Source organism: Methylobacterium sp. GC_Met_3, from assembly GCF_026540775.1.
Classification (GTDB): domain Bacteria; phylum Pseudomonadota; class Alphaproteobacteria; order Rhizobiales; family Beijerinckiaceae; genus Methylobacterium.
Genome location: NZ_JALNUL010000016.1, coordinates 56,492 through 108,526, shown reverse-complemented (window position 1 = coordinate 108,526; position 52,035 = coordinate 56,492). Strand labels below are relative to the sequence as shown.

The 52,035-nt window shown below is 69.2% G+C and carries 46 protein-coding genes and 1 tRNA gene (1 of these 47 running past the window's edge); 14 read left to right on the top strand and 33 right to left on the bottom strand.

What is annotated here, in order from left to right; translation table 11 throughout:
- On the top strand, window positions 1-489 hold a 489-nt coding region (locus tag OXS27_RS18975), incomplete at its 5' end, for a polysaccharide biosynthesis C-terminal domain-containing protein (protein WP_267358247.1).
- On the opposite strand, the gene OXS27_RS18970 is transcribed toward OXS27_RS18975, so the two are convergent.
- The 5 genes from OXS27_RS18970 to OXS27_RS18950 form a co-directional block, all read right to left on the bottom strand.
- Window positions 473-655: a hypothetical protein gene (locus OXS27_RS18970; protein ID WP_243918482.1), complete on the bottom strand. Its 183-nt coding sequence runs from the start codon at window positions 653-655 to the stop codon at window positions 473-475. The two genes, OXS27_RS18975 and OXS27_RS18970, sit on opposite strands and share 17 nt — an antisense overlap.
- A gap of 243 nt (window positions 656-898) precedes the next feature.
- Window positions 899-973: transfer RNA gene (locus OXS27_RS18965), tRNA-Gln, on the bottom strand.
- A gap of 60 nt (window positions 974-1,033) precedes the next feature.
- Window positions 1,034-2,611 carry an aldehyde dehydrogenase (NADP(+)) gene (locus OXS27_RS18960; protein WP_267358246.1) on the bottom strand — a complete coding sequence of 526 codons (1,578 nt, stop codon included), beginning with the start codon at window positions 2,609-2,611 and terminating at the stop codon, window positions 1,034-1,036.
- Between the two features lie 36 nt (window positions 2,612-2,647).
- Window positions 2,648-4,318 (bottom strand): thiamine pyrophosphate-binding protein, encoded by a 1,671-nt coding sequence (locus OXS27_RS18955; protein WP_267358245.1) that lies wholly within the window; start codon window positions 4,316-4,318, stop codon window positions 2,648-2,650.
- A 117-nt stretch (window positions 4,319-4,435) separates the two neighbouring features.
- On the bottom strand, window positions 4,436-5,107 hold the full coding sequence (locus OXS27_RS18950) for a GntR family transcriptional regulator (protein ID WP_243918488.1): 672 nt from the start codon (window positions 5,105-5,107) through the stop codon (window positions 4,436-4,438).
- Between the two features lie 197 nt (window positions 5,108-5,304).
- Between OXS27_RS18950 and OXS27_RS18945 the strand changes: the two genes are divergently transcribed.
- From OXS27_RS18945 to OXS27_RS18930, 4 genes are all read left to right on the top strand, one after another.
- Entirely contained in the window at window positions 5,305-6,024 is a 720-nt protein-coding gene (locus OXS27_RS18945) for a ribonuclease activity regulator RraA (protein ID WP_267358244.1), read from the top strand.
- Window positions 6,025-6,079: 55 nt separating this feature from the next.
- Window positions 6,080-7,426 carry an MFS transporter gene (locus OXS27_RS18940; RefSeq protein ID WP_243918492.1) on the top strand — a complete coding sequence of 449 codons (1,347 nt, stop codon included), beginning with the start codon at window positions 6,080-6,082 and terminating at the stop codon, window positions 7,424-7,426.
- A gap of 16 nt (window positions 7,427-7,442) precedes the next feature.
- Window positions 7,443-9,173 (top strand): L-arabinonate dehydratase, encoded by a 1,731-nt coding sequence (gene araD / locus OXS27_RS18935; RefSeq protein ID WP_267358243.1) that lies wholly within the window; start codon window positions 7,443-7,445, stop codon window positions 9,171-9,173.
- A gap of 93 nt (window positions 9,174-9,266) precedes the next feature.
- On the top strand, window positions 9,267-10,226 hold the full coding sequence (locus OXS27_RS18930) for an SMP-30/gluconolactonase/LRE family protein (RefSeq protein ID WP_243918640.1): 960 nt from the start codon (window positions 9,267-9,269) through the stop codon (window positions 10,224-10,226).
- 201 nt (window positions 10,227-10,427) lie between these two features.
- Here the strand turns inward: OXS27_RS18930 and metH are convergent, their stop codons facing one another.
- From metH to OXS27_RS18890, 8 genes are all read right to left on the bottom strand, one after another.
- The gene (gene metH, locus OXS27_RS18925; RefSeq protein WP_267358242.1) at window positions 10,428-14,180 is read right to left on the bottom strand and encodes a methionine synthase; all 3,753 of its coding nucleotides are present in this window, start codon (window positions 14,178-14,180) and stop codon (window positions 10,428-10,430) included.
- A 169-nt stretch (window positions 14,181-14,349) separates the two neighbouring features.
- A complete protein-coding gene (locus OXS27_RS18920; protein ID WP_267358241.1) occupies window positions 14,350-14,601 on the bottom strand; it encodes a hypothetical protein in 252 nt (83 codons plus the stop codon).
- Window positions 14,602-14,646: 45 nt separating this feature from the next.
- Window positions 14,647-15,567 carry a methylenetetrahydrofolate reductase [NAD(P)H] gene (metF, locus tag OXS27_RS18915; protein WP_243918497.1) on the bottom strand — a complete coding sequence of 307 codons (921 nt, stop codon included), beginning with the start codon at window positions 15,565-15,567 and terminating at the stop codon, window positions 14,647-14,649.
- A 48-nt stretch (window positions 15,568-15,615) separates the two neighbouring features.
- Window positions 15,616-16,626, bottom strand: a complete 1,011-nt coding sequence (locus OXS27_RS18910; RefSeq protein ID WP_267358240.1) for a metalloregulator ArsR/SmtB family transcription factor — start codon at window positions 16,624-16,626, stop codon at window positions 15,616-15,618.
- Between the two features lie 180 nt (window positions 16,627-16,806).
- The gene (locus OXS27_RS18905) at window positions 16,807-17,703 is read right to left on the bottom strand and encodes a bestrophin family protein (RefSeq protein WP_243918506.1); all 897 of its coding nucleotides are present in this window, start codon (window positions 17,701-17,703) and stop codon (window positions 16,807-16,809) included.
- Window positions 17,704-17,833: 130 nt separating this feature from the next.
- Window positions 17,834-19,591, bottom strand: coding sequence for an enoyl-CoA hydratase-related protein (locus OXS27_RS18900; RefSeq protein WP_267358239.1), 1,758 nt, complete (start codon window positions 19,589-19,591; stop codon window positions 17,834-17,836).
- Between the two features lie 289 nt (window positions 19,592-19,880).
- Window positions 19,881-20,807, bottom strand: a complete 927-nt coding sequence (locus OXS27_RS18895) for an ROK family protein (protein WP_267358238.1) — start codon at window positions 20,805-20,807, stop codon at window positions 19,881-19,883.
- Window positions 20,807-22,180, bottom strand: coding sequence for a dicarboxylate/amino acid:cation symporter (locus OXS27_RS18890; RefSeq protein ID WP_243918512.1), 1,374 nt, complete (start codon window positions 22,178-22,180; stop codon window positions 20,807-20,809). Before OXS27_RS18890 ends, OXS27_RS18895 begins: the two co-directional genes overlap by 1 nt.
- Window positions 22,181-22,427: 247 nt before the next feature.
- On the opposite strand from OXS27_RS18890, the gene OXS27_RS18885 reads away from it, so the two are divergent.
- Window positions 22,428-22,856: a L,D-transpeptidase gene (locus tag OXS27_RS18885; RefSeq protein ID WP_267358237.1), complete on the top strand. Its 429-nt coding sequence runs from the start codon at window positions 22,428-22,430 to the stop codon at window positions 22,854-22,856.
- 98 nt (window positions 22,857-22,954) lie between these two features.
- On the opposite strand, the gene OXS27_RS18880 is transcribed toward OXS27_RS18885, so the two are convergent.
- The 3 genes from OXS27_RS18880 to OXS27_RS18870 all read right to left on the bottom strand — a co-directional run bounded on the left by OXS27_RS18880 (window position 22,955) and on the right by OXS27_RS18870 (window position 25,960).
- Window positions 22,955-23,968 carry a hypothetical protein gene (locus tag OXS27_RS18880; RefSeq protein WP_267358236.1) on the bottom strand — a complete coding sequence of 338 codons (1,014 nt, stop codon included), beginning with the start codon at window positions 23,966-23,968 and terminating at the stop codon, window positions 22,955-22,957.
- A 319-nt stretch (window positions 23,969-24,287) separates the two neighbouring features.
- Window positions 24,288-24,698, bottom strand: a complete 411-nt coding sequence (gene msrB / locus OXS27_RS18875) for a peptide-methionine (R)-S-oxide reductase MsrB (RefSeq protein WP_243918531.1) — start codon at window positions 24,696-24,698, stop codon at window positions 24,288-24,290.
- Window positions 24,699-24,766: 68 nt separating this feature from the next.
- Entirely contained in the window at window positions 24,767-25,960 is a 1,194-nt protein-coding gene (locus OXS27_RS18870) for a YihY/virulence factor BrkB family protein (RefSeq protein WP_243918533.1), read from the bottom strand.
- 128 nt (window positions 25,961-26,088) lie between these two features.
- Here OXS27_RS18870 and OXS27_RS18865 point away from each other — a divergent pair, with 128 nt between their 5' ends.
- From OXS27_RS18865 to OXS27_RS18855, 3 genes are all read left to right on the top strand, one after another.
- Window positions 26,089-27,162 carry a UV damage endonuclease UvsE gene (locus OXS27_RS18865; RefSeq protein WP_267358235.1) on the top strand — a complete coding sequence of 358 codons (1,074 nt, stop codon included), beginning with the start codon at window positions 26,089-26,091 and terminating at the stop codon, window positions 27,160-27,162.
- A gap of 45 nt (window positions 27,163-27,207) precedes the next feature.
- On the top strand, window positions 27,208-27,759 hold the full coding sequence (locus OXS27_RS18860; RefSeq protein ID WP_267358234.1) for an alpha/beta hydrolase: 552 nt from the start codon (window positions 27,208-27,210) through the stop codon (window positions 27,757-27,759).
- A 173-nt stretch (window positions 27,760-27,932) separates the two neighbouring features.
- A complete protein-coding gene (locus OXS27_RS18855) occupies window positions 27,933-28,157 on the top strand; it encodes a hypothetical protein (protein ID WP_243918539.1) in 225 nt (74 codons plus the stop codon).
- Between the two features lie 14 nt (window positions 28,158-28,171).
- Here the strand turns inward: OXS27_RS18855 and OXS27_RS18850 are convergent, their stop codons facing one another.
- From OXS27_RS18850 to OXS27_RS18815, 8 genes are all read right to left on the bottom strand, one after another.
- A complete protein-coding gene (locus tag OXS27_RS18850; RefSeq protein ID WP_267358233.1) occupies window positions 28,172-29,197 on the bottom strand; it encodes a TIGR01620 family protein in 1,026 nt (341 codons plus the stop codon).
- 31 nt (window positions 29,198-29,228) lie between these two features.
- Window positions 29,229-30,674 (bottom strand): YcjX family protein, encoded by a 1,446-nt coding sequence (locus tag OXS27_RS18845; RefSeq protein ID WP_243918543.1) that lies wholly within the window; start codon window positions 30,672-30,674, stop codon window positions 29,229-29,231.
- An 86-nt stretch (window positions 30,675-30,760) separates the two neighbouring features.
- Window positions 30,761-31,876, bottom strand: a complete 1,116-nt coding sequence (locus OXS27_RS18840) for a hypothetical protein (RefSeq protein ID WP_267358232.1) — start codon at window positions 31,874-31,876, stop codon at window positions 30,761-30,763.
- Window positions 31,877-32,483: 607 nt separating this feature from the next.
- Complete coding sequence (hisN, locus tag OXS27_RS18835; RefSeq protein ID WP_267358231.1) at window positions 32,484-33,272, bottom strand: histidinol-phosphatase; 789 nt, start codon at window positions 33,270-33,272, stop codon at window positions 32,484-32,486.
- Between the two features lie 106 nt (window positions 33,273-33,378).
- A complete protein-coding gene (locus OXS27_RS18830) occupies window positions 33,379-35,430 on the bottom strand; it encodes an AI-2E family transporter (RefSeq protein ID WP_267358230.1) in 2,052 nt (683 codons plus the stop codon).
- A gap of 112 nt (window positions 35,431-35,542) precedes the next feature.
- Window positions 35,543-36,997 carry an MmgE/PrpD family protein gene (locus OXS27_RS18825; protein ID WP_267358229.1) on the bottom strand — a complete coding sequence of 485 codons (1,455 nt, stop codon included), beginning with the start codon at window positions 36,995-36,997 and terminating at the stop codon, window positions 35,543-35,545.
- A 112-nt stretch (window positions 36,998-37,109) separates the two neighbouring features.
- Window positions 37,110-38,402: a nicotinate phosphoribosyltransferase gene (gene pncB, locus OXS27_RS18820; RefSeq protein WP_267358228.1), complete on the bottom strand. Its 1,293-nt coding sequence runs from the start codon at window positions 38,400-38,402 to the stop codon at window positions 37,110-37,112.
- A gap of 122 nt (window positions 38,403-38,524) precedes the next feature.
- Window positions 38,525-39,028: a pyridoxamine 5'-phosphate oxidase family protein gene (locus OXS27_RS18815; protein WP_243918555.1), complete on the bottom strand. Its 504-nt coding sequence runs from the start codon at window positions 39,026-39,028 to the stop codon at window positions 38,525-38,527.
- A gap of 144 nt (window positions 39,029-39,172) precedes the next feature.
- Here OXS27_RS18815 and OXS27_RS18810 point away from each other — a divergent pair, with 144 nt between their 5' ends.
- From OXS27_RS18810 to mobA, 3 genes are all read left to right on the top strand, one after another.
- Entirely contained in the window at window positions 39,173-39,376 is a 204-nt protein-coding gene (locus OXS27_RS18810; protein ID WP_267358227.1) for a hypothetical protein, read from the top strand.
- Window positions 39,377-39,552: 176 nt separating this feature from the next.
- Window positions 39,553-40,701, top strand: a complete 1,149-nt coding sequence (gene apbC, locus OXS27_RS18805; RefSeq protein ID WP_243918559.1) for an iron-sulfur cluster carrier protein ApbC — start codon at window positions 39,553-39,555, stop codon at window positions 40,699-40,701.
- Between the two features lie 4 nt (window positions 40,702-40,705).
- Window positions 40,706-41,305, top strand: coding sequence for a molybdenum cofactor guanylyltransferase MobA (gene mobA, locus OXS27_RS18800; RefSeq protein ID WP_267358226.1), 600 nt, complete (start codon window positions 40,706-40,708; stop codon window positions 41,303-41,305).
- A gap of 162 nt (window positions 41,306-41,467) precedes the next feature.
- Here the strand turns inward: mobA and OXS27_RS18795 are convergent, their stop codons facing one another.
- The 6 genes from OXS27_RS18795 to OXS27_RS18770 form a co-directional block, all read right to left on the bottom strand.
- Complete coding sequence (locus OXS27_RS18795; RefSeq protein WP_243918560.1) at window positions 41,468-41,929, bottom strand: peptidylprolyl isomerase; 462 nt, start codon at window positions 41,927-41,929, stop codon at window positions 41,468-41,470.
- A 77-nt stretch (window positions 41,930-42,006) separates the two neighbouring features.
- A complete protein-coding gene (locus tag OXS27_RS18790; protein ID WP_267358225.1) occupies window positions 42,007-42,504 on the bottom strand; it encodes a hypothetical protein in 498 nt (165 codons plus the stop codon).
- Window positions 42,505-42,511: 7 nt separating this feature from the next.
- A complete protein-coding gene (locus OXS27_RS18785; protein WP_243918564.1) occupies window positions 42,512-43,060 on the bottom strand; it encodes a peptidylprolyl isomerase in 549 nt (182 codons plus the stop codon).
- Between the two features lie 32 nt (window positions 43,061-43,092).
- The gene (gene coaD, locus OXS27_RS18780; protein WP_243918566.1) at window positions 43,093-43,596 is read right to left on the bottom strand and encodes a pantetheine-phosphate adenylyltransferase; all 504 of its coding nucleotides are present in this window, start codon (window positions 43,594-43,596) and stop codon (window positions 43,093-43,095) included.
- Between the two features lie 49 nt (window positions 43,597-43,645).
- Window positions 43,646-46,378 (bottom strand): DNA gyrase subunit A, encoded by a 2,733-nt coding sequence (gene gyrA / locus OXS27_RS18775; protein WP_243918567.1) that lies wholly within the window; start codon window positions 46,376-46,378, stop codon window positions 43,646-43,648.
- Between the two features lie 304 nt (window positions 46,379-46,682).
- Window positions 46,683-47,003, bottom strand: coding sequence for a hypothetical protein (locus OXS27_RS18770; RefSeq protein WP_243918569.1), 321 nt, complete (start codon window positions 47,001-47,003; stop codon window positions 46,683-46,685).
- Between the two features lie 215 nt (window positions 47,004-47,218).
- On the opposite strand from OXS27_RS18770, the gene OXS27_RS18765 reads away from it, so the two are divergent.
- Window positions 47,219-48,076, top strand: a complete 858-nt coding sequence (locus OXS27_RS18765; protein ID WP_243918572.1) for a S49 family peptidase — start codon at window positions 47,219-47,221, stop codon at window positions 48,074-48,076.
- 22 nt (window positions 48,077-48,098) lie between these two features.
- On the opposite strand, the gene OXS27_RS18760 is transcribed toward OXS27_RS18765, so the two are convergent.
- Window positions 48,099-48,965, bottom strand: coding sequence for an NAD(P)-dependent oxidoreductase (locus OXS27_RS18760; RefSeq protein WP_267358224.1), 867 nt, complete (start codon window positions 48,963-48,965; stop codon window positions 48,099-48,101).
- A gap of 110 nt (window positions 48,966-49,075) precedes the next feature.
- Here OXS27_RS18760 and OXS27_RS18755 point away from each other — a divergent pair, with 110 nt between their 5' ends.
- Complete coding sequence (locus tag OXS27_RS18755) at window positions 49,076-50,101, top strand: P1 family peptidase (RefSeq protein WP_267358223.1); 1,026 nt, start codon at window positions 49,076-49,078, stop codon at window positions 50,099-50,101.
- 269 nt (window positions 50,102-50,370) lie between these two features.
- Here the strand turns inward: OXS27_RS18755 and OXS27_RS18750 are convergent, their stop codons facing one another.
- A complete protein-coding gene (locus tag OXS27_RS18750) occupies window positions 50,371-50,652 on the bottom strand; it encodes a hypothetical protein (RefSeq protein WP_243918577.1) in 282 nt (93 codons plus the stop codon).
- Window positions 50,649-52,035: the 3' portion of a response regulator gene (locus OXS27_RS18745; RefSeq protein WP_267358222.1), read on the bottom strand. It continues 1,001 nt past the right edge of the window; 1,387 of the gene's 2,388 nt are visible here — the last part of the coding sequence; its start codon lies beyond the right edge, outside the window — the gene reads right to left on this strand; its stop codon occupies window positions 50,649-50,651. The genes OXS27_RS18750 and OXS27_RS18745 overlap by 4 nt, the downstream gene beginning before the upstream one ends.

Below are 52,035 nucleotides of genomic sequence, written 5' to 3'. Positions count from 1 at the left end.
CTCAAGCGTACGACCTTCGTGCTGACGCTCTGCTCGACCTTGGCATCGATCGCGATCCTGTTCCTGGGGCCCTTCATCATGAAGATCTTCCTGGGGCATGCCTACGCGGAGGCGGGCAACATCTTTTCCGTGCTGAGCCTGACTCTGCCGCTCGGGACCATCAGCTATTGCTTGAGTATGCTCCTGCTTCTTCCCGCACGAAAAGATAAGGCGGTCACGGTCATCGCAATCGTGGGCGGTGCGCTCAATCTTCTGTGCGCGATCGTTCTGACACCGCAGAACGGGGCCATGGGCATGGCGATCAGCCGCGTGATTGCGGAAGTCGCCATAACGATTCTGACCTTTTATGTGACGATCAGAAGCGGGCTCTGGCGCGACGTGTGGCGCGCAAGCGGCTCCGTACCCGCCTCCATGAACCTGTCCGCCCGGTTTCAGAATCTGCGGAAGCGGTTCCTGCGGATCCCGATGACGTTCAGATCCGGACTCTGACGGAGGCCGGGATCGAAGCGGCCGGGTTGCTGGGCTTGGCATCGGTCATCGCGGCGATGGCCTGACGACCCAGCAACCGGGCCTGATTCTGACGGGTACGCACCATCGCGTCCGCCGATCGTGCCAATGGCACCGGCACCGCGCGCGGATCGGTGCCGCCGATCATCACGACTGTCCGCCACGTCCATCGCATGCCCGGGCGAGGCTGCCGATCAGCGCCGTAGGGATTTTCAGGAGCAGAGTGCCGCCACCTGCAGGCGGTAACACTGCGGGCAGTAGCGCGGACAATGTCCGCCGTAGGGCGGTGGTTCTCGAAGGCGGCGCCGTCTCCGGTTCGCCGGAGATCGCCGACCGGTCCGCGCCGGCCGTCGTGACCCGGCCCCAAAGGGCTCGTGTCCCGTCGGGAATTTGGCTGGGGCGCCAGGATTCGAACCTGGGAATGGCGGTACCAAAAACCGCTGCCTTACCACTTGGCGACGCCCCAAGGCAGGCGGTCGCTGTCTAGACGGCGCGGCCCCGCCTGGCAAGCGTTTCGCCGGGGGCCTCAGTGGCGTTCGGGGACGCCGTCGATCCGGCGGGGCAGGTCCAGCGGATTGGCGGCCTGGAGCGCGGGCGGCAGCAGGGCGTCCGGGACGTCCTGATAGCTCACCGGGCGCAGGAACCGATCGATCGCAAGGCTGCCCACCGAGGTCGTGCGCCCGTCCGAGGTCGCCGGATAAGGGCCGCCATGCACCATGGCGTGCGCCACCTCGACGCCGGTGCCGAACCCGTCCACCAGGATGCGGCCGACCCGCCGTTCCAGGAGCGGCAGCAGCGCGCGGGCATCCGCGTGGTCCGCTGGAGCGAGGTGGAGCGAGGCGGTGAGCTGGCCCTCAAGCTGCTCCAGCACCTTGCGCATCGCTGCCAGATCCGGGCACCGGACGACCAGCGCCGAGGCGCCGAACATCTCCTCCTGCAGCACTGGATCCGCCAGGAATACGTCCGAGTCGGTGGCGAACAGGGCGGCCCGCCCCTGGGTCGCCGTGCCCTCCGGCCCCTCCGCCAGCAGCGTGACGGCATCGTGGCCCGCCACCCGGGCGACGCTCTCGCGATAGGCCCGCTGGATGCCCGGGGTCAGCATGGTGGCGGCCGGGCTCTCGGTCAGGGCCGCGGCGGCAGCCTCCAGGAAGGCGTCGAGGCCGGGGCCCGGCTGCGCCAGGATCAGGCCGGGATTGGTGCAGAACTGTCCGGCACCGAGCGTCAGCGAGGCCGCGAAGGCCTTTCCGATCGCCGCGCCGCGCTCGGCCAAGGCGCCGGGGAACAGCAGGACCGGGTTGATGCTGCTCATCTCGGCATAGACCGGGATCGGGTGCGGGCGCCCGGCTGCGATCGCCATCAGGGCTGTGCCGCCCCGGCGCGATCCGGTGAAGCCCACGGCCGCGATCCGGGGATCGGCCACCAGCGCCTGCCCGATCGACTGGCCGGCATCGAACAGCAGGGAAAAGACCCCCTCCGGCAGGCCGCAGGACGCGACCGCCTTCTGGATGGCGCGCCCGACCAGTTCCGAGGTACCGGGATGGGCCGGATGCGCCTTCACCACCACCGGGCATCCGGCCGCGAGGGCCGACGCTGTGTCGCCGCCCGCCACCGAGAAGGCGAGCGGAAAGTTCGAGGCGCCGAACACCGCTACCGGCCCGACCGCGATCCGCCGCAGGCGCAGATCCGGTCGCGGCAGGGGCTTTCGGTCCGGCAAAGCCGGGTCGATGCGGGCTCCCACGTCGCTGCCTTCACGCACCACGCCGGCGAACAGGCGTAGCTGCCCGGCGGTCCGGGCACGCTCGCCCTCGATCCGCGGGCGCGGCAGCCCGGTCTCCGCCATGCAGCGGGTCACGAGCTCATCGCCGATTTCGAGAATGTTGGCCGCGATGGTCTCGAGGAAATTTGCCCGGGTCTCCGGATCGGTCTCGCGGTAGGTGTCGAAGGCAGCTTCCGCCAGGGCGCAGGCCTGGTCGAGGTCGGCGTGGCTGGCGCTCGGGAAATCGGGCTCAAGAGCCTCCCCTGTGGCCGCCTCCACGGCTCGGAAAGAGGCTTCCGTGCCGCGCCGGGCCTCGGCGCCAATCAGGTTCTCGCCGCGCAGGGTCATGGGCTGGTCCTCTTCGTCTCGATGCAGGCTGGCGGATCAGCTCCGCTGCGCCGCGAGCGCCTTCTCGCGGATTGCCGCGAGGGTCATGGTCGGGGTGAGCGCCTCGGGATCGACGCGGCAATGGATCAAAGCCGGCAGGCCCGAACCGAGGCTCCGCTCGAAGGCCGGGGCGAAATCCTCGGTGCGTTCGACACTCTCGCCATGGCCGCCACAGGCCCGGGCCAGGGCCGCGAAATCGGGGTTGCGCAGCTCGGTCGCCGAGACCCGGCCGGGATACTCGCGCTCCTGATGCATCCGGATCGTGCCGTACATGCCGTTGTCGAGAACGACGACCACGATCGGCACGTCGTACTGCACGGCGGTGGCGAATTCCTGCACGGTCATCATCACATCGCCGTCGCCCGCGAGCGCCACGACGATCCGGTCGGGGTGGCTGCGTTTGGCCATCACGGCGGCCGGTAAACCGTAGCCCATGGAGCCCGAGGTCGGTGCGAGCTGCGTGCCGAAGGCGCGGAATCGGTAGTAGCGGTGGATCCAGGTGGCGAAGTTGCCGGCGCCGTTGCAGATCACGGCGTCGGGCGGCAGCCGCTCCCGCAGCCACGTGATCGCCTGACCGTACTGGAACGCCCCCGGCTTCGCCTCCGGGGTCTCGGACCAGGCGCGGTAGGAGGCGTGGGCCTCGGCGGCGCGGCCGGACCCGGTGGGCGCGAAATCCGGCAACCCCGCGCAGAACGCCGCCGGGCTCGCCTGAATCGCAAGGGTGGGCTGATAGACCCGGCCGAGTTCCGCCGGATCGGGGTGGACATGGACCAGCGGCAGGCCGGGATCGGGGATGCCCAGCAGGCCGTAGGATTGCGCCGGCATTTCGGACAGGCGCCCGCCGATCATCAGCAGGAGATCGGCTTCCTTGATCCGGGCGAGGAGCGCTGGGTTCGGGCCGATCCCCAATTCGCCCGCGAAATTCGGGTGGTCAGCGGGGAAGAGCTGCGCCCGGCGGAACGAGACCGCCACAGGCACATCGTGGCGCTCCGCCCAGGCGGCGAACGCCGTGCAGGTCTCCGCGCTCCAGCGCGAGCCGCCGAGCAGCGCCACCGGCCGCCGGGCCTCCGCCAGCATCGCCCGCAGCCGCTCCGCATCGGCCCGGGACGGGGCAGGCTCGGCCGGCTCCACGCAAGGGGCGTCGCCGACCGAAGCGACGTCGTCCAGCATGTCCTCCGGCAGGGCGATCACGACCGGGCCAGGCCGGCCCTGCATCGCCACCCGGAAGGCCCGGGCGAGGATCTCCGGGATGCGGGCCGCGTCGTCGATCTCAACCGCCCATTTGGCGACGCCGCCGAACATCTGGCGGTAGTCGATCTCCTGGAACGCCTCCCGGTCGCGCATCCTCCTGGCGATCTGCCCGACGAACAGGATCATCGGCGTCGAATCCTGGCGGGCGATATGGACCCCGGCCGAGGCGTTGGTCGCCCCGGGGCCGCGGGTGACCATGCAGATGCCCGGACGTCCGGTGAGCTTGCCGGCGGCCTCCGCCATGATGGCAGCGCCCCCCTCCTGGCGGCAGACGAGGATGTCAATGCCGCTGTCGCGCAGGGCGTCCAGCACCGCGAGGTAGCTCTCGCCGGGGACGCAGGTGACGCGCTCGACGCCCTGCGCGAGCAGCTGGTCGACGAGAATCCGCGCGCCGGTGCGTGGGGGCAATCCGCTCAAGCCGTCCTCCCTGGCGATTCCGCCGTGCGGCCCCTGGCCGAGAAGGCCCATGATCCGGTCTGAAATGCCGGTGATATCTCAGCTGAGGATAGAGGCCGGGCGGTCGCCGTCAACCTGTCAGACGAGCGGACGACGGTCGAGGGCCTTGCGTGTCATCTGGTCCAGAAAGTCGAACAGGGTGCCGATACCGGCAACCGCCGTCTCGGCGTCGCGGGCCACCACGCCGGCCACGATCCCCGCATGGATCCGGGCGCAGTCGAGGAAACTCGCGGTCGGCTCGTAGGTGTACCAGAAGCGCCGGGACTGGGCGTGGAGCGCCGCCATGGTGCTGGTCAGGGTGGCGTTGTGGGCGGCTTTGACCATTGCCTCGTGCAGCGTCCGCTTGCTGCGGAAATAGGTCTCCCGATCCCGGGCCCCGGCGGCGGTGAGCAACCCGGCGACACCGCCTTCGAGGGCGGCGAGTTCTTGGTCCGATCCGCGCGCGATCACGCAGCGCGCCACCGTCTCGTCGAGGGGGCGCCGGACTTCGAGCAGTTCGAGATGCGTGATGATGTCGACGGGCGTCACCAGCACGCCGCGGCGCGGATGGACCTCGACGAAGCCGATGGTCTTCAGCCGCGCCAGCGCCTCGCGGACCGGGGTGCGGCCGAGCGCCAGTTCCTCGCCCAACTCGCCCTCCGACACCATCGCCCCGGGGGCGAGCCGGCGGCTGATGATCATCTGCTCGATGGCGTCGTAGGCGGTCTCCGCGAGGGAGCGCGGCCGTTCCGTCACTGCGAGGCCGTTCAAGCCCGATCCTGCCGACACAAGTTTCTCTCCAGCCAATACATGCTGCATGGGTTTCAGGATTTGTCTGACGCCATGTCGAGGCATTGACAATGGCGAGGAACGGCGTGCTACTCAACCTCTGAGATATCAGTCGGCGCTCACGGCGGTTCCGCAAGAACCGTGCGGTGGAGCGACACGACAATCCAGGGAGGAAACCGATGTCTGGGCTGTCCGAAGGGACGCGCGCCAAGCTGAAGACCGTCAGCACGGCGACGCTGATGACCGCCCTCTACAAGCGCGGTTTTCGCAACCAGATGATCCAGGGCGTGCTCCCCCTGAAGACGGGCGGCCCGACCATGATCGGCGAGGCCTTCACGCTCCGCTACATGCCGGCCCGCGAGGATCTGAACCCGATCACGGTGTTCCGCGACCGGGCGCATCCGCAGCGCAAGGCCGTGGAGGAATGCCCGCCCGGCGCCGTGTTCGTGATCGACAGCCGCAAGGATGCACGGGCCGCCTCCGCGGGCTCGATCCTGGCGACCCGGCTGATGGTGCGGGGCTGCGCCGGCCTCGTGACCGATGGCGGGTTTCGCGATGCCGCCGAGATCGCCGCCCTCGAGATGCCGAGCTACCACGCGCGGCCCTCGGCGCCGACCAACCTCACCATCCATCAGGCGATCGACATCAACGTGCCGATCGGCTGCGGCGACGCCCCGGTCTTCCCCGGCGATGTGATCGTGGGCGACGGCGACGGCGTCGCGGTGATCCCGGCCCACATCGCCGACGCGGTCGCCGACGAGGCGGTCGAGATGACGGCTTACGAGGATTTCGTCACCGAGGAGGTCCGCAAGGGTCGCTCGATCCTCGGCCTCTACCCGGCAACCGACGAGCAGAGCCTCGCCGACTTCGCCGCATGGCGGAAGCAGACCGGCCGCTGAAAGCCGGCCCCCGTTCGCGGGCGCCAACAAGCACGTTCAGAACAGGGAGGGCGCCATGGCGGCTGGCATTCCAACGGTCACGGCGGCGCCGGAGATCGAGCGGCGGACGGTGTCCAAGGTCTCGTGGCGGCTCCTGCCGCTGATCGTGGTGATCTACTTCGTCGCCTACATGGACCGGACGAATGTCGGCTTCGCCTCCTTCGGGCTGAACCGGGAGTTCGGCTTCTCGGCGACGCTCTACGGCTGGGGCGCGGGCATCTTCTTCCTCGGCTACTTCTTCTTCGAGGTGCCGAGCAACGTGCTGCTGGAGCGCACCGGGGCGCGGATCTGGATCGCCCGGATCATGATCACCTGGGGGCTGATCGCGGGCGGCATGGCGTTCATCGCCGGGCCGGTGAGCTTCCTGGTGATGCGCTTCCTGCTCGGCGTGGCCGAGGCCGGGTTCTTCCCCGGCATGATCCTGTACTTCACCTACTGGTTCCCCCGGAAATACCGGGCCCGGGTGGTGGCGGCCCTGTTCCTGGCGGTGCCGGGCTCGAACGCCCTGACGGCGGTGATCTCTGGGGCGCTGCTCCAGCTCGATGGGGTGCTCGGCTTCCACGGCTGGCAATGGCTGTTCATGGTCGAGGCGGTGCCCGCCATCATCCTGGCCTTCGTGGTACTGGCGCTGATGACCGACCGGCCCGCCAAGGCGACCTGGCTCGCCGAAGACGAGCGCCGCTGGCTTGAGGAGACGCTGGAGGCGGAGCGCCGCAGCACCGTGAAGGCGCACGGCCACTTCACGCTCCGGCAGGCGCTGACCGATACCCGGGTCCTGACCCTGGCGGGGATCTACTTCACCATCGTCACGGCGACCTACGGCATCACCTTCTTCCTGCCGCCGATCCTCAAGAGCCTGAAGCTCACCGACTGGGAAACGGGTCTTGCGACCGCGGTCCCGTACGTGGTGGGCACGATCGGCATGGTCTCGTGGAGCTGGTCCTCGGACCGGCGCAACGAGCGGCGCTGGCACTTCGTCATCGCGGCGATCGTGGCGGCGATCGGGCTGATCGCCGCCGGGCCGCTGCTGGGGAGCCTCTGGGCGCTCGTGGCGATGTCGGTGGCCACCGTGGGCCTCTACGGCACCAAGCCGGCCTTCTGGCCCCTGCCGGCGGAGTTCCTGTCGGGACCGGCCGCGGCCGGCGGCATCGCGCTGATCAATTCGATCGGCAATCTCGGCGGCTTCGTCGGCCCCTACGTGCTGGGCTGGCTGAAGGATACGACCGGCACCTACGAGGCTGGCCTGTACTTCCTGGCGGGCTGCGCCCTGGCCTCCGCGGCCCTCGCCTTCGCGACGGTCCGCGGGCAGGCTGCTTCGACGGACCCAGCCGGCGCCGTCCGCCCCGCCCGCCCGAACGCGTGAGACCGGAGAGATCGCGATGACCGCCCACAAGAAGACCTTGGGCGAGCTGCGCAGCCAGCGCTGGTTCGGCGCAACCGACCTGCGCAGCTTCGGCCACCGCTCGCGCATGCTCCAGATGGGCTACGAGCGCGCCGACTTCAGCGACAAGCCGGTCATCGGCATCATCAACACCTGGAGCGACATCAACCCCTGCCACCAGCACTTCAAGGCGCGCGTCGAGCACGTGAAGCGCGGCGTGTGGCAGGCGGGAGGCTTCCCGATCGAGCTGCCGGCGCTCTCCCTGTCGGAGAACTTCGTCAAACCGACCACGATGCTCTACCGCAACCTCCTCGCCATGGAGGTGGAGGAGCTGCTGCGCCAGCATCCCGTCGACGGCGCGGTGCTGATGGGCGGCTGCGACAAGACCACGCCCGGCACCGTGATGGGCGGCATCTCCATGAACCTGCCGATGATCTTTTTGCCGGCCGGCCCGATGATGCGCGGGCATTCCGGCGGCACGATCCTCGGTTCGGGCTCCGACGTGTGGAAGTACTGGGCCGAGAAGGAAGCCGGCAACATTACCACCCAGGAGTGGAACGACATGGAGGCCGGGATCGCTCGCTCGGCCGGCACCTGCATGACCATGGGCACGGCCTCGACCATGACGTCGATCACCGAGGCTTTGGGGCTCACCCTGCCGGGCGCGGCCTCGATCCCGGCGGCGGATGCCGACCATCCGCGCATGGCCGGCGCCTGCGGCCGGCGGATCGTCGAGATGATCTGGGAGGACCTGAAGCCCTCCGACATCCTCGACCGGCGCTCCGTCGACAACGCGCTGGTGGTCCACAATGCGCTCGCCGGCTCGACCAACGCGATGATCCATCTCGTGGCCATGGCGGGGCGGGCCGGCATCCCGCTGAAGCTCACCGAGTTCGATGAGTTCGCCCAGCGTGTGCCGGTGATCGCCAACCTGCGCCCCTCCGGTCAGTGGCTGATGGAGGATTTCCACATCGCGGGCGGGATCCGGGCCCTGATGGCGCGGCTCTCGCCCCTCCTCCACCTCGATGCCCGTGCGGTTAGCGGCGGCACGATCGGCGATGGGCTCGCCGGCATCCGGGTCTTCAACGACGACGTGATCCGGCCGCTGAACCAGCCGATCGTCGCCATGGGCGGCACCGCGATCCTCTACGGCAACCTTGCCCCGGACGGCTGCGTGATCAAGCCGCCGGCCGCCGACCCGCGCTTCCTCCAGCATACCGGCCCGGCTTTGGTCTTCGACAATTACGACGCGATGAGCGCGGCGGTGAACGACCTCGACCTCGACGTGACGGCCGACCACGTGATGATCCTGCGCAATGCCGGGCCGATCGGCGGCCCCGGCATGCCGGAATGGGGCATGCTGCCGATCCCGAAGGTGCTGCTCCGCCAGGGCGTGCGCGACATGGTCCGGATCTCGGACGCCCGGATGAGCGGCACGAGCTACGGTGCCTGCATCCTGCACGTGTCGCCGGAATCGGCGGCCGGCGGGCCGCTCGCGGCGGTCCGCAACGGCGATCTGATCACCGTGGACGTGCCGGGACGGAGCATCCACCTGCACCTCGACGATGCCGAGATCGCCGAGCGCGTGAAAGCGTTCCGCCCGCCGGACCGGGCCTATCCGCGGGGCTACAACCGCCTGTTCGCCCAGCACGTGCGGCAGGCCCACGAGGGCTGCGACTTCGATTTCCTGGAGGGCGCGGGCGGCATCCCGGAACCCGAGATTCACTGACCGGGCCAGCCGCCGGAGAGCGGCAGGCCTGCATCGCAGGGAGGCGACATGACGATGATCGCACGCAGGGGGCTGCTCGCCGGGGCGGCCCTCATGGGCGCCGCGCGGGCCGCGGGGGCGGCCTGGGAGCCGTCGCAGCGGGTGCCCGACCCGGCCGTCGAGATCCTCGACCCGGCCTTCGCCAAGTACCGCCTCGCCTCCGCGACGGTGGAACGGGTCGCCACCGGCTTCCGCTGGGCCGAGGGGCCGGTCTGGTTCGGCGATATGGGGTCGCTGCTGTTCAGCGATGTGGTCAACGACCGGATCATGAAGTGGGAGGAGGCGTCCGGCGCGCTCTCGGTGTTCCGCAAGCCGTCGAACTACGCCAACGGCAACACCCGCGACCGGCAGGGCCGGCTGATCACCTGCCAGCACAAGACCCGCAGCGTCACCCGCACCGAGCACGACGGCAGCCTCACCACGCTGCTCGACCGGTTCGACGGCAAGCCGCTGAACTCGCCAAACGACGTGGTGTGCCATTCCGACGGGGCGATCTGGTTCACCGATCCGGCCTTCGGGCCGAACCCGCACGAGTCGATGGCGGCGCCTGAATTGCCGGGCAACGTCTACCGGATCGATCCGAAGACGGGACAGGCCAGCGTCGCGGTCGAGGGTGTGGCGGGGCCGAACGGCCTGTGCTTCTCGCCGGACGAGTCCAAGCTCTACGTCATCGAGGCCCGGGCGAAGCCCAATCGCCTGATCCGCGTCTACGATGTGGTCGAGACTGGCACCAAAACCGCCAACGGCCGCGTCTTCTACGATGCCGGCACCGGCACGCCGGACGGGTTCCGGGTCGATGTCGACGGTAATCTCTGGTGCGGCTGGGGGATGAGCGAGGCCGAGGACGGGGTCCTCGTGCTGTCACCGCAGGCCAAGCCGATCGGCCGGATCCGCCTGCCGGAACGCTGCGCCAACCTGTGCTTCGGCGGCCTCAACCGCAATTTGTTGCTGATGACGGCGGTGCATTCGATTTATGCGCTGTACGTGAACACGCGGGGCGCGGGGACCTGCTGAAAGTGGTCTTGTGATGCAGATCGCTACGCGGTGAGTCTTGCGCAGGGTCCCGGACGCATTCCGCTGTCGCTGCATGCGTCCGGGAAAGGGACAAGTCTTATTCTAGACTGGCCCTTTCCCGGGCAGGTGACGCATAGCGGAACCTGATCCGGGATCCAGCGCAAGAAGCGACGCGCAGCGGCTCCGCCTTTTTCCCCGCCTCTACTCCGCGGCTTCCGCCAGATACCGCGCCGGGTCGTAGTTCAGGATCGGCCCGAGCCAGCGCTCGACCTCGCGGACATCCATCCCCTTGCGGACGGCGTAATCCTCTACCTGATCGCGCTCCACCTTGGCGACGCCGAAGTAGTGCGACTCCGGATGGGCGATGTAGATCCCCGATACGGACGAGCCCGGCCACATCGCGTAGGATTCGGTGAGCTTCACGCCGATCCGGCTCTCGGCCTTGAGCAGATCGAACAGCGTCGTCTTCTCGGTGTGATCGGGCTGGGACGGGTAACCGGGGGCCGGGCGGATTCCGGCGTAGTCCTCCTTCATCAGCTCCTCTGGGGTGTAGGTCTCCGCGGCCCCGTAGCCCCAGAACTCCTTGCGCACCCGCTCGTGCATCCGCTCGGCGAAGGCCTCGGCGATGCGGTCGGCGAGCGCCTTTACGAGGATCGCCCGGTAATCGTCGTTGGCCCGCTCGAACCGCTCGGCGATCCGCACCTCCTCCAGCCCGGCCGTCACCACGAAGCCGCCGATGTAATCGGCGATGCCGGTCTCGGCCGGGGCCACGAAGTCCGACAGGCAGGTGTTCGAACGCCCGTCGCGCTTCGAGAGCTGCTGGCGCAGCCCGTGGAAGGTGGCGAGCCGATCCGACCGGCTCTCGCCCGTGTAAAGCGCGATGTCGTCGCCGATGCTGTTGGCCGGCCAGAAGCCGATCACCGCCTTCGGGTTGAACCACCGCTCCGCCACGATCTGCTTCAGCATCTCCTGCGCATCCTCGTAGAGGGCGCGGGCAGCCGGGCCCTGCTCGGGATCGTCCAGGATCGCCGGGAAGCGGCCCTTGAACTCGTAGGTCTGCAGGAACGGCGTCCAGTCGATGTAGGGGACGAGGTCGGCGACCTCGTAGGAGCCGTAGACCCGAGCACCGGTGAAGCTCGGCTTGGCCGGCTTGTAGCCCGACCAGTCGATCTTGAACGGGTTGGCGCGGGCCTTGGCCAGCGGCAGCCGCTGCTTGTCGACCTCCGAGCGCCTGTGCGCGTCGGCGACCTTGGCGTACTCGGCCCGGACCTTCTCGATCGTGGCGCCGCGAGTCTCCTTGGAGATCAGGCTCGACACCACGCCGACCGCGCGGCTCGCATCGGTGACGTAGACGGCCTGTCCCTTGGCGTAGGCCGGGTGGATCTTCACCGCCGTGTGGACGCGGCTGGTGGTGGCGCCGCCGATCAGCAGTGGCACGTCCAACCCCTCGCGCTCCATCTCGCCGGCCACATGGACCATCTCGTCCAGCGACGGGGTGATCAGGCCCGACAGGCCGACGATGTCGACCTGCTCGCGCTTGGCGGTCTCCAGGATTTTGGCGGCCGGCACCATCACGCCGAGATCGATGATCTCATAGTTGTTGCAGGCCAGTACGACGCCGACGATGTTCTTGCCGATATCGTGGACGTCGCCCTTCACGGTGGCCATCAGCACCTTGCCGGCGGCCTGCCGCTTACCGTCGCCGCCATTGGCGAGCTTCTCGGCCTCCATGTAAGGCTCGAGATAGGCGACCGCCTGCTTCATCACCCGGGCGGATTTCACCACCTGCGGCAGGAACATCTTGCCCGCGCCGAACAGGTCGCCGACCACGTTCATGCCCGACATCAACGGGCCCTCGATGACGTGGAGCGGGCGCTCGACGCCCTGGCGGGCCTCCTCGGTGTCGGCCACAATGTACTCGGTGATGCCGTTGACCAGGGCGTGCTCGATGCGCTTGGCCACCGGGGCCTCGCGCCAGGTCAGGTCGGCGGTCTTGGCCTGGGCCGAGGCGCCGGTCTTGAACCGCTCGGCCGAGTCCAGCAGGCGCTCGGTGGAATCGTCGCGGCGGTTGAGGACCACATCCTCGCACAGCGCGCGCAACTCGGCCGGGATCTCGTCGTAGACGGCGAGCTGGCCGGCATTGACGATGCCCATATCCATGCCGGCCTGGATGCAGTGGAACAGGAACACCGCGTGCATCGCCTCGCGCACCGGCTCGTTGCCGCGGAACGCGAAGCTGAGGTTCGAGACGCCGCCCGAGATATGGGCGTGCGGCAGGGTCTCGCGGATCGTGCGGGTCGCCTCGATGAAGGCGACGCCGTAGCCGTTATGCTCCTCGATGCCGGTGGCGACGGCGAAGATATTCGGGTCGAAGATGATGTCCTCGGGCGGGAAGCCGACCTGCTCGGTCAGGATCCGGTAGGCCTTGGTGCAGATCTCGACCTTGCGCTCGTAGGAATCTGCCTGCCCCTGCTCGTCGAAGGCCATCACCACCACGGCAGCCCCGTAGGAGCGACAGACCTTGGCGGCCTCGATGAACTTCTCAGGGCCCTCTTTCATGGAGATCGAGTTGACGATCGGCTTGCCCTGGATGCACTTCAGCCCGGCCTCGATCACCTCGAACTTCGAGGAATCGACCATCACGGGCACCCGGGCGATGTCGGGCTCGGCGGCGACGAGGTTCAGGAACTCGACCATCGCCTTCTGCGAGTCGAGCAGGCCCTCGTCCATGTTGATGTCGATCACCTGGGCGCCGGCCGCCACCTGATCACGCGCAACGTCGAGCGCCGCCGCGTAGTCGCCATTGGTGATCAGCTTGCGGAATTTGGCCGAGCCGGTGACGTTCGTGCGCTCACCGACATTCACGAAGGGGATCTCCTTCGTGAGAACGAAGGGCTCGAGGCCCGACAGCCGCATCAGGCGCGGTACCTCGGGGATCGGCCGGGGCGCCTTGCCGGCGACCGCCTCCGCGATCGCCCGGATATGGTCCGGGGTGGTGCCGCAGCAGCCGCCGACCATGTTGACGAGGCCGGATTCGGCAAACTCGCCGACCAGCTTGCCCATCGCCTCCGGGCTCTCGTCGTAGAGGCCGAACTCGTTCGGCAGACCGGCATTCGGGTAGGCGCAAACCAGCGTGTCGCAGATCCGCGACAGCTCGGCGATGTGGCCACGCATCTCGCGGGCGCCGAGCGCGCAGTTGAGGCCGAAGGTCAGCGGCTCGGAATGGCGCAGGGAATGCCAGAAGGCCGCCGGGGTCTGGCCCGACAGGGTGCGGCCCGAGAGATCCGTGATGGTGCCGGAGATCTGGATCGGCAGCCGGATGCCGGTCTCGTCGAAGACCTGCCACGCCGCCGCCACCGCCGCCTTGGCGTTGAGCGTGTCGAAGATCGTCTCGATCAGGATCAACTCGGCGCCGCCGTCGATTAGGCCGTGGATCTGCTCGACATAGGCCTGCTTGACCTGATCGAAGGTCACGGCCCGGAAGCCCGGATCGTTCACGTCCGGCGAGATCGACAGGGTGCGGTTGGTTGGGCCGATGGCGCCGGCCACGAAGCGGCGGCGGCCATCCTTCTCTTCAGCAAGCTTGGCGGCCTCCCGGGCGAGCCGCGCGCCTTGGGCGTTCAGCTCGTGGATGATCGATTCCATGCCGTAATCGGCCTGGGCGATGGTCGTGCCCGAGAAGGTGTTGGTCTCGCAGACGTCGGCGCCGGCCAGGAAGTAGTCGAGGTGGATCTGCCGGATCGCGTCGGGCTGGGTCAGGATCAGGAGGTCGTTGTTGCCCTTCTGATCGTGGCTGTGATCCTTGAACCAGTCTCCGCGAAAGTCCTCTTCCGAGTACTTGAGCCGCTGGATCACCGTGCCCATTGCCCCGTCGAGGACGAGGATCTTCTCCGCCGCGCGCTGGCGCAGGGCCTTGGCGATCTCGGGGCCGTCGACGGGGGCAAAAGCGGTCATCATGCGTCCTGTCAGATCACCTCATCCGAGGTGCCGGAGCGAAGCGGAGGCCTCGCGGGAGGCCTCCAGATGTCTCGGTGTTCTCTGTAACCCTCCTTCGAGGCCGCTTTCGCGGCACCTCAGGATGAGGTGGAGGGTGACATCGATCGGCGTTTCGGGCCGGGCGCGGTCAACCCGTCTTTTCCAGGGCTGCGAGGCGCTTCTCGATCGCTTCGAGCCGGTCCTCGACCTCCGCGGCGGCGTAGCGGCCAAGGACCGATTCGCCGTTCACAGCTTCGCGCAGATTGTCGAACCGACTTTCCAACCTGTCGAAACGCGCATTGACCGCTCCGAACTGCTGACGGACGTCAGCGAAGCTCGTCTGCATCTCCGTCCGCAGCTCCCGAAGGAGCGGAACGATCATATCCTGGGGCTCAGCCATCGCGATGAACCCCCCTGCCGCACCCGCACGGGGCGCAGCTGAAATCTAAGCTGCCGCCTTCGCCGCCGCCAGCTTCGGCGCTTGGGCACGCAGGCCGAGCAGGTGGCAGATCGCGTAGACCAGATCCGAGCGGTTCATCGAGTAGAAGTGGAAGTCGTTGACGCCCTCGTCCACAAGGTCGAGTACCTGCTCGGCCGCCACCGCGCCGGCCACAAGGCGGCGGGTCTCCACATCACTCTCCAGCCCTTCAAATCGGGCGGCCAGCCAGTACGGCACCGAGGCGCCGGTGCGGCGGGCGAAGTTCGCCGCCTGCTTGAAGTTCTGCACCGGCAGGATGCCCGGGATGATCGGGATCGTGATCCCGGCGGCCCGGACCTTCTCCAGGTAGCGCAGGTAGATCTCGTTCTCGAAGAAGAACTGGGTGATCGCCTGATCGGCCCCGGCATCGACCTTGGCTTTCAGGGCATCGATGTCGGCCTCCAGGGAGGACGCCTCGGGGTGCTTCTCAGGGTAGGCCGAGACCGAGACCTTGAAGTCGCCGATCCGCTTGATCCCCTCGACCAGTTCGGCGGTCGAGGCGTAGCCCTCCGGATGCGGCCGGTAGGCGTGGCCCACGCCCTCGGCCGGGTCGCCGCGCAGAGCCACGATGTGGCGCACGCCTGCGTCCCAGTAGGATTGCACCACCGCGTCGATCTCCTCGCGGCTGGCGTCCACGCAGGTGAGGTGGGCGGCCGGCTTGAGGCTGGTTTCGTGGACCATCCGAGCCACCGTGTTGTGGGTCCGCTCGCGGGTTGAGCCGCCGGCGCCGTACGTCACCGAGACGAAGCTCGGCTGGAGCGGCGCGAGGCGCTCGATCGAGGCCCAGAGGATCTTTTCCATCTCGTCGGTCTTCGGCGGGAAGAACTCGATCGAGACGCGGATCGGGTGGTAGCCGTCGCGGCTGGCGCGGTGAGTGGAACGGCGCATCGGGGTCTCGTCCTCTATGTCGGTCGGTTCAGACGATGGATCTGAGCCTCAGGCGACGGCGCGCCGGGGCTGTTCGGTGATGTCGTCGGCGAGCCCGTCCTGAGCCAGCCAAAGTGTGACGGTGAGCTGGCCCGACTCGCGCGGCGCCAGATCGCGGGTGGTGATTGTCGCAAGCCCGGCCTCGGCGAGCCAGCCCGACACCTGCTCGGCCGAGAAGCCGAGCCGCCGATGGGCCTGACCCGTCCGCAGGAATTCCAGCTCGTGGGTGGCGAAATCCACCACCAGCAGCCGACCGCCCGGTGCCACGAGCCGTGCGGCCCCGCGCAGGGCCCGGGCCGGATCATCCAGATAATGCAGCACCTGATGCACAACCACGAGATCGAAGCTCGCCCGGGCGAAGGGCGGGGCGTGGATGTCGCCCTGCCGCAGGTCCACCCGCGACAGACCCCGCCGCTCCAGGTTGGCCCGGGCGACAGACAGCATGGCGTGGCTCGAATCGAGCCCGGTGGCGCGCCCGGCGAGGGGGGCCAGCAGGCCGAGCATCCGGCCGGTGCCGGTGCCGAGATCGATCAGGCTGCCGATCGGGCGGTCGCCGAGCGCAACGAGCACCGCTGCCTCGACGACGGTCTCGCAAATGTGCAGGGAACGCAGCTCGTCCCATTTGGGCGCGAGCCGCGCGAAGAAGGTCTGGGCGGTATCGGCCCGCTGCGCCCGTACGGCATCGAGTCGGGCGCGGTCCTCGGAGAGCGGCGGTGTGGTTCGGTCCAGCCCCGATAGGAGCGGATCGGCCAATCCGGCGCGGGCTTCAGACAGGCGGAAGAACGCCCAGGCACCCTCCCGGTGGCGCTCGACCAGCCCGGCCTCGACCAAAAGCTTGAGATGGCGCGAGATCCGCGGCTGCGACTGACCCAGGATGTCGGTGAGATCGGAGACCGAAAGCTCCCCCTCGACGAGCAGCGCCAGGATACGCAGGCGCGTCTCCTCGGCAGCCGCGCGCAGGACGCCCAGGGCTTCCGGAAAGGGGATCGCTCCCGCCTCTCGCACTGCTTCGATAGACATAAAGATATGTTTATGTGCGTTTCGCCCCCGGCGCAAGCGCGAAACGTCATGGTTTCGAAAGGTCTGAGACCTTTCGCGGGTGCAGGGCAGCGCCCTGCTGTCGGGCGACGCCCCATTCACCAGAACTCCGCCCCGGTACCTCGCCAAAGTGCGTAGCCCTATGGAAACCCGTCTTTGCCTCTAGCGAAGCCAGTACCCGTCCGGGCGCAGCGGCTCCGGCATCGGCTCGCCGAGCGCGTGGTGGACGATCCGGTCCACGGTGCGGACCATGGCGTCGAGGGGCAGATCGTTCGGCTCGGTGCCGAAGGGTTCCTCCAGTTCGTCGCCGAGGGCGTCGAGGCCGAAGAACGTGTAGCCGACGAGCGCCACCACGATCGGCGTCCCCCAGCCCAGGGAGCCTGCGAGCCCTACCGGCAGGAGCAGGCAGTAGAGCCATGCGGTCCGGTAGACGAGGAGCGTGTAGGCGAAGGGGAGCGGCGTATTGGCCAGCCGTTCGCAGGCGGTGTGGACGCCCGACAGCGCCTCGATCCGTGCCTCCAAGAGGCCGAACTGGATGTCGGTGAGCTGCCCCGCCCGCAGGAGAACGGCCAGATCACGGGTCATGGCGGCGAGCACGGCGTCCGTGGGGTTCGGGCCGGACAGGTCCGACCCGGGGACCCTGCCGTCCACGGCCGCGGCCTCGTCGAGGGCGCGCAGGCGGGCCCGCAGGCCGTGCGCGAAGGCTGACAGGCGCCGGAGCTGAGGCGCTGCCTCCCGGTCTGGGAGCAGAGCCGGCAGGGCGCGGGCGAGGTTGCGCACCTCGCCGATCAGGCTACCCCAGTGCTTCCGGGCCTCCCACCAGCGCTCGTAGCAGGCGTTGTTGCGGAAGCTCAGGAAGATCGAAAGCGCGAGGCCCACCACGGTGAACGGCGTCACCCCTGCGCTGACCGGGAAGAAGGCGGGCCAGCGCGCCTCCGTCCACACCATCGCGCAGGACACCGCGACGATGCCGACGAGCTTCGGTGCTACCCGCGGCAGGATCGAGCCGTGCAGGGTGAACAGCAGGGTCAGAAGGTTGGGCCGGGGGCGGACGATCATGCGGGCATCGGAGCTGAGGGCGCGGCCCTCGTGCCCCGCTTGACCCAGGCCCGCAAGGCACCCGGCTCAACACGTCTGCGTCAGACGTGCAGGCCGGGTGCCTTTGCCCCGTCTTCGCGGACGTCTGGCTTCAGAAGCCGACGGCCTCCCGCACGTGGCAGGTGTCGGACAGCGCCGGCGGCGTGGCTCCCTCAGCCTCCGCCGTGCTGGTGAGCAGGCGGACGGAGGCCGGCGACCAGCAGGCGGGACGCTTGAACACGAAGGCGTTGCGCGCCCGGTGGTAGGGCGAGTCCGGCTGGAAGAAGTTCCGGTACATCTGTGTCAGCTCGGCGCGCCGATACTGCGCCAGCGGCCGATGCGCCTCGTCGGCGGCCCGCGCCGCCTGCTTGCGCGCGGTGATCGCGGCGTGATCCTCCACTTTCGCGGCCGCGAAGGCCTGCACGGCCAGCTCGAATGCCTCACCGGCAACCGCACGGTCGGCGACGCCGATTTCCGCGGCCCGGCGGGCGCTGATCGGCAGGCAGGACTCGGTCAGTTCGACCGCGCGCTCCCACCCGACCCGGCGGGGCAGCAGATAGGTCCAGTATTCCGAGCCGTAGAGCCAGCCCATGTTGCGGTAATGCGGGTTGAGCACCACGCCCTCGCGGACCAGCACGAAATCCGCAGCCAGCGGCAGGATCGCCCCGCCGGCGCCGACATTGCGGCCGACCGCCGCCACCACGACCGAGTCGGTCGCCAGGATGATCGCGCGGATCAGATCGTCCATGGCCACGATGTTGGCCCAGGATTCCGCGGCTGGGTCCGCGCTGGCCTCGATCGCGTTGAGATGAATGCCGTTCGACCAGAGATCCTCGCCGCCCGCAAGCACGATCACCTTGGGCGCATGGGCCCGCGCCTGTTCGAACGCGGCCTGGAGTTGGCGGCACTGGGCGGTGCTCATCGCGCCGTTGTGGAAGTCGAAGCGCAGGTGGATGACGTCGCCCTGACGCTCGCTGCGCACCTCCTCGACCGGGTTCGGATAGGCGAGATCCTCCGAGGAGCCGACCACCGGCAGGTCCGCAGGAAGCGCGTCGCCGAGCACCTGAACGGCGTCGAGCTTGATGCCGCCCTCCTGCTTCGGCTTCAGCCGGCCGATCCAGACCGCACCGTCCACCGTCGCCCGGCAGATCGCGCCGCTCTCCGACCGGGCGATCACCGCGCCCGGCTCGCCCCGCAGGCGCGGCTCGGCGCTGGCGGCGTGCAGGTAGACCGGCCGGCCATAGAGCTCGTCGAGGACGCCCGGCACCCCGTCGGCCGCGTGGATGCGCGCGAGGATCTCGGCCGTCCCATGCCGGCTCCAGTCGATGCGGCGGTCCGCCTGCTTCATCGACAGGCGCAGGCGCCCGAGGGCGGTCGGGGCGGCATAGTCGAGCGGCCGCGGGCGGAAGTCGGGCCGTTCGAAATTGGCCAGCGCCTCCCGCAGGCAGGAAACCGCGCCGTCGATCACTTCGCGGCGGTAGAGGCTGCTCTTGGGCGCTTGGCGCAGCGGGAAGGTCCGCGTCGCCCAGATCGGGCCGGCATCCATCTCGGCCTCGGCCTGCAGCAGGGTCACGCCCCAGATGTCCCAGCGCTCCTGGATGGCCCAGTCGAGCGCCGACGGGCCGCGGTCGCCCTCGATCCCCGGATGGACGATCAGCGTGAGATAGGTGCGCCAGAGCCGCTCCGGGATGGCGCGGGTCAGGAACGGGGCGATCGTCAGATCCGGGCGAAAGGCCGCGAACGCGTCGGCGAGCCGATCCTCGTCGCCGGCATAGACCTCGACCGCGACCTCATGGCCGGCATCGGATAGCTCGACGAAGAACCTCTGCGTCATGCTGTTGAACGCGGACGAGACCAGAAGCACACGCATGAGGATACCCGATATCAATTCGGCTGCAACCAAACCAATCTCGGGTTTCTTCCCAGTATGTTATTGTCGTTCGAATATATCCTGGATCAATAAAACGGATTTGACAGGCAAGATGCGCGTCGAATCGATCAGGACATCAGCGTAAACGCGATTTATGCTATGGAACGACTTTGATCAAGCTTTGCCGTGCGGCGGGCCTTCGAACGAACGGGGCGCGCTGAGGACGCCGGGGGCCGCTTCGGCCGCGCGCAGACAGCTCGGGATGATATGATCCGTCGGGACGCAGACGTCAGACCGGCTCGGCGTCCCACAGCCACGCCGCCCCGCGCACGCCCGAGGCGTCGCCGTGCAGGCTCGCCCGCACCGGGGTGTCGAAGGCGTCGGAGAAGACGTGCGGGGCGATCGCTGCGGGCAGCCCGGCGATCAGTTCGGGGATCCGCGACAGGCCGCCGCCGATCACGATCACGTCCGGATCGAGCAGATTCACCACCTGGGCGGCCGCTCGTCCGAGCCGGTCGAGGTGGTTGGCGAGCGTGGTCTGCGCCGCGGCGTCGCCGGCGCGGGCGGCGGCTACGATCGCCTCGGCGGACATGTCCCCGCCGTGCCGCCGCGCATGGTCAGCTGCGAGGCCGGGACCGGCCAGCCAGGTCTCGACGCAGCCGCGCCGGCCGCAATAGCAGGGGGCGCCCGGCCGCTCGTCGTCCCGGGCTCCCGGCAGCGGGCCGTGGCCCCATTCGCCCGCGATCGCGTTGCGGCCCGTGAGCGCCCGTCCGTCGATGGCGATACCCGAGCCGACGCCGGTGCCGAGGATCACTGCCCAGACGACCCGCGCGCCCGCGCCCGCGCCGTCGATCGCCTCCGAGACGGCAAGGCAGTTGGCATCGTTCTCGATCCGCAGCGGCCGCTCGAGCCGTCGGGCGAGGTCCGCGGCGAACGGATGTCCGTTGAGCCAGTATGAATTGGCGTTGCGCACGAGGCCGGTGGCGGGGGACAGGCTCCCCGGCATGCCGATGCCGACGGTGCAGGGCGTGCCCGCTGCAGCCTCAAGCTTCAGGACGAGGCTTGCCAACGCTTCGATCGTGGCCCGGTAGTCGCCGCGCGGGGCGGCCATCCGGGCCTCGGTCAGCGTCGCGCCGGCCCGGTCCAGGACGATCCCGGCGATCTTGGTGCCGCCGAGATCGATGCCGAGGCGTGCCCGGCCCGCAGGAGCCGCCATCACTCGGCGGCGGCGACCTTGCTGTCCGTGCCCATCGGCTGGGGCGGCTGATCGGTGATGTGGGTGCCGATGGCGACCGGATGGGCCATGACCTCGTTGAGCTTGGCCATGTCGAGCTCACCCTCCCAGCGGCTGATCACCACGCAGGCGACGCCGTTGCCCACGAGGTTGGTGAGCGCGCGGCACTCGGACATGAACTTGTCGATGCCGAGCACCAGGGTCATGGCGGCCACCGGGACCGGGCTGTTGGGAATCGCCGACAGCGTCGCCGCCAGGGTGATGAAGCCCGCGCCGGTCACGCCCGAGGCGCCCTTCGAGGTCAGCATCGCCACCAGGATGATGGTTGCGTATTGCGAGAAGGTCAGATCCGCGCCCACCGCCTGCGCCAGGAACAGGGTGGCGAGCGTCATGTAGATGTTGGTGCCGTCGAGGTTGAAGGAGTACCCCGTGGGCACCACCAGACCGACGACCGAGTCGGAGGCGCCGAGCCGGCGCATCTTGGTCATGAGCTGCGGCAGCACCGTCTCGGACGAGGAGGTGCCGACCACGATCAGCAATTCGTCCTTGATGTAGGCGAGGAAGCGCAGGATCGAGAAGCCCGCCACCCGGGCGATCGAGCCGAGCACCACGAGGACGAACAGGATCGCGGTGACGTAGAAGGTGCCGACCAGCCACGCGAGGTCGTAGACCTTCTGGATGCCGTACTCGCCGATGGTGAACGCCATGGCGCCGAAGGCGCCGACGGGGGCGAGCTTCACCACGATGCCGATGATCTTGAAGAAGATCTGCCCGGCGGTATCGATCGCGTGGTTCACCGAGGCCGCACGCTCGCCCAGGCTCGTCACCACGACGCCGGTGAGGATCGAGATCAGCAGCACCTGCAGCAGGTCGCCGGTGGCGAAGGGATCGAAGAAGCTCTTGGGGATGATCGCCAGGATGTGGGCGACGGTGGAATCGGCCGCTGCCTTGTTGGCGTAGGTGGCGACCTTGCTGGCATCGAGCTTCGACGGATCGGCGTTGAAGCCGGCGCCAGGCTTGATCACCTCACCGACCAGCACGCCGACCAGCAGCGCCAGGGTGGAGACCACCTCGAAATAGAACAGCGCCTTCACGCCGACCCGGCCGACCTTCTTGAGATCGCCCACCGATGCGATGCCGTGCACGATGGTGCAGAAGATGATCGGCGCGATCATCATCTTGATCAGCGCGATGAAGGCGTCGCCGAGCCACTTCATCGCCTTGCCGGTGGCCGGGTCGTACCAGCCGAGCAGCACGCCGAGCGCGATGGCGATCAGAACCTGGATGTAGAGCACCTTGTACCAGGGCTCGCGCGGCGCGGCGGCCGGACCTGTCGCGTGGATTGCCTGTGCCATGTCCATCCCGTGCGACTGCCGCGCACCCTCCCGATTTGGTTGCACGCTAGCGACTCTCGTCCCGCGCCTCAACGGCAGGTCGGTAATCTACCGGGAACCAACCGTGACAAAAACCTGTCGATCCCACCAGTAAAGTACTTCTCCCGACCGACATTCGCGCTCATCCCATGAAGCGCGGCTATTTTTTGACTGCCGCCGGATTTCGCCTTCCGTCCAACGGCGTTCAGAGACATTCCGGAGGTTTTCCGTGGCTGTGCGTCATTGGGCCGGGGCCGCGTTGCTCGGCGGTCTCTTGTCCTGCGTCCTGTCCGCTCCGGCCTCGGCCGGAATCGTCGTCCAGATCGACCAGGGGCGCCAAAGGATGCGCGTCTTCGTCGATGGCTATCCCGCCTATGACTGGCCGGTGTCCACCGCCCGGAACGGCTACGTCACGCCCAACGGCCGGTTCCGGGTCGGGCTGATGGCCCCGATGTGGCGCTCGCGCAAATATCACGGCGCGCCGATGCTACACGCCATGTTCTTCCGGGGCGGCTACGCGATCCACGGCACCTACGCGACGGGCTCGCTCGGGCGCCGGGCCAGCCACGGCTGCATCCGCCTGTCGCCGGGTCACGCGGCCGCCCTGTTTCAATTGGCGCGCAACCGGGGTGGGGCGGCGGTGGTGATCCGCAACTAAGGCCGGGCGGACCGGGCTCCCACATACAAAGAGGGCCGCGGCGCATCATGCGCCACGGCCCGGATATCACCGTCGTACCGGCTTAGCCGGTCGGCGCCTCAGGTCTGCTGCTGGGTGCGGCGGGGGCGCACGGTCCAGCGCTCGAACATCGAACCCGGATCCTCACTTTTTCCGTCCTTGGCCTCGCCGCCGTGCTCCGGCTGCTGGTGGATCGCCGCGCCGAGCGCCTGCGACAGGCTCTCGATCACATCGTCGATGCGGGTGTCGCCGTGCAGCGAGTCCGGCGCACTGGCCTGTGCCGCGGGGGCCTCCTGGTGGACCGACTGATGGACGACGGGCTCCGGTGCGGGCGGTGGGGCTTCCGGCTCGGCGTGATGCTCGGGCTCCGGTGCGATGTGCTCAGCGGCGACCGGCAGGGCCTCGACGGGCTCCGGCGCAAGTGGCGGCGCGACGGGGGCGGCCGGAACGGGAACGGGAACCGGGGCGGCTTGCGGTGCCGGGGGCGGCGCCACGATACGGCGCATTGCACCGAGCGCGCCTTCGTCCGACTCGGAGGACCGGGGGCTGCTGCCATAGCGGCCGAAGCCGAACCGGGGTTCGATCAGGTCGAGCACGGCGTCGAGGGCCGCATTGTTCAGGGGAACCTCTTCCTGGGCCGGCACGCCCTGGATCGCCAGCGCTTGACGCTCGAACGCCGGATCGCTGCTGACCTCCCGCCCGAACCACGTCGGCGTCTGGAAGCCCGCCGCATCGCCGTCGTTGTCGAAGGCGATGCTGACCAGATCGAGGCTGCCGGGGGTGACGTAGCGGTCGATGGCGATCTCGCGCCCGCCGATCGTCAGCGTGGTGCGGTCGTAGGCGGCCTTGCCGGGGCACACGTCGAGCAGCGCATCGCCATGGGCGCGCGGCACGTCGGTCCGCTCTTCGACCGGGACCCCGTCGGGCCCCTTGTTGAGGAGCACCAGCTGGCACTGCTGCCCGTCGACCCGCACGAAGGAGGACCGGCCTCCCTGTGCCGCGAAGTGGCCCTCGGTGATGCGGGCGCCACCGCGCTCCTTGCGGATCAGCCGGACCAGCGATGGGGCGACCAGAAATCGGCGAACGGTGCTCATGAACTCAATACCCCTCCGCGTGGTCGGCGGCGCGCCGATCCGGCGGACACCCTTCGGATCGCCTGCCCGGACACGCGGGAGCAAATGGAACGGCGGCGTACGACGTCTAAGCTGTGCTGCAACGCCGTATTCACCCGTACCCAATCGCTTCCGTCGCCAAACTCCGGGCGGCGACAACATGAGAGAATAAATCGCTAAGCAAAAACGTGCCGAAATCAAGACCGATCCGTGGACAAGACTCGGTCGCCGACCGTCCTGTCCCCGCTATCCCGACTTTACGCCCAGCTTTCGCAACCCAGGTTAAAGGAAATTCGGAGCGTCAGTCCGCCGGCTCGAAATTCATGGCGGCGCCGTTCATGCAGTAGCGCAGGCCGGTGGGGGCGGGGCCGTCGTCGAAGACGTGGCCGAGATGACCCTGGCAGCGCGCGCAATGCACCTCGGTGCGGACCATCCAATGGCTGCGGTCCACCGTGGTCTCCACGGACCCGTCGATCGGCTCGAAGAAGCTCGGCCAGCCGGTGCCGGACTCGAACTTGGTGCCCTGCTCGAACAGCGGCTGGCCGCAGCCGGCGCAGGTGAAGGTGCCGGGACGCTTCTCGGCGAGCAGGCAGCTCGTGCCGGCCCGCTCGGTGCCGTGCTCGCGCAGGACCCGGTACTGCTCGGGCGTGAGAGACTCGCGCCACTCGGTGTCGCTGCGGGTATCCGGGCTGGTGGTCGACGTGTCCGCCATGGTGATCTCCCTTGTCGCACCGTCATATAGGTGCAAACCGGGGTATTCGGCAGTCCCGCCCCGTACAGTCAGGCCGCCGCACCCACGGTGTCGGCCATCCTGGCCCGCCGCTGCCCGATCGGGAGCGGCGCCCCCGTTGTGGTGTCGCGCCCGGTCTGGTGCTCCAATTCGGCATTGATCTCGCCACCGAGCAGCACGATCGTTGAGGAGATCCAGATCCAGGTCATGAAGCCGATCACCGCGCCGAGGGAGCCGTAGGTCTCGTTGTAGGTGCCGAAATTCGCGACGTACCAGGAGAACATCAGCGAGGCGACGAGCCAGAGCAGGCCCGCCACGACGCTTCCCACGCCGACCCAGCGCCAGCGGGCGTGCTCCCGGCTCGGGCCGAAGCGGTAGAGCACGGAGAGGCCGCCCAGCAGCACGATCAGGATCGCCGGCCAGCGCAAAGCGGCGAGCAGCCACGCGGTCGAGCCGAGGCCCAGGAAGTTCAGCGCCACCGGCACCACCACGATCACGTTGAGCGCGATGATGATGAACAGGAGGGCCCCGATCGTGAAGGTCAGGGAGCGGAGGTTCAGCCAGAAGAAGTTCCGCTTCTCCTCCTCCTCGTAGACCACGTTCAGCGCGTCGAACATCGCCTTCATGGCGGCGTTGGCGCTCCAGAGCGACAGCAGCAGGCTCGAGAAGAACGTGATGCTGAGCGAGCCGCTGCCCTTGGCGGCGATGCGCTTGACCTGATCGCCGATCAGCTCGACCGCCCCGGCGGGCAGCACGGCGTGGAGCTGCGCGAGATGCTCGTTGATGGCGTTCACGTCCGCGAACAGGCCGTAGCAGGTGACCAGCGCGGCGATCGCGGGGAATAGCGACAGCAGGGTGTAGAACGTGACGCCTGCGGCGACCGCCAGGACCCGGTCCTTGTTGAACTCCAGGTAGACCCGAACCGCGATGTCCTTCCAGCCGGCTCGCGTCATCTCGGCGGGGGTCTCGGCGGTGCGGCCGCGCTCGGGCTGGGTCGCCACCGTGAGCTGCGCGGCGCGGCCCGAGATCGAGCGCGCGCCGGGGGCGACGTTCCTGCGGGGATCCTTGTCCGCGGTCACCGCGCGGGCGGGTTCGGGATCAGCCGGCGGTTCAGCGGTTGCACGGGGCACCGGCTCACCCCGCCGGGCCGCCGCCAGGGTCACCAGCGCCGATCCGAGCATCAGGATCCACAGGATCGAGCCGGTCTCAGAGGGTCCGGTCGAGCGTGAGGGCGGCGGGGTCATGGGTCGGAACGGGCCGTGCGCGCGGAACTGCCGCGCTCAGGGGGCCAAACGTCGCCGCGCCGCCGCCGTTCCGCCAATCTCGGCCCTTCCGGCGGGGACGCAAGCGCTTTCCGCGCGTTGTGCGTCTTATGGTCGATCAGCCCCGCCTCGGTTTCTGCTGCAAGTTCATTCTGGACGAGCCGCCCGGCACCCACGCCACCCTCAAGGCGGAGCGGGAGGCGACGCTCCACATGAACCTGACCAGCGTGACGATGGCGTATCTCGCCAAGCTGGAGCCTGCGGCCCGGCGGACGAAGCTCTCCGGACTGGTGGCGCATAACCTCGACGCGCTGGCCCGCCAGATCGCCTGGGTCGGCGCCCGGCCGCCGATGGAGCGCCTGCTGCGCATGGCGAGCAACGTCCTGCCGGGCTACACCCACCCGATCGCGCAGCCGATCTACGCCGAGCCCGAGATGGTGGCGCTGGTCGATCGCGGGCTTGCGGAGGCAGGCGCCCTGGCGCGCCGGCTCGGGGTGCGGTTGAGCTTCCACCCGGGCCCGTTCTGCCTGCTGGCGAGCCGGAATCCGGCGGCCATCGCCAACGGCCTGTCGGAACTCGACTACCACGCCGAAATCTTCGACCGGATGGGCTATGGCGGCGGCTGGCATCCGCACGGCGCCCACATCAACATCCATGTCGGGGCCGGTGACCCCGGCGTCGCGGGGTTCCGAGAGACGCTGCCCAGGGCGAGCCAGGTCGCGCGCGACCTCATCACCGTGGAGAACGACGAGAACGTGTTCGGCCTCGAGGCCGTGCTGCAACTCGCCGACATCGTGCCGGTGGTGCTCGATCTCCACCACCATTGGGTCCAGAGCGGCGGCGAATATCTCGAACCGGACGATCCCCGCATCGCCCGGGTGAAGGAGTCCTGGCGCGGGGTCCGGCCGATCGCCCATATCAGCGTATCGCGCGAGGCCGTGATCGCGGATTCCAATCCGGAGGCCCTCCCCGACTTCCCGGCGCTGCGCGAAGCCGGCCACGCGGTCCGGGACCTCGCCGCCCATTCCGACCTGATGTGGAACCGGGCGGTGAACGATCTCGTGGCCCGCCACCTGGTCTGGGCGGACTTCGAGATCGAGGCCAAGGCGAAGAACCGCGCCTCAATGCAGATCGCCCGCTACATCACCGAACGCGAGCAGGCCGCCGCGATCGCCGCCGAATGACGCCCGGTCTCGACGCCTCCGCCGGACCGCTTTAGGCAATCCGGCATGAAGACCGCCGATTGCGACATCCTCATCGTCCCGGGCCTCGGGGGCTCCGAGGAAGACCACTGGCAGGCCCGCTGGGCCAGCCGGCTCACCACCGCGCGCGTGGTCGCGCAGGACGACTGGCACGCGCCGACGCCCGAAGCGTGGTGCGGACGGATCGCCGAGGCGGTCTCGGCCGCGACCCGGCCGGTGATCCTGATCGCCCACAGCCTCGGCGTGGTGGCGAGCGTCGAGGCGGTGCCGCTGTTTCCCGCGGGCGTGGTGCGTGGCGCCCTGCTGGTCTCCGTCCCCGACGTGGAGGAGGCGTTGGGCCTGCCCGATGCGGTGCGCGCCTTCGCGCCGGTGCCGCGGGACCCCCTGCCCTTCCCCTCCCTGCTCGTTGCCAGCCGCACAGACCCCTATTGCCGCTACGACCGGGCGGATGATTTCGCCCATGCCTGGGGCTCACTGACGGTCGATGCGGGCGAATCCGGCCACATCAACGTCGCGAGCGGGCACGGGCCGTGGCCCGAGGGGTTGATGCGGCTCGCGGGGTTCTTGAAGGGGTTGTAGACTGAGTTGTGCTCGGCATTGCAGCGCCGTCCAACTGGCCGTGCTGAACGCCGCACGCCTCTGGCCCGGAACCAGCGGTAGACGCAGGTTGCGTTAACGCGCCGTTTACCACCGCCCCCTTCAGTGGGGGCCGCGGGCGGTGCTTCGGCCCGAGGCCGCCCCGGGAGAGAATCGTGACGCGCAAAGAGCTTTTGGAACGACTCGAGGTGGTTCAGACCGCCCTCGGGCAGCGGGCCCAGGCCAACTTCAACAGCTCGCTGTTCAACGACGTGGCGCTGCTCAAGCGCATCGAAGCCTTCGAGGCGAAGGTCGGTGAGGCCGAGAAGCCGAAAGTCGCCGACTACACCGGCAACATGTTCACCCGCATCGCCAACCGCCGCGCCGCGGGCGCCAAGTAGCGCGCTACGCAACGTTATTTCGGTTCCGCTTGAACCGCGCGCAGCAGCTCCCCGGCAACGTCGGCGAGCCGCGGCGGCGCTTCCCTTACGAAGGGGAGCGGCCGGCAGACATTGAGGGCGGCGAGGCCGAAGCGGGCGGTCATCAGCCCGTTGAGCACCCCCTCCCCCAGCTTGGCGGAGATCCGGGCCGCGATCCCGAGACCCAGCACCTGCTGCATCACGCTCTCGCCGACCGCCATTCCGCCGGTGACGGTGAGATGCGCAAGCGCCGCACGCCCTAGCCGCAGGAAGCCGAGGAAACCCGGTCGCCCGCCGTAGATCGCCGCGATCCGGCGCAGCAGCCGCACGGCGGCGAAGACTACGAAGGCCACATCCACGATCGCCCTGGGGCTCAAAGCCGTCACCGCCGAGACCTGCTTGGCCGAAGCCGCGATGGCGTTGCAGGCCTGCCGGTCGAGGCCCGACAGCAATTCGTGCTCGGCGAGGCCGATTCGGTCGTCCACGTCGAGGATCGCGTCGGCGGCGGCGTCGATCCGGGCGCGGCCCGCCGAGAGGGCGTCGCGATCGGCGTAGAAGGCCGACAGCGCCTGCACCACCGACTGCGCGCCTGTGTGGTCGCGCGTGCTCACGGCGTCGAGGGCGGCTTGGCGCAGGCGCTCGATCTTCCGCTCGCGCCGCAGGCCGGCGAGTTCCCGCACGACAATGGCGAGCAGCGCCAGCCCGGCGAGGCCCAGCAGCGCGAGCGCCACCCAACCGAGCCACGGCGCGGCCTGGAACAGGTCGGAGATCATCCGCTCGACCGAGAGCCCGACCCCGAGGGAGACGAGGCCGCCGACCGCCGACAGGAATAGCGCCCCCCAAGGAGAGCGCCGCTTGGGCGCCACCGGCACCGCTACGCCATCGGCGGCATCGACGATTTCGAAGGGCTCCTCGACGATCCGCGTCTGCGGCCCGGCCGAGAGGGGCGTGGTGGTCACGCTCTCGTTCGGCGGCGGTTCCGCTGTGATCCGGAAGGCGCGGGGTTTCTGGCCCGAGGTCATGGCTGAGAGCTCCGCAGACACACAGACATCGTCACGCCAGCTTGTCCCCGATCAGGAACTGCATCGCCCGGTCCAGCCGGATCTGCGGCAGGTGTCCCGGCCGGCCGAGACCGTCGGGGCGCACGAGCGGTGGGCGGAAACGCGGGAAGCGGAGCGAACCCGGTTCCACCGCACCCTCCAGCACGGCCTCGGCCCGGGCGGGCAATTCGCCCGGGAAGATCGCGGCCTCGCTGTTGCCGTCGAACATCTCGTCGCCCACCACCTCGCCGGCCTCCGGTGTACCGGCGACCGCACGCAGGGTCTCGGCGCCGTCGTGGACGGTGGTCTCGCGGGTGGCCCGTACGGAGGCCAGCGCCACCGTGCCGACCCGGGCGCCCGCGGCTTCCGTCCGCCGCATGGCCCGCGACACGAGGAGCCTCAGCAACGCGTCGAGCCGGTCGTGGCTCGTCTGGTGGAGGTGATCGGCCTTGGTGGCAGCGAACAGCACCCGGTCGGCCCGCGGCGCGAACAGGCGCGACAACACCGTGTTGCGGCCGATGTTGAGGCTGAGCAGCACTGCATCCAGCGCCTCTTCCAGCTCCGCCAGGGCGGTGGGCCCGGCATCGACCGCCGAGAGCACGTCCACCAGCACGATCTGCCGGTCGACCCGCTGAAAATGGTCGCGGAAGAACGGCGTTACGACCTTGCTCTTGTAGGCCTCGAACCGCCGCTCCATCAGCCCGGCGAGGCTGTCGGGGGCGATCGTCTCGCCCAGGCGGTCGAGCGGCGCGAAGGTCAGCGCGGGGGAGCCCGCGAGGTCGCCGGGCATCAGAAAGCGCCCCGGAGGCGTGGTCGCCACCGATTCCGGTCCGGCGCGCAGGCCCTCAAGGTAGTTTTTGAACGCGTCACTCGCGCGTTCGGCCGCAATCTCGTCGAGGGGGCCGTTCGGGTCGAACCCCTTGAGCGCGTCGAGCCAGGGGGCGGCGACCGCCGCGCGGCCCGGACGCCGGGTGCCGTTGATCGTCGCCCGCGACCACGCCGTGTAGCTCGTCTCGATCAGCGCAAGGTCGAGGAGCCATTCACCGGGATAATCGACCACGTCGAGCATCAGGGTCGCCGGTCCGGTGCGCCAGCCGGCGGCGCGCTCGTAGGCGATCTCCAGGCGGAACTGGCTGATCCGGTCGGTCGAGCGCGGCCAGCGCCGTGCCTCGGTCAGCGTCCCAAAATGCTCCTCGAAGGGAAACCGCGGCACGTCGTCGTCGGGCTGCGGCACCAGCTTGGCGCGGCGCAGGCGGCCCTCCTGCGCGGGGGCGAAGGCCGGCAGGGCATGCGTCTCCACGAGGTGGTGGATCAGCGCCGTGGTGAACACGGTCTTGCCCGAGCGCGCGAGCCCGGTGACCCCGAGCCGAAGGGTCGGCTGGATCAACAGGTCGTGCGAGGCCTCGGCGAAGGCTTTGACGGCCGAGCCGGCGCGTGCGGCAAGGTCGGTCAGGGGCACGGGCGGGCTCGTGGTGAGGGGAACGGGCGGGGTGGAAGTCGCGCCGCAGAGGTGGCGCGGCGCGGGCCGAACCGCAAGGCTTGTCGTTACGGCGGGGTGCCCCCAGCGGCCGGTGTGAGCGGGCGCAGCCGGGCGATTGCCCCGGCGACGAGGTTCGGACCGGCCCGGAGGGTGCCAAGTTCCACCGCCGACATCGCCAGCATCACCGGCGCGAGGTTGGCGCGTGGGGTTCCGTCCGACTCGAACAGGTTGAGATCGTCGCCGGGTTTCAGGCCGACGCTGCCGCTGATCCGGGCGGCGTAGGCCTGGATCCGTGTCTCGTCGCCCGTGCAGAGCGGGGCCGGTAGGCGCAGGTCGAGAAGCGGCAAGCCAGCCGCGATGGCAGGCAGGAGCGCGGATTCGGCCACCATCCGGTCGGGGTTCGGCACCCGGCCGTCCGCCTTCCGATCGAGGAGCGCCGATGGATCGGCGACGCTCCGGGTGGGGCGTGCGGACGGGGAGATGTCGGACGCGATGTCGGGTACGGGCCGGAGCGCCGCCACGCGCGGAAGGGCGGGGCGACGGGTCGGCCGGCCGGCCATGCGCGCGAGGGGCGACCAGGGCTGCACGCGCAGGACTGTCCGACCCCGGGGCGCTCCGCCGGGGCGGTGCTTCGCGAGGAAGCGGGCGCGCAGCGTCCGTCCCAGGCCGCGCGGCGCCAGCGCCGTCGCGACGGCGGCCGCCTTTACCCCTCCGCCCGCTCCCGGGGACGCGACCCGGCACTCGGCCGGCGCCCAGCGGCGCACGATGGCGAGCGCCGTGTGCCGGTTATAGTCGCGGTAGTAGCGCCGCAGCAGGCTCGCCGCCGCGTCGGCCCCGTCATCGAGGGTGGCGAAGGCGGTATGCCCCTCGGCGTCCGCGCCGATCTCGCCCGGCCAGCGCGCCGACTTGATGCACCAGCCGTTGTTCAGCCGCACGCATCGGGCGACGTAGGGCGGATCCGCCGTCAGCGAGGCCGTGAGAGCCAGCGCCCGCGGCAGAAGCTGCGCGCCGGTCTCAGTGTGCCAGTTCGAGACGGAGCGGGTGGCGGGGTCGAAGCGCGGGGCCGGTTCGATGGGCGTGGCGATCACCGGGGCCGCCAACGGCGCGCGCAGGACGGCATCCATGCGCTCCGCTGTGAAAGGCATCAGGGTGGTGAGCAGGACGAGCGCGTTCAACAGCACGCGGATCGGCCTTTAAGCGCCTGTGCAAGCGCAATGCCCTTTCTCGCCGCTCTGCCAGCTGCGATAGTCACGCATCTCCGTTTGGCACTGGGGTCGATGACGGAACGCGGCAGGCCCCCTCTCCCATGCGGGAGAGGGTTGGGGTGAGGAGCGAGAACTCCCAGGACAGGGCAGCAGGTGATCGATGCTCCGACAGAGCGCGCCTCTTTCGGACAGTTTTCGACCCTCACCCGGCTCTCCGAGATAGCAGACCTCTCCCGCACGGGAGAGGGGACCCGCGCCCGATACTGAAGCGGGATCGCCGGTGCCGAAGTGCGAATCCGGTAGCCTCTGCGGGAGAGAGAAGCCCCTGCGTCAGCAGGGGGCAGGAGAGGAAAGCAACGCTTCGGGACGGAGCAGAGCAGGTTTAAAGGCCAGCGCCAGTTCCTGCGCCGTCGCTCCGCTCTTGCCGGATTTCGTCCCGACCCGCTCTGCACCTTGAGGCGCTTTCCCCCGCTAAGGGGGGAGGCAAAGCGCCTGTCATATGTGTGTGAGCCCGATCCTTCGGCCGCAAGGCCGCACGGTCTTGCGCTCCTGTGCGCGGGTATCGGGCCCCCCGACCCTGCCGTCACGGGTTCAGCACCTTGAGCGCGGCCGCGTGCAGCCGCGGATCGCCCGCCGCCACGATACGCCCGCCGCCGGGCGCCGGGCCGCCGTCCCAAGTTGTGACCCGCCCGCCCGCGCCCTCGATAATCGGGATCAGGGCCACGATGTCGTAGGGCTTCAGCCCCGCCTCCACCACCAGATCGATCTGGCCGGCCGCCAGCATGCAGTAGGCGTAGCAATCGGCGCCGTAGCGCGACATCCGCACCTGTCCCTCCAGCGCTCGAAAGCGCTCCGCCTCCTCCCCGGCCGCGAACAGCCGCGGGTCCGTCGAGGCCAGGATCGCCTGGGCGAGGTCCCCGCAGCGGCGGGTAAGCAGGGGGCGTTCGCCCGTAGGCCCGCGCAGGCGGGCGCTCTTTCCGTCGCCGGTGAAGCGCTCACCGAGATAGGGCTGATGCATCATCCCGCGGACGGGTACGCCGTTGCGGGTCAGCCCGATCAGGGTGCCCCAGGTCGGCAGCCCTGCGATGAAGGCCCGGGTGCCGTCGATCGGGTCGAGCACCCAGACGCATTCGGCATCAGTGCGCTCAGCGCCGAATTCCTCGCCCAGGATGCCGTGGCCCGGGAAGGTCTGGCCGATCAGCTTGCGCAGCACGATTTCGGCGGCCCGGTCGGCCTCGGTGACCGGATCGAACGGCGCGCCGCCGCGGGCCTTGTCGTCGAGCCCGAACTGGGCGCGGAAGAATGGCAGGATCGCCTTCCCGGACGCATCCGCCAGATCGTCCAGGAATCGCCCGAGTTCGACGACGCTCATCGGATCACTCCCTGTCCATCTGCGGCTGGCCGACGCGAAGGGCCGGCACCCGACGAAACCGGGGCGTCCCCCCGGCCGTCAAGCCCCCGAGACCGGAACGACGGCGTCATGCGCCGGCTGCGACAGGCGCAGGCAGGGCATCTTCCCTGCTTTTCGGGTCCTGCACCGCTCGGGCGTCTCTCGTGTCCGGCTCCTGCGCGGCAGCCAGGACCGCCTCGACGACCGCCCGCAGCGAGCCGGCTTGCGCGTCGGCCCCCGTCGACCGCTCCGCGGCGGCCACGGCCCGGTCATCGTCCCGAACGAGCCAGAGCCCGAGCAGCACGGGCACACCCGGCATCCGCTCCTTCAAGCGCCGGATCAGACGGCGCAGATGCGTGGGTTCGCCGTCGAGGGCGAGGGAGATGACGCAGGTCATCTGCGCCGGGCCGGGCTCGAACCGCCCGATCCGCGCCGCCGACGCCTCGCTAAAGGAGACGGTACGGGCGCCAATCCCACGCTTCTCCAGGATCTGGGTCAGGATCGCGGCAGCGGCCTCGTCGAGGAAGCCGCGCCCGGAGATGCAGAGCACAGCGCCCTGTCGCCTCCAGGCCGCGGCGAGCCCGTCCGGCGCCGGGCCCATCGGCAGCGGGCTGCAGGTACCTTCGCCGGAGCCGCTACCGCCCTGCCCCGCCGCCTCCGCGACCATGTCGCTCCGGTCGGCGAGATCCGCGATCAGCTCGCCCAAAGCGGTGCGCATCGCGGCTTTCTGCCGGGCGGTCAGCACCCCCCGTGCCGCGTCCCGGGCGGCGAGTTCGAGCGCCTTTAGGACCACCTCGTCGTAATAGGACGAGAGTGCGCATTGCTGCAGGATCAGCTCGGCATGGCCCAGCACCTCCTCCGAATCGCCCGCGAGGATCCGCTGATAGAAGTTCTGTACGGGCGTCAGCGCAGGCCGGTCGCCGAACAGCACGTCGAGGAATTCGAGGTGCTCCACGTGGCGGCCGAGCACCACGAGACAGACGGTGAGCGGCGTCGAGAGCAGCAGGCCGACCGGTCCCCACAGCCAAGTCCAGAACAGGGCCGAAACCAGCACCGCGAAGGGCGAGAGCCCGGTGGATTGGCCATAGACGATCGGCTCGACCACCTGTCCGGTGAGCGGCTCCAGGATGACGAACAGGATCGCCACAGCGATCATCATGTTCCAACCGGGATCCACCGCGGCCGCGAGCGCCATCGGCAGGATCGCCGACAGGACCGCGCCGAGATACGGCACGAAGCGCATCAGGGCCGAAAAGATCGCCCAGAGCACCGGATTCGGCACACCGATCACGTAGAGCCCGATGCCGACCACGATGCCGAAGGCGGCGTTGAGCGCGAGCTGGACCACGAAGTAGCGGCTCAGGCGCTTGGCCGCGTCGTCCATCGCCACGGTGGTACGGTGCAGGTCGCTCGATCCGGCGAGCCGGATCATGCGGTCGCGCAGATCCTCGCGCTGCATCAGTACGAACAGAAGGACCACGAACACGATACCGACGGTGGCCAGCGGATGCATGACCGGCGTCAGCACCGTGGACAGCATTTCCAGCGAGCCCGGCGGGGTCGAGGCCACCTCGACCACCACGGGTTTCGGCTGCGATCCCGTCTGGTCCGGCGCCGGCTGCGGCGGCGTGGCGGCTGGCTCCTCCGCGGCGCCCACCTCCTTTCCCGCCTCCCTGCCACCGGTGTGCAGGGCGCGCCCGATATTGGCCACGTATTCGGTGGCGTGCCCCACGGGCGAGTCGCGCAGGCCGTTGATTTTATGCTCGATCGTAGACCGGTAGCGCGGGACGTCCCCAGCCAGGTCGGCCGCCTGGATGCCGATCAGGGTCGCCATCGACGCCACGACGCCGAGGGTCAGGAGGACGCTGACGCCCACCGCCACCAGCCGCGGCAGGCGCAGCCGCCGCAGGCGGTTCACCAGCGGCGTGAGCACGAAGGACAGAAGCAGCGCGATCGCGATCGGGATGAAGATTTCGCGGCCGAAATACAGCGCCGCGATGATCGTGGCGCCGACCACCACGGGCGATGCCATGGCGGCCCGTGGGGTCTCGGCGGCGGCGACGCGCGTGGGGCGCGGCGGGATCAGGGGCGCGCCCTGCCGCGCCGCCGGTTCACCCCCGACCGGGGTTCTTGTTGCCATGCCGCGATCCGCGCCCCGAACGCTACAGGCGGGCGCCCGCCGGGGTCGGACGAGGCCGCGCGCTCGGGGAACGGCATGGGACGGGAAAACGATCCCGCACGGCGTGCAGGGATCACGCCCCCTGCACGCCGGCCCGCATCACCTCACCCGCATCCTTCAGCTCCGGCAGCGACCAGCACAGGTGCATCACCCGCTTGGCCTGCGCGTCCGGCAGCACGCCCGCCGCGAGATCCGTGAACTTCGCCTCCAACTGCGCGTCCGACATCGGCTTCTCCACGCTGCCGATCGCGTGTTCGATGAAGCGGTGGAAAGTCCGTCCGTCGTTCAGCGTCACGGTCATGTCGACCTGCGCGGCGTCGATGCCGGGGGTGACCACCGGCATGATTTTCTGGCGGAGCGCCACCACCCGCGGATCGTTCACGGCACGGTCGCTGAACTGCTTCTCGCCGCCCGCGCCCTCCACGAACGCGACCGCGGCGGCGTGGTAGATGCTGAACTTGCCTTCCAGTCCGGTCTTTGGCGCGGTCTTGCCGGTCAGTTCCAGCACCAGCGGGTGGACCTTGAGGTCGACGCGCTTGATGTCCTCCGGCTTGACGTGATCCTCATCGCGGATCTGGATCGCAGCGTCGATCGTCGGATGCATGACGATGCCGCAGGCGAAGGGCTTGTAGGTGTTGAGCCGCGCCTCGTAGCGGGTGCCGAGCCCATCGGTGATCTCGGACCAGTCCTGCTTGGTGGAGATCGTGTTGGCCCAGCCGCGCTTGGCCTCGATCATCCCGTCCGACGAGGTGAAGCCCTTGGCGGCCAGGATCGCCGCGAACAGGCCGTTCGAGGCCGCGCGGCCGGGATTGAAGCTCTTGTTCATGGAGCCGAACGACTCGCGCAGGCCCACCGGCTGCGAGGCGGCGAGCCCCAGCGCGTAGACCATCTGCTGTTCGGTCAGCCCCATCAGCTTGCCGGCGGCGGCGGCCGATCCGAACACGCCCGCGGTGCCGGTGATGTGCCAGCCGGCATCGTAGTGGTTCGGATAGACGGCGTTGCCGATCCGGCATTCGGCCTCAATCCCCACCACGAGGGCGTCGAGGAAGTCCTTGCCGGAGACCGGCTTCATCGACGCGTAGGCCAGGATCGCCGAGGCGACTGGTCCGGCCGGGTGGATGATCGTCTTCAGATGGGTGTCGTCGAAGTCGAAGATGTGGCTCGCCACGCCGTTGAGGAAGGCGGCGTTCATGATGTCGAACCGCTCGGTCCGGCCGAACAACCCGGCCTGCGGCGGCCCCGAAAAGGGCTGCAGCGCCGACACTGCGACATCCACGGTCTCGTGGTGCGAGCCGCCGATCGCCACGCCAACCCAGTTGAGGAAGCTGCGCACGCCCTCGCGGCGGACGGGTTCCGGCAGCGTGTCGTAGGAGGAGGACAGGATCCACTGCGCCAGAATTTTGGTGACGTGCGGCGGCGCGGACTTGGCGGCGGCTTTCACCGCCTCGGCAGCTTGGGCGCCGGGCAAAGCTGGCGTCGTGAGGGCGAGCCCGGCGGCCCCGATCAGCGAGCGGCGATTCATCGACATGGCGTTCTCCCAGACAGGGCCGCCCGTGGCGGCTCCGGTTGGACGACATGATAATGAATTCAGTCGGGGCCCGTCAGCCTCCGTGTTTCACCCTGCCGGGTCTGACACCTGTTCACACCACAACCGGCAGCGCCTCCTGATCGCCGACGCCGAACACGCGTCTGTAGCGGGCGACTTCCTCGGCCGGCCCCTGCGCCTTGGTGGGATTGTCAGACAGCTTCACGGTCGGCCGGCCATTGGCGTCCGTGACCTTGCAGACGATCGAGACCGGATCGAGCTTGCCGTCCGGCAGCAGCCCGCGAAAGTCGTTGGTGAGCAGCGTGCCCCAGCCGTAGCCGATGCGCATCCGCCCGTGGAACCGGGTGTGGATGCGTTCGATCTCGTCGATATCGAGCCCGTCGGAGAAGATCGCGAGTTTTTCACGCGGGTCGCGTCCGCGCGCCTGCCAGAACCGGATTGCCTCCTCGCCGCCCTCGATCGGGTCCTTGGAATCGATGCGGATCCCAGTCCAGTCGCTGACCCAGTCGGGGGCGTTGGCCAGGAAGCCCGTCGTGCCGTAGGCGTCGGGCAGGACGACCAGGAGGTTGCCCTGGTAATCCTCCTGCCAGTCGGCGAGCACGCGATAGGGCGCGGCGGCGAGCGCCGCGTCGTCCTCCGCGAGCGCCGCGTAGACCATCGGCAACTCGTGGGCGTTCGTGCCCACAGGCTCGACCTCCTGCCGGGCGGCGATCAGGCAATTCGAGGTGCCGAGGAACGCGCCGCCCAGGCCCTCGGCCATCGCCTGCACGCACCAGTCCTGCCACAGGAAGCCGTGCCGCCGCCGGGTGCCGAAATCCGCCACCGACAGGTCCGGCAGCTTCTGCAGCCGCTCGATCTTCTCCCAGACCCGAGTCATCGCCCGGGCATAAAGCACCTGAAGCTCGAGCTTGCCCATGCCCCGCAGCACGGCCCGCGCCCGCAATTCGTTGAGGATCGCGAGGGCCGGGACCTCCCACAACGTGGTCTCGACCCAGGGGCCGTGGAAGGTCAGCTCGTACTGGCCGTCGTGGACGGCGAGTTCGTACTCGGGGAGCCGGAAGTTCTCCAGCCAATCGACGAATTCCGGCCCGAGGATGCGCCCCTGGCCGCGGAAGACGTTGCCGCGCAGCCACGTGACCTCGCCCTTGCTGAGGCGCAGCGTCCGGGCGTGGTCGAGCTGCTCGCGCAGCAGCCCGGCATCGACCTCGTCGGCGATGCGGATCCGGTGCGTCCGGTTGGTGATGCCGAAGGTGGCGCGGATGTCCGGATGCCGGCGCAGGATCGATTGCGCCATCAGCAGCTTGTAGAAATCCGTGTCGAGCAGCGACCGCACGACCGGGTCGATGCGGAAGCTGTGATCGTAAACCCGCTTCGCCAGATCGAGCATTCTTCCGGGACTCTGCTGCGCTTCGCCGACGCAGAGCGCATGCCGGGCCCGGCCCCGTCAAGAAGACGGGCGGCTCCCGATGGAGACCGCCCGCGGACGTACAGCGTTCCGAAACCGAAGAGTCAGGCCAGATCGACCTTCTTGGTCTCGGTCTTCGGGCTCTCGCCGGTGAGCGAGGCCTTCACGTAGCCGTAGAGGTGCAGCATCGTGCTGTTCGGGCTGTCCCAGTACTCGCCCTTCTCCGGGTGGACGCGGATCAGCGCGACCTCGGGATCGTCCTTGCCGTTGGGGAACCAGGTCTTCAGGCTCTCATTCCACTTCGCGTCGATGATCGACTGGTCGCGGACGATCTCGGCCTTGCCGGCCACCGAGACGTAGTTCTGGCTCGACGGGTCGGAATAGGCGAGGTTGATCTGGTTGTCCTTGCTGATCTCGGCCGTCTTGGGCGAGTGCAGCTTGGTGAAGAACCACAGGTCGCCGTTCTCATCGACGTCGTTGTTCCACATCGGGCGGCTGTTGAGCGTACCGTCGGAATCGACGGTCGTCATCATGGCGATCTTCACGTCCTTGATGAGTTCGAACAGCTTCTTCGCGCCCTCGTGGTCGCGGTGGTTGCCCTGATGCATGAACTTGGTCTCCTGATCGTCGGTTCGGGCGGTGATTCCAGAGGCGCGCGGAGGCGCGCCGGAGGGGTCCCCGCCGGAAGGGTGACCCGACAACGGATCAATCTGCCGTTGGTTCAGCTTGCGCGTGCGGAGGCGGAGGTTCGGATGACGCAGTCATGGGCGAGGCGGCCGGCCGCCGTGCTGCTGGCCATCGGCGCACTGGCACCTTCAGTCCTGCCGGCCGCGGCCGAAGTGCGGTTCGGCCCGGGCGTACGCATCGGCGGGCACGATTTTTCCAACCGGCGCGGCGACGGGACCGTGGTGCGCGGGCCGATGGAGGAATGCAATCTGATCGCGCGGCCGCGATAGGAGGCGATACGGCCGGTCTCGATGCCGCGGCTGTTCGCGGTTGCTCAAGCGGTCAGGACCGGTACAGGGACGCAGGCTTCCCGCGAGGCTGGCAATCACAGATCCGGGGTCTGGTGTTCTGAGCGCGCTGGGTTACATGCTCTGGCATACCTGACTTGCCCCGGTGGAGAACGATTTTGGCGATCACCCGCGACGACGTGCTGAAGGCGCTTGCCGACGTCACCGTCGATGCTGCCGGCACCACCCTGCCCGGCTCGGGGCGGCTCTCCCAGGTGGTGGTCGATCCGAACAGCCGCGTGATGTTCTCGATCCTGGTCGATCCCAGCGAGGCCGAGCGGTTCGAGCCGGTGCGGCAGAAAGCGGAGGGCCGGGTCCTGCAAATGCCGGGCGTCTCGGGCGTGTTCGCGAGCCTCACGTCGGAGCGGAGCCAGAGCCATCCGGCTCAGAGCAGCGCCGCTCCGCGCCCCGTGACGCCGCCGCCGGTGGCGCCACCGCGGCCCGGCGCGCCGCCGAACCAGGGCCCGCAGATCGCGGGCGTGCGCCACATCGTGGCGGTCGCCTCCGGCAAGGGCGGTGTCGGCAAGTCCACCACCGCGTGCAACCTTGCGCTCGCCCTTCAGGCCCAGGGACTGAAGGTCGGGCTGCTCGATGCCGACATCTACGGCCCGTCGGTGCCAAAACTGTTCGGCCTGTCGGGCAAGCCCACCGTCGTCGACAACAAGGCCATGGAGCCGATGGTCGGCTATGGCCTCAAGGTCATGTCGATCGGCTTCCTGATCGAGCCCGAGACCGCCATGATCTGGCGCGGGCCCATGGTGCAGTCCGCCATCACCCAGATGTTGCGCGACGTCCTCTGGGGCGAACTCGACGTGCTGCTCGTCGACATGCCCCCCGGCACCGGCGACGCGCAGCTCACCATGGCGCAGGCGACGCCGCTCTCGGGCGCGGTGATCGTCTCGACGCCACAGGATCTTGCGCTGATCGATGCGCGCCGCGGCGTGACCATGTTCAAGAAGGTCGCGGTGCCGATCCTCGGCGTGATCGAGAACATGGCGACCTTCGTCTGCCCGAATTGCGGCCACGCCTCGCACATCTTCGGGCATGGCGGCGCGCGGATCGAGGCGCAGCGCCTCGGTGTGCCGTTCCTCGGCGAGGTGCCGCTCGACATGACCATCCGCGAGACGTCGGATTCCGGTCAGCCCGTGGTGGCGACGGATCCCGAGGGGCCGCACGCCAAGGTCTATCGGGACATCGCCGCCCAGCTCTGGTCGAACCTGTCCAGCGCGCCGGCCGGGCGGACGGCGCCCAAGATCGTGTTCGAGTAAGCCCGTGGCGCCGCCCGTCCTCGGCCTGATCCTGGCCGGCGGGCAGGCGCGACGGATGGGCGGCGGTGACAAGCCGCTGATGCGGCTCGGCGACCGGACCCTGTTGCAACGGGTCGTCGAACGCCTCGCGCCACAATGTGGGGCGGGGCTGGCGCTCAGCGCCAACGGCGATCCGGCGCGGTTTGCTGGGTTTCCAGGGCCGATCCTGCCGGACCCGCTGCCGGATCGGCTGGGGCCGCTGGCGGGCATCCTCGCCGGGCTGGAGCACGCTGCCGCGCAAGGCATCGCGCAGGTTGTCAGCGTTTCGGGCGATGCGCCGTTCCTGCCGGAGGATCTGGTGGCACGTCTACGTGCGGCTACCTCCGAGACCGGCATCGCGCTCGCAGCCTCCGGCGAGCGCCAGCACTACACGATCGCGCTTTGGCCAACGGCCCTGCGCAGTGCACTCAGGGGTTATCTTGAACGCGGAGAGCGGCGGGTCGGCGCCTTCATCGCGCTTCACGGGGCGGCGGTGGCATGCTGGCCGGTCGCGCCGGTGGATCCGTTTCTCAACGTCAACACGCCGGCAGATCTGGTGGCAGCCGAAGTGCTCGACTTAGGCTGAAACGGGTCCGCCGTCATCACGAGCGAAGCGAAGTGATGCAGTCCAGCGCGACATCGGAAATCGTCGCGCTGGCTAAATTGCTTCGCTCCGCTCGCAAAGTCGGCGGAGCCGCGGTGACCTCAACCGAAAACGCTCTGAGGCACGCGAAGTTTCAATCAGGCCTCAGGCCGCTTCGCCGACGGTCGCCTTCACGATCTTGTCCGGCGAGCGCGGCGGCTCGCCCTTGTTGATCGTGTCGACCACGTCCATGCCTTCCACGACCTTGCCCCACACGGTGTATTGCTTGTCGAGGAAGCGGGCGTCGTCGAAGCAGATGAAGAACTGCGAGTTCGCCGAGTGCGGGAAGTTGGTCCGCGCCATGGAGCAGGTGCCGCGCGTGTGCGGCTCGGCGTTGAACTCGGCCTTCAGGTCCGGCAGGTCCGAACCGCCCGAGCCGGTGCCGGTCGGGTCACCGGTCTGGGCCATGAAGCCGTCGATCACCCGATGGAACGGCACGCCGTCGTAGAAGCCCTGCCCCGCCAGCGTCTTGATGCGCTCGACGTGGCCCGGGGCGAGGTCGGGACGCAGCGCGATCACGACGCGACCCTTGGTGGTCTCAAGCACGATGGTTTCGTTGTCGGCCATGGTTCATCCTTCCGGTTGGGGGAATTGTATCGGCGCATGCCGGATCCGGCCAGCGCCCGTGATGGTATCGCCGGCGTTCAGGCCGGCGGGCGGTAGACGAAGCGGAGCGCCACCGGGCGGCCTGCAATGGCGCTGCCGAGGCCGGCCGTGATGTGGGCGGGGGTGCAGCGCGCCAGGGCGTCGAGGGTTCCGCGCACCAGTATTGTCCGCTGCGAGCCCGAGACCCCCGCCGCGTAAGTCACGCGCGGCGGCCCGATCAGGCTGCCGTCGCGGCGCAGCGACAGCCGCAGGGTGATCTCGATGTCGTCCGCTCCCGCGTTCGGCGCCCCGAGTTCCGCCGGCACCTGCCAGCAGGCGGCGAGCGCCGGGTACAGCTCCGCCAAAGTATTGGCGGGCTTCGTCGCCATTCGCGAGACCGGCACCACGATCGTGGCCCGCAGCGTCTGCGGCAGGCTCAAGGGATAGCCGCCGCCGGGCTCGAAGGCATAGCCGTAGAAGGGGCTGCCCTCATAGGTCGCGGCGGCTGCCGGACCCAAGCTCAGCAGGAGGATTGCGGCGGCGCGCCAGCCCGGCATGCGGCCGCTACTTCGCCTTCTCGGCGAGTGTCATGCTGACGATCTTGTCGGGATCCTGCACGGTGCCGCCGGGCGAGCCGGGGGATGCGCGCTTGATCTTGTCGAGCACGTCCAGTCCGTCGGTGACATTGCCGACGATCGTGTACTGGCCGTTCAGGTTCGGCGCGTCAGCAAGGCAGATGAAGAACTGCGAATTGGCCGAGTTCGGATCCTGCGAGCGGGCCATGCCCACCGTGCCCCGGCGGAACTGTGCCGATTGCGAGAACTCCGCCGGGATGTTGGGCAGGCTGGAGCCGCCGGTGCCGTTGCCCTTCGGGTCGCCGGTCTGGGCCATGAAGCCATCGATGACCCGGTGGAACTTCAGGCCGTTGTAGAAGCCCTGCCCCACGAGTGTCTTGATCTGCTTGACGTGCTTGGGTGCCAGATCCGGACGCAGCTCGATGGTGATGCGGCCGTCCTTGGTCTGAAGATAGACCGTGTTGGCATCCGCGGCCCAGGCCGCGTTTGCGGTACCGAGCGTGAGGGCGAGCGCGAGGAGTGCGTGGCGTCGGTTCATTGGAGTCCTTCCGGGTTGAGGAATTGCGAATCTCAGGAACGGGCCGCGAAGCGCTGCCGGAGGCGCTCCGCCACGGGCGCGGGCACGAAGGGCGCGACATCCCCACCCATGCCCGCGATCTGGCGCACCAGCGTCGCGGTGATCGGACGCGCTTGAATCGAGGCGGGCAGGAACACGGTCTGCACCTCCGGCGCCATGGCGCCGTTCATGCCGGCGAGCTGCATCTCGTAATCGAGATCGGTGCCGTCCCGCAGGCCGCGGATGAAGATCGCGGCGCCGCAACGCCGGGCGGCCGAAACCGCAAGATCGTTGAAGGTGACGATCTCCAGCGTCGCGCCCTCGGCCTGAGCCACCGGCCCGCAGGTCTCGGTGAGGAGCGCCGCCCGCTCCTCGGCGGAGAAGAGCGGCGCCTTCCCGGGATGCACGCCGATGGCGATCACGAGGCGGTCCACCAGCCGGCAGGCTTGGCGGACCACGTCGAGATGGCCGTTCGTGACCGGATCGAACGAGCCGGCGTAGAGGGCAGTGCGGATCATCGCGACCCGACCTAGAGCATTTTCGCCCCGGACGGAACCGGGCGGCGCCTTACGCCTCCTCGCCGCCCTCGATGCCGGCTTCGGCATCCTCGTCCTCGCCCTCGATATGCTCCACCGAGACGACCTTCTCATCCTTGGCGGTGTTGAACACCGTCACGCCCTGCGAGGCGCGGCCGACGATGCGGATGTCGTCCACCGGCACGCGGATCAGCTGGCCGCCATCGGTGACCAGCATGATCTGGTCCGAGGCCTCCACCGGGAAGGAGCCGATGAGGTTGCCGTTGCGCTCGTTGACCCGCATCGCGGTGATGCCCTTGCCGCCGCGGCCCGAGGTCCGGTACTCGAACGACGACGAGCGCTTGCCGAAGCCCCGCTCCGACAGAGTGAGCACGTATTGCTCGGCGCCCCCCATCTCGGCGTAACGCTCCGGTGAGATCGCGGCGGCCTCGGCGCCGTCCTCGGCCTCGATCTCAGCGCCGTCCTCCGTGTCGCCGGTGACGGCCCGGCGCATCTTCAGGTAGCCGGTTCGCTCCTCCGCCGTGGCGTCGAAGGCGTTCAGGATCGTCATCGAGATGACGCGATCGTCCGGGGCGAGGAGGATGCCGCGCACGCCGGTCGAATCGCGGCCCTTAAAAACGCGCACATCCTCCACGGGGAAGCGGATGCACTGGCCCTTGGCGGTGGTGAGCAGCACGTTCTGGTCCGGCCGGCAGATCTCGACATGGACGATGTGGTCGCCTGGATCGAGCTTCATGGCGATCTTGCCGTTGCGGTTCACCGTGGTGAAGTCCGACAGCTTGTTGCGCCGGACATTGCCGCTCGCGGTCGCGAACATCACGTCGAGCGTCTCCCAGGAGGCTTCGTCCTCCGGCAGCGGCATGATCGTGGTGATGCGCTCAGAAGTGTCCTGCAATTGCAGGATGTTGACCAGCGCCTTGCCGCGGGCGTTCGGGGCGGCCATCGGCAGGCGCCAGACCTTCTCCTTGTAGGCCTGGCCCTGGCTCGAGAAGAACAGCACCGGCGTGTGGGTGTTGGCCACGAACAACCGGGTGACGAAATCCTCGTCGCGGGTCGCCATGCCAGAGCGGCCCTTGCCGCCGCGGCGCTGGGCCCGGTAGGTCGAGAGCGGCACGCGCTTGACGTAGCCGGCGTGCGACACGGTCACCACCATGTCCTCGCGGGCAATCAGATCCTCGTCCTCGACGCTGCCGTCGAAGTCGACGATCTCGGTCCGGCGCGGGGTGGCGAATTGCTCGCGGACCTCGATCAGCTCCTGCTTCACGATGGTCTGGATGCGCACCCGCGAGCGCAGGATGTCGAGATAGTCGGCGATCTCGTCGGCGAGCGTCTTCAACTCGTCGCCGACCTCGTCGCGGCCCAGCGCCGTGAGGCGCTGCAGGCGCAGGTCGAGGATGGCGCGGGCCTGGGTCTCGGACAGGCGGTAGGTCCCGTCCTCGGCGACCCGGTGGCGCGGGTCATCGACCAGAGCGATCAGCGGCGCGATGTCGTGGGCCGGCCAGTCGCGGCCCATCAGGGCCTCGCGGGCCGAGTTCGGGTCCGGCGATGTCCGGATCAGGCGGATCACCTCGTCGATGTTGGCGACCGCGATGGCGAGGCCACACAAGACGTGGGCGCGCTCACGGGCCTTGCCGAGGAGGAACTTGGTCCGGCGGGAGACGACCTCCTCGCGGAAGTCCACGAAGGCCTCGAGCAGGTCCTTCAGGTTCATCAATTCGGGGCGGCCGCCGTTCAGCGCCACCATGTTGCAGCCGAACGAGGATTGCAGCGGCGTGAACCGGTAGAGCTGGTTCAGCACCACGTCGGCCATGGCGTCGCGCTTGATCTCGACGACGATGCGCATGCCCGTCCGGTCGGATTCGTCGCGCAGGTCCGAGATGCCCTCGACGCGCTTCTCCTTGACCAGCTCGGCGATCTTCTCGACCAACGTCGCCTTGTTCACCTGATACGGGATCTCGGTGAAGATCAGCGCCTCGCGCTCCTTGCGCAGCTCCTCGACATGCGACTTGGCGCGCATGATCACCGAACCACGGCCGGTGGCGTAGGCCTGCCGGGTGCCGGCCCGGCCGAGGATCCGGCCGCCGGTCGGGAAGTCCGGTCCGGGGACGATCTCGGTGAGCTGCTCGATGGTCAGCCCGGGATCGTCGATCAGCGCCACGCAGGCGTCGATCAATTCGCCCAGATTGTGCGGCGGGATGTTGGTCGCCATGCCGACCGCGATGCCGCCGGCGCCGTTGGCCAGGAGGTTCGGGAACCGGGCCGGAAGGACCTTCGGCTCCTCGCGCGATTCATCGTAGTTCGGCTGGAAATCGACGGTGTTCTTGTCGATGTCGGCGAGCAGCGCCGTGGCGGGCTTGGCCAGCCGTGATTCGGTGTAGCGCATGGCGGCCGGCGGATCGCCGTCCACCGAGCCGAAATTACCCTGCCCGTCGATGAGCATCAGGCGCATGGAGAAGTCCTGCGCCATCCGCACCAAGGCGTCGTAGATCGATTGGTCGCCGTGCGGGTGGTAGAGACCGATCACGTCGCCGACGATGCGCGCCGACTTCACGTATTTCCGCTCGGGTAGGTGACCCGACTCGAAGGCGGAATACAGGATGCGCCGGTGCACCGGCTTCAGGCCGTCGCGCGCGTCGGGAAGCGCCCGGCTCACGATCACGCTCATCGCGTAATCGAGGTAGGAGCGGCGCATCTCGTCGGTGATGGAGACGGGGCGGATGTCGCTGGCGGGCGGGGCTGCGCCAGTCGGATCGTTCTCGGCCAAGTCGGTTTCCGTTCTGAAGCCCGGATGGGCGATGCTCTCGGCCGCTCCCGGGTGGCGCGCGATGCGCCGGAACGACCTCTCGGAAGAGCAGTGATATCAGACGGTTAAATAAGGTTTTCCGAGACCGCCCGCAAGCGTGCAGGCGGGGGTTCCCAGGACGCTGCGGCCCGGCCGGTCGGGGCCGTGCCGCAGACCGGTTCGCTCAGAGCCATGCCCGATCGCGTCGCCATCGAGCACGGCTCTAAGCCCTTGTTTTGGCGCGCTCTCTCACGCCGAACCGGTGTCCACTTCGGCGGAGAGCACTCTAGTAGAACGTCAGGTGGCGGTGACCCAGCGCGCGGCCCCGGACAGCGTGGTGCCGGTAGCCGTGATGGCGGTACCCGTAATGGCGACGGTGCCCGTAGTGCCGATGCCAGTGGTGACGCCGGTGCCAATGGTGGCGGCGGTGATGCCAGTGGCGCCGCCAGTGATGGCGCCGGTAGTGCCAGCGGGCGAGCTGGATCGCCGGGGCGGGCGCCGCAGCCTCGGCGGTCGCCGGAACCGGAAGGGGCGCCGCGCGGGCGGGCGCGCCTGCCAGGCCGCCGATCAGCGCGGCCAGGAGGACCAGGATAGGCCAGGGTCGCATCGTCTCTCTCCCGTGTTGGCGCCCGGATGAGCCTGCGGATCCGGGCCGGCGCGACAACCGCACCGACGGCAGGAACGGCCAAGGTCGGCAAACGGTTCGGTCCATGGGACTGCGCAGACGCACCACCCTTGCTTGGGGTTAAGGAAGGCCCAGTTTGCGGTAGATCCGTCCGGGCCGTTCTGACCCGAATCTCCAGTGAGCCGCGCAAGATCCCCATGGCGTTCGCGTTGTCCGATTCCGTCCGCGCCTTCCTTCCGCGCCGTTTCCGGGACCGCCGCCCGCGGGTCGCCGTGGTCCGGCTGTCGGGAACCATTGGGGCGGTCTCGCCGCTCCGCCCGGGTCTCTCGATCGGCGGTGTGGCCGGCAGCCTGGAGCGGGCGTTCGGGATGCCCGAGGTCAAGGCGGTGGCGCTTGTGATCAACTCGCCCGGCGGATCCCCCGCACAGTCGCACCTGATCCATCGCCGGATCCGCGCGCTGGCCGAGGAGAAGAGCCTGCCGGTGATCGCCTTCGTGGAGGATGTCGCGGCGTCTGGCGGTTACATGATCGCCTGCGCGGCCGATGAGATCATCGCCGACCCGACTTCGATCGTGGGCTCGATCGGCGTGGTCTCGGCGGGGTTCGGATTCCACAACCTTCTGGAGAAACTCGGCGTCGAGCGCCGGGTCCACACCCAGGGCGAAGCCAAGTCGATGCTGGACCCGTTCCGCCCCGAGGACCCTGCGGATGTGGAGCGGCTGAAGCGGATCCAGGCCGACGTGCAGGACCTGTTCACGGGCCTCGTCACGGCCCGACGCCCGACCCTGTCGAAGGGCGAAAACCTGTTCACCGGGGCAGTTTGGACCGGCCGGCAGGCGTTGCCGCTCGGCCTCGTCGACGCGCTGGGCGACGTGCGTACGGTGATGCGCACCCGCTTCGGCGAGAAGGTGGACCTCCGGCTGGTCGCCGAGGCCCGGGGCGGGTTCCTGTCCCGCCTGCTGCGCCGGGGCGGCGCACCGGGCGGGATCGCCCTCGCCGAGGGGGCGATGGCCGCCGTCGAGGAGCGCGCGGCCTTCGCCCGGTTCGGGCTCTGAGACGGGGCCCTTCGGAACGCCGCTACCGCCCGGCGCGCCGGGCCGAGACGCGGGCCAGCGCGGCAAGATCCTTGTCGCCGTCGCCGTGGCTGATCGCCTCGATCAGGCCGTCGCGCAGGACGCTGGCGAACGGCATCGGCACGCCTGCGCCCTCGGCGGCTTGAAGGGCCAGCCGCACGTCCTTGGCGCCGAGCTTGAGGATGAAGCCCGGCGGCTCATAGCGGTTCTGGGCAATCGAGGCGCCGTAGCCCTTGTAGACCGGCGAGGCGAACAGGGTGGTGGTCATCAGGTCGAGGAACTCGGCGCCCGGCACGCCATGGCCCTCGGTGAGCGCGCAGCCCTCCGCCATGGCCTCAATCGCCGAGATCAGCATGAAGTTGCCGGCGAGCTTGACCGCGTTCGCCCGCACCGGCTCCTCGCCGAACCGCCAGGTCTTTGCGCCCATGGCGTCGAGCAGCGGGGCGGCGCGGTCGATCTGCTCTGCCGTGCCGGCTGCCACGATGTTGAGCTTGCCGGCCTCGGCCACGTCCGGACGGCCGAAGACCGGGGCCGAGATGTAGGGGACGCCTGCCCGTTCGTGCACGGCGGCGAGCTGCTTCGCCAGGGCCACCGAGATCGTGCTCATGCCGATATGCAGGCCCGGGCGCTCCGCGTTGTCGAGCAAGCCGCCGGCCACGATCACGGCTTCGAGGGCCGCGTCGTCGGCCAGCATGGTGATGACGGCGTCGCCCGCGAAGGCTTCCGCGGCGCTGCCGACTGGCGTCACCCCCTCGATGCCTTGAGCGCCCGCCGGCGTGCGGTTCCAGGCCCGGACCGTGTGGCCGGCCCGCGCGAGGCTGCCGGCCATGGCCCGGCCCATCCGCCCCAATCCGATGAATCCGACGTCCATGGCTTGCTCCTCGATTCCCTTTGCCGCCTGATCAACCGGGGAAACCGGCCGGGCGGTCCGCGGCACAGGCTGGGATTTGCCCCGAACGCACGGCGTGGCAAGCTCCGCCGATGCTGCAAAATCGCATCACGGATATTCCCGGCCTGCGGGTCGGCCACGCCAGCGACCTGCGGATTGCCAGCGGGGTCACCGCGATCCTGTTCGACGCGCCCGTCGTCGCCTCCGTGGACGTGCGCGGCGGCGGGCCGGGGACCCGCGAGACCGACCTGCTCGATCCCGAGCGCACCGTGGAGCGGATCGACGCTCTGGTCCTGTCCGGAGGCTCGGCCTTCGGGCTCGACGCGGCGGCGGGCGTGACGGCGTGGCTCGCCGAGGCCGGGCGCGGCTTCCCGGTCGGCGGGATGCGGGTGCCGATCGTGCCCGGGGCGATCCTGTTCGACCTGCTCAACGGCGGCGACAAGGAATGGGGCCGCTTCCCACCCTATCGCGAACTCGGCTTCCAGGCTGCCGCCGCGGCGGCCGAGGATTTCGATCAGGGTTCGGTGGGAGCCGGGACCGGCGCGCGCACCGGGCGCCTGAAGGGCGGGATCGGCTCGGCCTCCGCGCTGGTGGCGGGCACGGGCTTCCGGGTCGGGGCGCTCGCGGCGGTGAACGCCTTCGGCAACGCGACGATCGGCGACGGGCCGCATTTCTGGGCCGCGCCCTTCGAGGAAGGGGCCGAGTTCGGCGGCCTCGGCTCCCCGGCCCGGGTGCCGGCCGAGGCCCTCGCCTTCCCGGCCCGGGCGCTGCCGGGTGCGGCCACGACGCTCGCCGTGGTGGCGACCGACGCGGTGCTGACCAAGGCGCAGTGCCGACGCCTCGCGGTGGCGGCCCAGGACGGCCTCGCCCGCGCCCTGGTCCCGGCGCATACGCCACTGGACGGTGATCTGGTGTTTGCCGCGGCGACCGGTGCCGTGCCGCTGGCCGACCCGGTGGTGGCGATGGCGCGTCTGGGCGACGCCGCCGCGCGGGTGCTGGCGCGGGCCGTGGCGCGGGGGGTGTTTTCCGCTAGGCGTTTGCCGGGGCAGGCTGCGGCGCCGGCTCAATCGTTGACGGGATTGCCGCCGGCTTGGGGCGAGGTGTTTCTCGGCGGTTGAATCGGGAACAGGGATTGATCCTGGTTCTACTCCGCCCGGGCGCGTGCAGCGTCAGCGGAATGCGACCCGGGACCCAGCACGAGACATCGCGCAGCGTCCGTCTGATCAACCTGTGCTGCTAACGCGGCACTTTTTATGCTGGGTCCCGGATCAGGTTCCGCTGGCGCTCCACCTGTCCGGGAAAAGGGTGCGGGCTGGCCTCGATCCCACCTCGTGCCTGCTTGGACGCCTCTCGCTAGGCCGGAGATTCAGTCTTCTGCCCGGGCGGCTCACACGTCCCCGCGGGCATCCTCCAGCAGCTGTGCCAACCCGGCGTCGACCTCCGCGCCGAGCATCCGTCGCTCGGCATCGCTGAGATCCTTGGCCCAGGTGGTGCCGCCAAAGCCCTCAGCGCAGCGCGCCCGCTCGGAGGCGATGTAGGCCTCGGTCTCGGCCGGCCGCGTCTTCATGGCGTGGACCATGCCGAACCACGCCGCACGTTCCACCACCGCCAGCCGCGCCCGCAGGCGGATCGCCACCGCCTTGTCGGGATCGATACCCTCGTCGCTCATGGCCTGTCCCCCGTCTCCTGCTCGGCGAGCCGCGCGATCAGGCCCTGGAGTTGTCCCGGCACCGGCTCGTTCGCCGAACGCGCGTAGAGCACCCGCAGTTGCCGGCCGATCTCGGCGAGGCTCATCGAGCCCTTGGCGATCACCCGGTCGGCCTGCCGGGTCAGGCTCTCCTTCTCGGCATGGGTGATCTCCTTGGCGGTCAGCACCACCACCGGCACGTCACCGTCGGGCCGGGCGCGCAGGGCGCGCAGGAATCCGAACCCGTCCATCTCGGGCATCATCAGGTCGAGCAGGATCATGCTCGGCCGCGCCTGGCTGACCCGCTCCAGGGCGATCCGGCCGTTCTCCGCCTCGTCGACGGTCCAGCCCTCGCGACCGAGCGACCGGCGCAGGCGTTCGCGCGCATCCGCGTCGTCGTCGACCACGAGGATGCGGGCCTCGTCCGGCGCTGCGGGCCGGTAGCGCTCCATCAGGCCCTTGAGCCGGTCCCAGTTGATCGGCTTGACGAAGTAGTCGGTGGCGCCGAGCGCCTGGCCGAGGCCCTGTTCGGCCACCACCGAGGTCATGATGACCGGCGTCCCGGCGAGGTCGGGGTCGTTGCGTACCGCGTGCAGCACCGCCCAGCCGTCCATGCGCGGCATCTCGACATCGAGCAGGATCGCCCGCGGCTTCAGGGCCCGCGCCAGCGTCAGGCCGGCGCGGCCATCGTTGGCGCTGCGGACATGGAAGCCCTCGCGCTCCAGGAAGCGCTGGAGGAGTTCCCGGGCGGCCGGGTCGTCGTCGACCAGCAGGACCGTCTCGTGCTGCTCGTGCGGCTCGACCGCGTGGGCCTCGGCCTCGGCGAGCGGCGCGTCCTCGGGGGCGAGCGTCGCAGGCAGGCGGATCGTGAAGGTCGAGCCCGCGCCCGGGTTGCTGGTGACGGCGATATCGCCGCCCATCGTCCGGCAGAAGGCGCGGGTGATGCTGAGCCCCAGGCCGGTGCCGCCGAACTGGCGGGTGGTTGATTCATCGGCCTGCACGAAGCGCTCGAACAGGCGCCCGATCTGCTCCTCGCTCATGCCGATGCCGGTATCGGCGATCGCGAAGGACAGCCAGTCGGCTCCGTCCTCAAGGTGGCGGCGCACCGTCAGGGTGACGGTCCCCTGCTCGGTGAACTTGGCGGCGTTGCCGATCAGGTTGAGCAGGCACTGGCGGATCTTGGTCTGGTCCTGGTGCATCGAGCCGAGTTCGGCCCCAGCCCCCGCACCCGCAACCAGAACGAAGCGGTTGCCCTTCTTCTCCACCAGGGAGCCGGTGGAATCGGCGACGTCCTGGAGCAGGTCCGCGACCGCGAAGGTCTCGGCCGAGGCGGTCATGCGGCCGGCTTCGATCTTCGAGATGTCG

Coding starts and splice junctions, on each gene's coding strand:
- OXS27_RS18810 (WP_267358227.1), top strand. CDS start 39,173: ATGACGCAGTCATGGGCGAGGCGGCCGGCCGCCGTGCTGCTGGCCATC.
- OXS27_RS18850 (WP_267358233.1), bottom strand. CDS start 29,197: ATGACCTCGGGCCAGAAACCCCGCGCCTTCCGGATCACAGCGGAACCG.
- OXS27_RS18930 (WP_243918640.1), top strand. CDS start 9,267: ATGGGCGCCGCGCGGGCCGCGGGGGCGGCCTGGGAGCCGTCGCAGCGG.
- OXS27_RS18755 (WP_267358223.1), top strand. CDS start 49,076: ATGCTGCAAAATCGCATCACGGATATTCCCGGCCTGCGGGTCGGCCAC.
- OXS27_RS18785 (WP_243918564.1), bottom strand. CDS start 43,060: ATGAACCGACGCCACGCACTCCTCGCGCTCGCCCTCACGCTCGGTACC.
- coaD (WP_243918566.1), bottom strand. CDS start 43,596: ATGATCCGCACTGCCCTCTACGCCGGCTCGTTCGATCCGGTCACGAAC.
- OXS27_RS18830 (WP_267358230.1), bottom strand. CDS start 35,430: ATGGCAACAAGAACCCCGGTCGGGGGTGAACCGGCGGCGCGGCAGGGC.
- OXS27_RS18920 (WP_267358241.1), bottom strand. CDS start 14,601: ATGGCTGAGCCCCAGGATATGATCGTTCCGCTCCTTCGGGAGCTGCGG.
- araD (WP_267358243.1), top strand. CDS start 7,443: ATGACCGCCCACAAGAAGACCTTGGGCGAGCTGCGCAGCCAGCGCTGG.
- OXS27_RS18890 (WP_243918512.1), bottom strand. CDS start 22,180: ATGGCACAGGCAATCCACGCGACAGGTCCGGCCGCCGCGCCGCGCGAG.
- OXS27_RS18900 (WP_267358239.1), bottom strand. CDS start 19,591: ATGCGTGTGCTTCTGGTCTCGTCCGCGTTCAACAGCATGACGCAGAGG.
- OXS27_RS18860 (WP_267358234.1), top strand. CDS start 27,208: ATGAAGACCGCCGATTGCGACATCCTCATCGTCCCGGGCCTCGGGGGC.
- OXS27_RS18880 (WP_267358236.1), bottom strand. CDS start 23,968: ATGAGCACCGTTCGCCGATTTCTGGTCGCCCCATCGCTGGTCCGGCTG.
- hisN (WP_267358231.1), bottom strand. CDS start 33,272: ATGAGCGTCGTCGAACTCGGGCGATTCCTGGACGATCTGGCGGATGCG.
- OXS27_RS18945 (WP_267358244.1), top strand. CDS start 5,305: ATGTCTGGGCTGTCCGAAGGGACGCGCGCCAAGCTGAAGACCGTCAGC.
- OXS27_RS18795 (WP_243918560.1), bottom strand. CDS start 41,929: ATGGCCGACAACGAAACCATCGTGCTTGAGACCACCAAGGGTCGCGTC.
- pncB (WP_267358228.1), bottom strand. CDS start 38,402: ATGCTCGATCTGGCGAAGCGGGTTTACGATCACAGCTTCCGCATCGAC.
- OXS27_RS18940 (WP_243918492.1), top strand. CDS start 6,080: ATGGCGGCTGGCATTCCAACGGTCACGGCGGCGCCGGAGATCGAGCGG.
- msrB (WP_243918531.1), bottom strand. CDS start 24,698: ATGGCGGACACGTCGACCACCAGCCCGGATACCCGCAGCGACACCGAG.
- OXS27_RS18770 (WP_243918569.1), bottom strand. CDS start 47,003: ATGCGACCCTGGCCTATCCTGGTCCTCCTGGCCGCGCTGATCGGCGGC.
- OXS27_RS18865 (WP_267358235.1), top strand. CDS start 26,089: ATGGTCGATCAGCCCCGCCTCGGTTTCTGCTGCAAGTTCATTCTGGAC.
- OXS27_RS18750 (WP_243918577.1), bottom strand. CDS start 50,652: ATGAGCGACGAGGGTATCGATCCCGACAAGGCGGTGGCGATCCGCCTG.
- metH (WP_267358242.1), bottom strand. CDS start 14,180: ATGACCGCTTTTGCCCCCGTCGACGGCCCCGAGATCGCCAAGGCCCTG.
- OXS27_RS18815 (WP_243918555.1), bottom strand. CDS start 39,028: ATGCATCAGGGCAACCACCGCGACCACGAGGGCGCGAAGAAGCTGTTC.
- OXS27_RS18765 (WP_243918572.1), top strand. CDS start 47,219: ATGGCGTTCGCGTTGTCCGATTCCGTCCGCGCCTTCCTTCCGCGCCGT.
- OXS27_RS18870 (WP_243918533.1), bottom strand. CDS start 25,960: ATGACCCCGCCGCCCTCACGCTCGACCGGACCCTCTGAGACCGGCTCG.
- OXS27_RS18790 (WP_267358225.1), bottom strand. CDS start 42,504: ATGCCGGGCTGGCGCGCCGCCGCAATCCTCCTGCTGAGCTTGGGTCCG.
- OXS27_RS18895 (WP_267358238.1), bottom strand. CDS start 20,807: ATGGCGGCTCCTGCGGGCCGGGCACGCCTCGGCATCGATCTCGGCGGC.
- metF (WP_243918497.1), bottom strand. CDS start 15,567: ATGCGCCGTTCCACTCACCGCGCCAGCCGCGACGGCTACCACCCGATC.
- OXS27_RS18825 (WP_267358229.1), bottom strand. CDS start 36,997: ATGTCGATGAATCGCCGCTCGCTGATCGGGGCCGCCGGGCTCGCCCTC.
- OXS27_RS18905 (WP_243918506.1), bottom strand. CDS start 17,703: ATGATCGTCCGCCCCCGGCCCAACCTTCTGACCCTGCTGTTCACCCTG.
- OXS27_RS18760 (WP_267358224.1), bottom strand. CDS start 48,965: ATGGACGTCGGATTCATCGGATTGGGGCGGATGGGCCGGGCCATGGCC.
- OXS27_RS18910 (WP_267358240.1), bottom strand. CDS start 16,626: ATGTCTATCGAAGCAGTGCGAGAGGCGGGAGCGATCCCCTTTCCGGAA.
- OXS27_RS18970 (WP_243918482.1), bottom strand. CDS start 655: ATGATCGGCGGCACCGATCCGCGCGCGGTGCCGGTGCCATTGGCACGA.
- OXS27_RS18960 (WP_267358246.1), bottom strand. CDS start 2,611: ATGACCCTGCGCGGCGAGAACCTGATTGGCGCCGAGGCCCGGCGCGGC.